At 71.5% G+C, this 42,415-nt stretch carries 45 protein-coding genes and 2 pseudogenes; 31 read left to right on the forward strand and 16 right to left on the reverse strand.

Going from position 1 to position 42,415, the window contains the following annotated elements; all coding sequences use genetic code 11:
* The first annotated feature begins 9 nt into the window (after positions 1-9).
* The 4 genes from IE257_RS10925 (at position 10) to IE257_RS10940 (ending at position 2,732) form a co-directional block, all read left to right on the forward strand.
* Positions 10-435, forward strand: coding sequence for a VOC family protein (locus IE257_RS10925; protein WP_189967197.1), 426 nt, complete (start codon positions 10-12; stop codon positions 433-435).
* A gap of 254 nt (positions 436-689) precedes the next feature.
* Positions 690-872, forward strand: coding sequence for a chloride channel protein (locus IE257_RS10930; protein WP_209468372.1), 183 nt, complete (start codon positions 690-692; stop codon positions 870-872).
* Between the two features lie 90 nt (positions 873-962).
* Positions 963-1,286: a divalent-cation tolerance protein CutA gene (cutA, locus tag IE257_RS10935; protein ID WP_189967201.1), complete on the forward strand. Its 324-nt coding sequence runs from the start codon at positions 963-965 to the stop codon at positions 1,284-1,286.
* Positions 1,287-1,559: 273 nt separating this feature from the next.
* On the forward strand, positions 1,560-2,732 hold the full coding sequence (locus tag IE257_RS10940; protein ID WP_189967203.1) for an alanine--tRNA ligase-related protein: 1,173 nt from the start codon (positions 1,560-1,562) through the stop codon (positions 2,730-2,732).
* Positions 2,733-3,158: 426 nt separating this feature from the next.
* Here IE257_RS10940 and IE257_RS10945 read toward each other — a convergent pair whose 3' ends face one another.
* A complete protein-coding gene (locus IE257_RS10945; RefSeq protein WP_189967205.1) occupies positions 3,159-5,630 on the reverse strand; it encodes a CehA/McbA family metallohydrolase in 2,472 nt (823 codons plus the stop codon).
* Between the two features lie 148 nt (positions 5,631-5,778).
* Positions 5,779-6,570: an SDR family NAD(P)-dependent oxidoreductase gene (locus IE257_RS10950; protein ID WP_189967207.1), complete on the reverse strand. Its 792-nt coding sequence runs from the start codon at positions 6,568-6,570 to the stop codon at positions 5,779-5,781.
* A gap of 140 nt (positions 6,571-6,710) precedes the next feature.
* Here IE257_RS10950 and IE257_RS10955 point away from each other — a divergent pair, with 140 nt between their 5' ends.
* A complete protein-coding gene (locus IE257_RS10955) occupies positions 6,711-7,283 on the forward strand; it encodes a TetR/AcrR family transcriptional regulator (protein ID WP_189967209.1) in 573 nt (190 codons plus the stop codon).
* A 95-nt stretch (positions 7,284-7,378) separates the two neighbouring features.
* On the opposite strand, the gene IE257_RS10960 is transcribed toward IE257_RS10955, so the two are convergent.
* Positions 7,379-7,915: an NUDIX hydrolase family protein gene (locus IE257_RS10960; protein WP_189967211.1), complete on the reverse strand. Its 537-nt coding sequence runs from the start codon at positions 7,913-7,915 to the stop codon at positions 7,379-7,381.
* A gap of 168 nt (positions 7,916-8,083) precedes the next feature.
* Between IE257_RS10960 and IE257_RS10965 the strand changes: the two genes are divergently transcribed.
* The 3 genes from IE257_RS10965 to IE257_RS10975 all read left to right on the forward strand — a co-directional run bounded on the left by IE257_RS10965 (position 8,084) and on the right by IE257_RS10975 (position 11,015).
* Positions 8,084-8,449, forward strand: coding sequence for a hypothetical protein (locus IE257_RS10965; protein ID WP_229920255.1), 366 nt, complete (start codon positions 8,084-8,086; stop codon positions 8,447-8,449).
* 206 nt (positions 8,450-8,655) lie between these two features.
* A complete protein-coding gene (locus tag IE257_RS10970) occupies positions 8,656-9,294 on the forward strand; it encodes a GNAT family N-acetyltransferase (RefSeq protein WP_189967213.1) in 639 nt (212 codons plus the stop codon).
* A 125-nt stretch (positions 9,295-9,419) separates the two neighbouring features.
* Positions 9,420-11,015, forward strand: a complete 1,596-nt coding sequence (locus IE257_RS10975; protein ID WP_189967215.1) for a hypothetical protein — start codon at positions 9,420-9,422, stop codon at positions 11,013-11,015.
* Positions 11,016-11,072: 57 nt separating this feature from the next.
* Here IE257_RS10975 and IE257_RS10980 read toward each other — a convergent pair whose 3' ends face one another.
* Entirely contained in the window at positions 11,073-11,624 is a 552-nt protein-coding gene (locus tag IE257_RS10980; protein ID WP_189967217.1) for a MarR family winged helix-turn-helix transcriptional regulator, read from the reverse strand.
* Between the two features lie 320 nt (positions 11,625-11,944).
* Between IE257_RS10980 and ectA the strand changes: the two genes are divergently transcribed.
* The 7 genes from ectA (at position 11,945) to IE257_RS11015 (ending at position 18,052) form a co-directional block, all read left to right on the forward strand.
* Positions 11,945-12,505: a diaminobutyrate acetyltransferase gene (gene ectA, locus IE257_RS10985; protein ID WP_189967219.1), complete on the forward strand. Its 561-nt coding sequence runs from the start codon at positions 11,945-11,947 to the stop codon at positions 12,503-12,505.
* A gap of 105 nt (positions 12,506-12,610) precedes the next feature.
* Positions 12,611-13,879: a diaminobutyrate--2-oxoglutarate transaminase gene (gene ectB, locus IE257_RS10990; RefSeq protein ID WP_189967223.1), complete on the forward strand. Its 1,269-nt coding sequence runs from the start codon at positions 12,611-12,613 to the stop codon at positions 13,877-13,879.
* Between the two features lie 74 nt (positions 13,880-13,953).
* Entirely contained in the window at positions 13,954-14,358 is a 405-nt protein-coding gene (locus IE257_RS10995) for an ectoine synthase (RefSeq protein ID WP_189967225.1), read from the forward strand.
* A gap of 49 nt (positions 14,359-14,407) precedes the next feature.
* Positions 14,408-15,310 carry an ectoine hydroxylase gene (thpD, locus tag IE257_RS11000; RefSeq protein ID WP_189967227.1) on the forward strand — a complete coding sequence of 301 codons (903 nt, stop codon included), beginning with the start codon at positions 14,408-14,410 and terminating at the stop codon, positions 15,308-15,310.
* 106 nt (positions 15,311-15,416) lie between these two features.
* Positions 15,417-16,904: an MFS transporter gene (locus IE257_RS11005; protein ID WP_229920256.1), complete on the forward strand. Its 1,488-nt coding sequence runs from the start codon at positions 15,417-15,419 to the stop codon at positions 16,902-16,904.
* Positions 16,905-16,949: 45 nt separating this feature from the next.
* Positions 16,950-17,399, forward strand: coding sequence for an SRPBCC family protein (locus tag IE257_RS11010; RefSeq protein ID WP_189967229.1), 450 nt, complete (start codon positions 16,950-16,952; stop codon positions 17,397-17,399).
* Between the two features lie 47 nt (positions 17,400-17,446).
* Positions 17,447-18,052 carry an ABC transporter permease gene (locus IE257_RS11015; protein WP_189967231.1) on the forward strand — a complete coding sequence of 202 codons (606 nt, stop codon included), beginning with the start codon at positions 17,447-17,449 and terminating at the stop codon, positions 18,050-18,052.
* A gap of 6 nt (positions 18,053-18,058) precedes the next feature.
* Here the strand turns inward: IE257_RS11015 and IE257_RS11020 are convergent, their stop codons facing one another.
* Together IE257_RS11020 and katG are read right to left on the reverse strand one after the other, a co-directional pair.
* The gene (locus IE257_RS11020) at positions 18,059-18,664 is read right to left on the reverse strand and encodes a hypothetical protein (protein ID WP_189967233.1); all 606 of its coding nucleotides are present in this window, start codon (positions 18,662-18,664) and stop codon (positions 18,059-18,061) included.
* 202 nt (positions 18,665-18,866) lie between these two features.
* Positions 18,867-21,056, reverse strand: coding sequence for a catalase/peroxidase HPI (gene katG / locus IE257_RS11025; RefSeq protein WP_189967235.1), 2,190 nt, complete (start codon positions 21,054-21,056; stop codon positions 18,867-18,869).
* A 180-nt stretch (positions 21,057-21,236) separates the two neighbouring features.
* On the opposite strand from katG, the gene IE257_RS11030 reads away from it, so the two are divergent.
* Positions 21,237-21,668 (forward strand): Fur family transcriptional regulator, encoded by a 432-nt coding sequence (locus IE257_RS11030; protein WP_189967237.1) that lies wholly within the window; start codon positions 21,237-21,239, stop codon positions 21,666-21,668.
* A 6-nt stretch (positions 21,669-21,674) separates the two neighbouring features.
* On the opposite strand, the gene IE257_RS11035 is transcribed toward IE257_RS11030, so the two are convergent.
* The gene (locus IE257_RS11035; RefSeq protein ID WP_189967239.1) at positions 21,675-22,676 is read right to left on the reverse strand and encodes an AraC family transcriptional regulator; all 1,002 of its coding nucleotides are present in this window, start codon (positions 22,674-22,676) and stop codon (positions 21,675-21,677) included.
* A gap of 193 nt (positions 22,677-22,869) precedes the next feature.
* On the opposite strand from IE257_RS11035, the gene IE257_RS11040 reads away from it, so the two are divergent.
* Positions 22,870-23,655 (forward strand): type 1 glutamine amidotransferase domain-containing protein, encoded by a 786-nt coding sequence (locus IE257_RS11040; protein ID WP_189967241.1) that lies wholly within the window; start codon positions 22,870-22,872, stop codon positions 23,653-23,655.
* Positions 23,656-23,695: 40 nt separating this feature from the next.
* Here IE257_RS11040 and IE257_RS11045 read toward each other — a convergent pair whose 3' ends face one another.
* Complete coding sequence (locus IE257_RS11045) at positions 23,696-24,979, reverse strand: AI-2E family transporter (protein WP_189967243.1); 1,284 nt, start codon at positions 24,977-24,979, stop codon at positions 23,696-23,698.
* Between the two features lie 231 nt (positions 24,980-25,210).
* On the opposite strand from IE257_RS11045, the gene IE257_RS11050 reads away from it, so the two are divergent.
* The 3 genes from IE257_RS11050 to IE257_RS11060 all read left to right on the forward strand — a co-directional run bounded on the left by IE257_RS11050 (position 25,211) and on the right by IE257_RS11060 (position 28,553).
* On the forward strand, positions 25,211-27,265 hold the full coding sequence (locus IE257_RS11050; RefSeq protein ID WP_189967245.1) for an MMPL family transporter: 2,055 nt from the start codon (positions 25,211-25,213) through the stop codon (positions 27,263-27,265).
* Positions 27,266-27,366: 101 nt separating this feature from the next.
* Positions 27,367-28,338 (forward strand): nucleoside hydrolase, encoded by a 972-nt coding sequence (locus IE257_RS11055; protein WP_189967247.1) that lies wholly within the window; start codon positions 27,367-27,369, stop codon positions 28,336-28,338.
* Positions 28,339-28,349: 11 nt separating this feature from the next.
* Complete coding sequence (locus tag IE257_RS11060) at positions 28,350-28,553, forward strand: DUF8839 family protein (RefSeq protein WP_189967249.1); 204 nt, start codon at positions 28,350-28,352, stop codon at positions 28,551-28,553.
* A 10-nt stretch (positions 28,554-28,563) separates the two neighbouring features.
* On the opposite strand, the gene IE257_RS11065 is transcribed toward IE257_RS11060, so the two are convergent.
* Entirely contained in the window at positions 28,564-29,187 is a 624-nt protein-coding gene (locus tag IE257_RS11065) for a TetR family transcriptional regulator (protein ID WP_189967251.1), read from the reverse strand.
* A 98-nt stretch (positions 29,188-29,285) separates the two neighbouring features.
* On the opposite strand from IE257_RS11065, the gene IE257_RS11070 reads away from it, so the two are divergent.
* From IE257_RS11070 to IE257_RS11080, 3 genes are all read left to right on the forward strand, one after another.
* Positions 29,286-29,477: a hypothetical protein gene (locus tag IE257_RS11070; protein ID WP_189967253.1), complete on the forward strand. Its 192-nt coding sequence runs from the start codon at positions 29,286-29,288 to the stop codon at positions 29,475-29,477.
* The gene (locus IE257_RS11075) at positions 29,474-29,758 is read left to right on the forward strand and encodes a DUF4190 domain-containing protein (protein WP_189967255.1); all 285 of its coding nucleotides are present in this window, start codon (positions 29,474-29,476) and stop codon (positions 29,756-29,758) included. Before IE257_RS11070 ends, IE257_RS11075 begins: the two co-directional genes overlap by 4 nt.
* A 106-nt stretch (positions 29,759-29,864) precedes the next feature.
* Positions 29,865-30,257, forward strand: coding sequence for a YciI family protein (locus tag IE257_RS11080; protein WP_189967257.1), 393 nt, complete (start codon positions 29,865-29,867; stop codon positions 30,255-30,257).
* A 23-nt stretch (positions 30,258-30,280) separates the two neighbouring features.
* Here IE257_RS11080 and IE257_RS11085 read toward each other — a convergent pair whose 3' ends face one another.
* Positions 30,281-31,228, reverse strand: a complete 948-nt coding sequence (locus IE257_RS11085; protein WP_189967259.1) for an NAD-dependent protein deacetylase — start codon at positions 31,226-31,228, stop codon at positions 30,281-30,283.
* A 181-nt stretch (positions 31,229-31,409) separates the two neighbouring features.
* Here IE257_RS11085 and IE257_RS38090 point away from each other — a divergent pair, with 181 nt between their 5' ends.
* Positions 31,410-31,934 (forward strand): hypothetical protein, encoded by a 525-nt coding sequence (locus IE257_RS38090; protein WP_229920257.1) that lies wholly within the window; start codon positions 31,410-31,412, stop codon positions 31,932-31,934.
* 190 nt (positions 31,935-32,124) lie between these two features.
* Positions 32,125-32,391 carry a hypothetical protein gene (locus IE257_RS11095; RefSeq protein ID WP_189967261.1) on the forward strand — a complete coding sequence of 89 codons (267 nt, stop codon included), beginning with the start codon at positions 32,125-32,127 and terminating at the stop codon, positions 32,389-32,391.
* A gap of 568 nt (positions 32,392-32,959) precedes the next feature.
* Here the strand turns inward: IE257_RS11095 and IE257_RS11100 are convergent.
* Complete coding sequence (locus IE257_RS11100; RefSeq protein ID WP_189967263.1) at positions 32,960-33,295, reverse strand: hypothetical protein; 336 nt, start codon at positions 33,293-33,295, stop codon at positions 32,960-32,962.
* A 478-nt stretch (positions 33,296-33,773) separates the two neighbouring features.
* Here IE257_RS11100 and IE257_RS11105 point away from each other — a divergent pair, with 478 nt between their 5' ends.
* Complete coding sequence (locus IE257_RS11105; RefSeq protein ID WP_189967265.1) at positions 33,774-34,199, forward strand: hypothetical protein; 426 nt, start codon at positions 33,774-33,776, stop codon at positions 34,197-34,199.
* Between the two features lie 55 nt (positions 34,200-34,254).
* Positions 34,255-34,383 carry a hypothetical protein gene (locus IE257_RS38885; protein ID WP_268251392.1) on the forward strand — a complete coding sequence of 43 codons (129 nt, stop codon included), beginning with the start codon at positions 34,255-34,257 and terminating at the stop codon, positions 34,381-34,383.
* Positions 34,384-34,434: 51 nt separating this feature from the next.
* Here IE257_RS38885 and IE257_RS11115 read toward each other — a convergent pair.
* Positions 34,435-34,687 (reverse strand): annotated as a pseudogene (locus IE257_RS11115) (transposase); the annotation flags it as partial.
* Positions 34,688-34,737: 50 nt separating this feature from the next.
* Between IE257_RS11115 and IE257_RS11120 the strand changes: the two are divergent.
* Positions 34,738-35,171, forward strand: a pseudogene (locus tag IE257_RS11120) (transposase).
* An 85-nt stretch (positions 35,172-35,256) separates the two neighbouring features.
* Here the strand turns inward: IE257_RS11120 and IE257_RS11125 are convergent.
* Positions 35,257-35,769, reverse strand: coding sequence for a DUF7919 family protein (locus IE257_RS11125; protein WP_229920258.1), 513 nt, complete (start codon positions 35,767-35,769; stop codon positions 35,257-35,259).
* A gap of 371 nt (positions 35,770-36,140) precedes the next feature.
* Here IE257_RS11125 and IE257_RS38890 point away from each other — a divergent pair, with 371 nt between their 5' ends.
* Positions 36,141-36,353 (forward strand): transposase family protein, encoded by a 213-nt coding sequence (locus IE257_RS38890; RefSeq protein WP_189967267.1) that lies wholly within the window; start codon positions 36,141-36,143, stop codon positions 36,351-36,353.
* Positions 36,354-36,459: 106 nt separating this feature from the next.
* Here the strand turns inward: IE257_RS38890 and IE257_RS11135 are convergent, their stop codons facing one another.
* Positions 36,460-37,533 (reverse strand): RICIN domain-containing protein, encoded by a 1,074-nt coding sequence (locus IE257_RS11135; protein WP_229920276.1) that lies wholly within the window; start codon positions 37,531-37,533, stop codon positions 36,460-36,462.
* Between the two features lie 99 nt (positions 37,534-37,632).
* Complete coding sequence (locus IE257_RS11140; RefSeq protein WP_443728823.1) at positions 37,633-38,814, reverse strand: ISAs1 family transposase; 1,182 nt, start codon at positions 38,812-38,814, stop codon at positions 37,633-37,635.
* A gap of 195 nt (positions 38,815-39,009) precedes the next feature.
* Between IE257_RS11140 and IE257_RS11145 the strand changes: the two genes are divergently transcribed.
* Positions 39,010-39,195 (forward strand): KOW domain-containing RNA-binding protein, encoded by a 186-nt coding sequence (locus IE257_RS11145; RefSeq protein WP_189967270.1) that lies wholly within the window; start codon positions 39,010-39,012, stop codon positions 39,193-39,195.
* Positions 39,196-39,204: 9 nt separating this feature from the next.
* On the opposite strand, the gene IE257_RS11150 is transcribed toward IE257_RS11145, so the two are convergent.
* A complete protein-coding gene (locus IE257_RS11150) occupies positions 39,205-40,656 on the reverse strand; it encodes an NF041680 family putative transposase (protein ID WP_189967272.1) in 1,452 nt (483 codons plus the stop codon).
* Between the two features lie 453 nt (positions 40,657-41,109).
* On the opposite strand from IE257_RS11150, the gene IE257_RS11155 reads away from it, so the two are divergent.
* Positions 41,110-42,415: serine/threonine-protein kinase (locus IE257_RS11155; RefSeq protein ID WP_189967274.1), on the forward strand; the 1,306-nt coding region annotated here is incomplete at its 3' end.

Below are 42,415 nucleotides of genomic sequence, written 5' to 3' on the forward strand. Positions count from 1 at the left end.
ACGGGGTGCATGACCGTAACCAAGACGACCGTCCTCGTCCTCGACAGCGCCGAGCCCGAGCTGCTGGCACGGTTCTACGCCGAGCTGCTCGGAGCCACGACCGGACCGGCCCCGGGCGACGGGGAGCTCCTCCTCGTCACCGGCCGCACCGGCGTGGTGGTCGGAATCCGCCGTGACCCGGGCCACGTCCCGCCGAGCTGGCCGCTCCCGGAGGGCTCCCAACAGGCCCACCTGTGCATCCTCGTGGAGGAGCGGTCCCTCGACGAGGCCGAGCGCGAGGCCGTGGCCCTCGGGGCCCGCCCGGTGGCCGCCGAGGACGACGGGAGTCTGTCGGGCAGCCGCACCGTCCTGCGCCGCTACGCCGATCCGGCCGGCCACGCGTTCGCGCTCGCCGCGGTACGCGCGGCCCCCGCCGCCGGCAGCTCCGCAGGCTGAGACCGCACCTACGCGTGGGGCCGTAGGCGGACGGACCGACCACCAGCTCCCCGCCGGCTGGAGCCCGAGGACGCCCGCATGCTGCACACCGCGCTCGGAGGCGCGGGCTTCCTGCTGCCGGGGGTGACGGCCGGGGCGCCGGGCGCCGCGTACAGCGCGCTGGTCGTACGAACCCTGGAGGTGTGCGATCGGCTCACCCGGGTGCCGCTCGTCGTGCGCGCGGCGGCCATCGGGGCCGGGGTGGGCGCGCTGGCGTGTTCACGGGCGTCGTACGGGCCCCGCTCACCGGCGTCGTCCTGGTCGTGGAGATGACGGGTGCCGGCGTGCTCCTGCTGCCGTTGCTGATCGCGTGCTTCGCCGCGACGGTGACCGCGAACCGTCTGGGGAGCGAACCCCTCTACGACACCCTGCGCCGCCGGATGCTCGAACGCACCTGACGATGCGAGCCGGCCCTCACCGGGCGACCGCCGCCCGGGCGGCGGGGACACCGGCCGTAGGGTGGCCGGAACCGATCGAGGAGGACCGACGTGGCGAGCATCGTGATCGTGCAGACGACCGTGGACGACGAGGACAAGGCGTACGAGATGGCACGGGCCGCGGTGGAGGCCCGGCTGGCGGCCGGTGTGCACGTCGACGCACGGATGACCTCCTTCTACTGGTGGAAGGACGCCGTGCAGCACGAGCGGGAGTACCGGCTCTCCTTCAAGACGACCGCCGAGAAGGTCGCCGAGCTGCAGACGTGGGTGCACGAGCGCCACCCGTACGAGGTGCCGCAGTGGATCGTGCTGCCGACCACCGCGGCCTCTGAGGAATACCTGGCGTGGGTGGTGAAGGAGACCAGGACCCGGTAGCCGGGCCGCCCCCGGGGCGCCGCCGGTAAAAGCCTGCGCCCCGGCGGCCGTCCCGCGTTATGGTGACCGGCATGAACGTCAACGGCCCCCGCAGCACCGCGACCGCGCGAGCGACCAGCTCGCCGGTTGCCGCCGCCTGACGTACCCCTTCCCTCTCCCCGGCGACCGGACAACGGTCCGTCGGCTGTGCCGTGGGCGCTGCTGCCCCGGTCGGAGACCGGACGGTCCCGTTCTCCGGTGCCTCTCCCGCTCCCCTGCGAAGGAGTCACCCCCATGCATACCGACCAGCTGGCCGACACGTTCGTCGAGTACTTCGAGGAACGCGGCCACCGCCGCATCGTCGGCTCGACGCTGCTGCCACCGCCCGGCGACCCCGTCCTCTTCACCACCTCCGGCATGCACCCGCTCACTCCGTACCTGGAGGGCCGGCCCCACCCGCTCGGCCGGCGGCTCGTCAACGTCCAGCGCTGTCTGCGCACCACGGACCTGGAGGAGGTCGGCGACCCCACCCACCTCACGGTCTTCGAGATGCTCGGCACCTGGTCACTGGGCGACTACGACGGCCCGGTCAGTCTCGACTGGGGGTACGGGCTCCTCACCGAGGGACTGGGCATCGATCCCGGCAGGCTGTACGCCACCGTCCACGCCGGCGACGAACGGACCGGGACCGGACCGGACACCGCTTCCCTGCGGCTGTGGCAGGACCGCGGCGTCCCCGTCGAGCTCACGGTGGAGGACAACTGGTGGTCCAACGGCCCCGTCGGACCGTGCGGCCCCGACTCGGAGATCTTCCTGTGGAGCGGTGACGGCCCGCCCCGGTCGACACCCACCGGCGACGACCGCTGGGTCGAGGTGTGGAACCACGTGACGATGAGTCACCGCCGGCTCGACGACGGTTCCCTCGTACCCCTTCCCCGGCGCAACGTGGACACCGGCCTCGGCCTGGAGCGGCTCGCCTCACTGCTCCAGGGCAATTCGTCCGTGTTCGAATGCGACGTCTTCGACCCCTGGCGCGGCCTCGTGCCGACCGTGTGGCCCCTGGACGAAACGTCGTTGCGCGTGGTCTGCGACCACCTGCGCTCGGCCGTCGTGGTCCTTGGGGACGGCGTGCGCCCGGCCAACACCGGCCGGGGCTACGTCCTGCGACGCCTGGTGCGACGGGTGCTCACCCTGTTGTGGCGGGACGACCCCTCGCGCGGCGTCGGAGACCTGCCGGACGAGCTGGTGCGGCACACCCTGGACCGCTTCCGGCAGGACATGCGGCCGGGTGACGTGGTCCGGATCCTGCTGGAGGAGGAGCACCGGTTCCGCCGGCTCCTGGAGCGCGGACGACAGGTGCTCGCCCGCCCCCGGTTCCGGGGACCGCTGACCCAGGAGGACCTCCACTACCTCCACGACACCCACGGGCTGCCGCGCGAGCTGGTCACGAACCTGCGGCAGGAGTGACGATGCGGCGGTCCGGGGTGCGGCGTGCGCTCGGCGGCGGGGGAGCGTACGCCGTGCCCCGGCTGGTTCGGGGGATGACGGCACCGGCCGGACCTTCGGCGACGGCGTGGTACGGGTGCTGCGCAGCCAGGGCCACTGCGCCGGGCACGTGATCGTCCACGCCCCGCTCCGCAACCCCGCGCCGGACGGCCAGGGCCAGGGCCAGGGCCGGTGACAGGGGACTGCTGACCGGAACGAGGGACCGGAGCCGGGGCGTCGGCCTGGGCCGGCTCTTCCGGATCTTGCCGGGCCCGCGGCGCCCGGCATCGCACCTCGCTGCGTTGTCGGGCCCGCCCCGGTACGTCCAGTACAAGACGACCCTCCGCCGTGCGATGCACGCCGCCGGACGCCGCGGGCTCGGCCGACAAGATCCGAAGGAGACGGCCTCTAGCCCGCGCTGACCGCCGTCACGTGAGCGGAGCCGTCCCGCAGGGCGGTGATGCGGACCTGCCCCGCCGGGAAGGCGTCCCTGCCGTTCGGGCCGGGTATCTGCGCGAACGGCGTCCAGGAGCCGTCCGGCCTCCTGACGTTGTGCCAGATCCGTCCGTCGAGCCCGACCGCCACCACCTGGGCGGAGCCGTCGGGCGTCCCCGCGATGCCGATGGCGCTCGCCCCCATCGTGGGCGTGGTGACGCCCCGCGGGGGCCGGAACCCGGTCCACGAGCCGTCCGCCCGCCGCAGCTGGTGGTACACGATCCCGTCGAGCCCGATCGCGAGGACCTGGGCGGACCCGTCGGGCATTCCGGTGATGGCCAGGGCCGGTCCGGCGAACGTCGGGGCCCCGTTGTAGCCGGCCGGCCGCCCCCAGGGGGTCCACGTACCGTCCCGCCCGCGCACGCAGTGGTACATGGCACCGTCCGTGCCGTAACTCAGCAGCTGGGCGGACCCGTCGGGCATGGCCGTGATCGACACCTTCGTCGCGCCCCAGCGGCTCTTCGCGGTGAGCCCGGGCAGGGGCCGGAACCCGGGCAACCCGCCGTCGGCGCGCCGGAGCTGGTGGTAGGTGGTGCCGTCCATGGCCGTCACCACGAGCTGGCAGGTCCCGTCGGGGAAGGCCGCGATATCGGCCTCGCGGACGGTGAACCCGGTCGAGCCGTCCGGCCCCGGGACGCGCTGCCAGGGCTGGAGCGTGGCCGAACCCCGTACGGTGGTCAGCCACAGACCGTTGTCGGGCGCGATGCCCAGCACCACGACCGAGCCGTCCGGCAGGCCGGCCGCGGCGCTCTGCACCCCCGCGAACGATCCGGCGCCCTCGGCACCCGGCAGCGGACGCATGCTGCTCCACGCGCCGTCGGGGCGCCGCGCGGTGTGGAAGAGCACCCGCTGTTCGACGTCGTACGGGGGCAGTTGCGCGGAATAGAACCACACCGGGTTGGTGATGGCCACCAGTTGGTCCAGCGTGGTGGACGCGGGCTTGGGCCGGCGCACCTCGGCGCGGACGAACATGGAGGCCTTGCCCCAGCCGCGCCAGCGCAGTTGCCCCCGGCCGCTGCCGTCGATCCAGGTGGCGGCCATGATGCCCCACTCGGTGTACAGCGTGGCGATGCTGTCCGGGGCGCCCGTCACATTCAGGGTCACGTCGACGGCGTCGAAGAACGACAGGGGAAGCTCCTCGCCGGGTCCCGCGACCGACCCGCCGGTCCGGGCGGTGAAGTCGAGGGTCACGGCCGCGGATTCGACGGCGTAGGACCGGCCCAGGCGCAGTGCGTCCAGCACGGCGGGCGTCGACAGACTGGCGGCGTGCACCACGTTGTGGGGGCGGCCGACGGCGTCCGCGGGGCTGTGCGCGTCGCTGTTGCCGACGGCGGCGACCCGCTTGCCGAGGCAGAGCATGACGTGCCAGGCGGCGATGTTGGCCGCGTCGTCCAGGGTCCAGGGCCCGTTCCACACCTCCAGCGCGTCCACCCGGTCGAGGCCGAACTCCCAGAAGGATCCCGCCGCGGGAGTGAGGGGATGGGCGGCAATGGTGAGTCCACCCAGGCTGTGCACGCGGCGGGCGTGGCTCTCGAACACCCCCGGGTTCGCGGGGCCGTAGCGCCAGTCCACCCATTCGCCCTGCGGCAGACCGACGGCCAGCCAGTGGCCGTGCCGGGTGGTGACCTCCTCGGCGTTGATGACCAGCAGGTCGGTCGGGACGTTGCCGCGCCAGGTCACGCCGGTGGAGCTGGTGTTGTGGTCGGACGTGGCGATGAAGTGCATCCCCTCCTGGCGGGCGGCCGCGACGATCTCGTCCACCGTGCGCTGCCCGTCGGAGTGCACGCTGTGCAGGTGCAGGTCGCCCCGGTACCAGCCGGGCCCCCGCCCGGCCACCGCCGTCGGCAGGATGTCGTACGGGGCCCGGGGCAGCGGGTCCCCGTGGTGCAGGGTGACGTCCACCTGCCAGGCCATACCGCCGGCGGCGCCGACCATGGGCCCCAGGACGACGGACCAGCCGCCGGGTTCGACGGGCCCCGGCGCGTACCCGGGGGTGGCGTCCGCCGCGGAGAGCGTGAAGCCGGACCGTGCGCCGCCCGACCAGCCGCGGAAGCCGGACGGGCCGAAGATGCCGAGGTCCAGGATCCCGGCGGCGGCGTCATGGGTGGTGGCGACGGAGATCCGCTGGACCCCGGCGGGGACGTCGAAGGCGACGTACGCCCACTGGTCGGTGCCTTGGGGGGAGTGGCCCCGGTAGCTGGTGGTCACCGTGTCGGTCCCCTGGCCGCGCGTCGTGGCGTGCGCGACCGGCGCGGGTAAGAGCGCGGCGGCTCCGCCCGCGGCCAGCAGGGCCCCCAATCGGAGCAGGGACCTGCGCTCGAACTGCGGGCCGGGATCGGGCGCATCACTCGGGAGGTGCTCACTCGGGAGGTGTTCACTCGGCACAGCCGTGCTCTCCGTTCGCGTGGGCTGGAAGGGAAGGCGTGCGGGACTCCGTTGCGGTGCGGTGCGGTGCGGTGCGGTGCGTTGCGGTGCAGTGCGGTGCGGTGCGTCGCCGGGCGTCGCGGGCCCGGCAGGATCCGGAAGAGCCGGCCTAGCGGCGTGCGCGCTGGGCATCGACGATCTGCCGCACCGTCCCGTCAGCGCCGGACCGGGCCTGGACGCGCTCGGCGAAGCCGGGGAACTGCCCGGCGATGGCGCTCAGCAGGCGCAGCTCCAGCGGCGCGACGTTGACCTCGCACAGGTCGCGGCGCACCGCTCGTACGACGCCGTCGGCCACCTGGCCGGGCGTGACGGTCCGGATGCCGTTCGGCGTGGTGGCACCGGTGGCCGCGAACATCCCGGCGTCGCGGACGAAGCCGGGCTGGACCAGGGACACCCCGACCCCCGTACCCCTGAGCTCCTGACGGAGCGCGAGGGCGAAGCCGCGCAGCCCGAACTTCGTCGCGTTGTACAGGGAGGTCGACTTGGTCGCCGCCTTGCCGGAAATGGAGCCGACCAGCACGATGTGCCCGCGGCCGCGGGCCACCATGGGCTCGGCGAGCAGCCGGGACAGCAGCAGGGGCGAGCGGAGATTGACGTCGAGGGCGCGGTCGAGCTCGTCCTCCGTGTAGTCCAGCAGGTCGCCGCTGGCGGGCAGGGCGGCGTTGGCGACGAGGATGTCCGCGTCGGCGCAGCTCTCGGCGAGCCGTATGACGTCGGACCGTACGGCCAGATCGGCGACCACGGTGCGGGCTCCGCATGCGTCGGCGGTGGCCTTGAGGGCTTCTTCCCGCCGCCCGGTGACGGTGAGCCGGGCGCCCTGCGCGGTCAGGCCTGCGGCCAGGGCCGCGCCGATGCCTCCGGTGGCACCGGTGAGCAGAACGTTCGATCCGGATATGTCCACGATCACTCCCGTGCGGCGTCCATCAGTTGTTCGTTCGAACGAACAGTAGGGACGGCGTGGTGCGTTGTCCACACCGCGGCCGGCATCGACTCCCCGGTCCTGCCAGGGCGGTTGGGTCGGGCGTGGGGCAGAATTACGCCATGCCCCATGCTTCCGACACCCGCCAGAGCATCATCGACGCCGTACTGCGGATCATCGGGCAGGACGGCATCGCCGCCGTCACCAACCGGCGGATCGCCAAGGAGGCCGGCGTCTCCCTCGGTTCCGTCACCTACCACTTCGCGACCCAGCACGAGCTGCTGCGCGAGAGCCTGCTGCACTTCGTGGCCGAGGAGACCCGGCACTTCACGACGCTCGCCGACGAGTGCTCCGACGAGCAGTTCGACATCGGGCAGGCGGCGGAGGTGGTGGCGCAGGTCGCGGGCGGCAACGCCTTCGACAGCCGCCACATCGCGCCGTTCGAGCTGTACGTCCAGGCCGGGCGCGACGAACGGCTGCGCGCCGCCGCGGCCGAGTGCTTCGCCGCCTACGACCTGCTGGCCACCCGGATCCTGACCCACCTCGGCGTGGCGGAACCCGAACGCCTGGCGGGCGTGGCCGTCGCCCTGGTCTTCGGGCAGCAGTTGCGCCGCCTGGCGACGGGCGCGCCCGCCGAGGACCTCGTCGACACCCTGCTGATCCTCACGAGGTTCACCCCCACCCAGACCCCGTAGAGCCCGCAGACGCGGTGGGTCCGATGGACGCGGAAGGCCCCGCGCCCGGCGCAGGTCTGCCGGGCGCGGGGCGCGTCACGCGACGCGGGGTTAGTTCAGTACGTCCGCCCGACGTGCGCGAGGGCCTGCTTCAGCAGCGCCGCGTGGCCGCCCGGCATCTCGCCCTGCACGGCGGCCGAGAGGGCTTCCTCCGGGCTGAACCAGACCAGGTCCAGGGCATCCTGCCGAGGACGGCAGTCACCGGTCACGGGCACGATGTAGGCGAGTGACACCGCGTGCTGGCGCGGGTCGTGGTAGGGAGTGATGCCCGCCGTGGGGAAGTACTCGGCGACGGTGAAGGGCTGGAGCGAAGCAGGAATGTGGGGCAGGGCCACCGGGCCCAGATCCTTCTCCAGGTGGCGGAGCAGCGCGTCACGGATCCGCTCGTGGTGCATGACACGGCCGGACACCAGCGCCCGGCTGATCGTCCCGTCCGTGCCGATCCGCAGCAGCAGTCCGATGGAGGTGACTTCGCCGGTCTCGTCCACGCGTACGGGGACGGCCTCGACGTACAGGATCGGCATCTGGGCCCGGGCCATGTCCAGCTCGTCCCTGGTAAGCCAGCCGGGCGTAGTTTCGGTCGTGTCAGACATTCCTCGATCTTACTGACCGGTGAGGGCCGCGGCGGCGCTAAACCGTCGCAGAGTTCTGCCCAGAAGGTGACTTTCCGGAGTCTTGTCCGGTCGGATAGCAATGGACACGGCGCCGCACGGCCCGCCGACGGTCGGCGGCGACACCGGCGCGCCCAGGAGGAACGCCCCGTGATCCGCACCCGATACGCCGCCGCTCTGGCCACCATGGCCGTCACCGCGCTCGCCATTTCCGCGAGCCCCGCATCGGCCGCACCCGGTGACACCCTCACCATGTGCTCCAGCACGCTCACCCCGGACGGCTGGGTGGACGCGCAGTGGTGGAACAGCGGCGGCTGCGGCTCCGGCTTCACGCCCAACACCAAGCAGATCAAGGACCTCAGAGGCTATCCGGTCGGCACCGAGGTCGCCGCCTGCGCGTCCACCTGGCCGCCCGCGGGCTGGACCATCACCAACACCTACTACTCCAGCGGCTGTCGCTACTCCGCCGTCCCCAGCTTCAACCCCAACACCTGGACCCTGAAGCGCACCTCCTGACCTCGCGCGGGGTGCCTCGGCCGACGGACCGCCGCCGACCACGGCGCCCCGCGCCGCCGGGCGCGCGGCGGCACGGGCGCATTCCGGACGCACGGATCCGTGTCATCGGCCGGCCCCCGCCGGGGCCCGGCGGTGAGCGGGTGGCCGTACGGCGTGTCCGTGCCGCAGGGTCCGGGCGGTGCCGCCCGGCTGCCTACCGTGGGCCCATGAGCACACGTCCAGCACCGCGGTTGGCCGGGTACGGGATCCGGTGCGCACGGCCCGCCGAGTCCGGGGCGGTCGCCGGGCTCCTGGCCCGCGCCTTCGCAGACGACCCCGTCCTGGCATGGATGGTCCCCGCCGCCGACCGGGAGCGCAGGATCGCCCGGTACTTCCGACTGGCCCAGCGCCGGCAGCGGCCGCGCGCCCGCGCGGTGCGGGTCGCCGCGACGGGCGAGGGACGGCTGCTGGCGGCCGCGCTGTGGTCGGGCCCCGGGCGCTGGAAGCCCTCCCCGCTCCAGGACCTGGCCTCGCTCCCGCGGTACGCGGGCGTCTTCGGCCTCCGGGGGATGACGCGGGCCGGGGAGGTCCAGAACGCCATGCACGAGGCCCATCCGCGGACGCCGCACTGGTACCTGCCCTCCGTGGGGACGGACCGGGAACTCCAGGGCATGGGAGTCGGTTCGGCGCTGTTGCGTCAGCAACTGGCCGACTGCGACCGGTTCGGGCAATCCGTCTACCTGGAGTCCAGCAAGGACACCAACGTCCCCTTCTACGAAGGGCTGGGCTTCCGCGTCACCGGCGAGATCCGGATTCCCGGGGGCGGACCGACCCTCTGGCCCATGTGGCGCGACCCCCGCCGTTGAGGGTTCCCGTCAACTGTCCTGCTCAGCAGGTTTGTTGACGAACCGATCGCCCTTGCGTTCCGCGCAACTGTTCTGGAAACCTCCGCTTGACTCACCTGTCGCACGAGCAACGGAGCAACCCCCGCATGCCCTCAAGTCGAATACGTCGTGCCTGGCTCTCGGCCGCCGCCGCGGCAGCGCTCGCGTTCACCGGTCTCGCAGGACCGGCGACGGCGAAGGACCTGCCGCCCGATGAGCCGGGCTCCTGGATCCAGGAGCCCCGCGCCACCGAGGGCGCCCTCCCGGCCTTCGGTACCCGCGCCGCTGCCGTGCCCGGTGGCGCCGCCTCGCCGGGCGACTTCACGCTGTCGCCCGGCGAGATGAACGCCGAGACGACCGAGCGGGTCTCCCGGCTGGCCTCGGTCCTGCCCGAGTCGGGCGTGCAGGACCTGCTGGCCGCGGCGAACCGCCCCATCGAGCCGGGGTGTTCCCGCGACCCGTTCGCCGCCGCCCCGGACCCCGCCGTCAAGTACTGCCTGAAGGACGACGACTCCGTCTCGCGGGAGTGGGTCCCGCAGGGCTTCACCGGCGTCTCCGACGCCAAGGCCAACGAGTTCTGGGGCGCAGCCGGGAAGATCCAGCTGTTCGCCTCCTACGACGGCTGGGACCCGGGCCGGGAGAGCGACCCGAACCCGGCGGCCGGCGACTGCACCGCGGCCGAGCTGGAGGACAACGACGCCTGCAACCAGAAGGGCGTCCGGATCACCTTCGTGCAGAGCCGGACCAACCCGGCCACCGGTAGTCCCGAGATCAAGTACCGGCACGTCCTGCTGGGCTGGACCTACGTGAACTCCGCCGACCACGTCTCGTTCGACGGCCTGCACGCCGGCGAGTACCCGATCCAGAAGGGCGTCCACGCCGGCGGGATCGTCTGGTACGGCAACTACCTCTACGTCGCCGACACGCGGGGCGGCCTGCGCGTCTTCGACATGCGCCTCATCATGGACCTGGACCCGGACAACGACCCCAGTACGCACGACCCGATGGGCACCGACTCCGACGGAGTGAAGACCACCGCCGACGTCGAGGACAAGACGAAGGTCGGCCGGCACGACAACGTCTGGTACAGCTTCGGCTACCGCTACGTCATGCCGCAGGTGGCGGCGTGGAAGTTCAAGGCGGCGCAGAGCAACCCCAAGGGTTCCTACGCCTGTGTCTCCACCGGCGCCCCGAAGGCGTCCTACATCTCCCTGGACCGCAGTACGGTCCCGGACCGCCTCGTCATGGGCGAGTACTGCCGTCCGGAGAGCGGCTACCCCTCCACGGGCCGTATCGCCTCGTACCCGGTAGCGGCCCTGGAGGGGCGCTCCTCGGATGTGACCGCCCAGGGCTGGGCCAACTACCTGCCCCTGGCCAACGGCGGCGCCCAGGGCGCGGCGGCGTACAAGGGAACGCTGTACGTGAACGAGTCCAAGGGCACGGACGAGCCGGGCAACCTCTGGCGCTATCAATGGAGTGACGGCCGGCTCGTCCAGAACGGCCAGGCCGTCAAGACCGCCCGGGGCGCCGAGGACCTGTACGTCGAGCGCGGCACGGGACGCCTGTGGTCCCTCTCCGAACACCGTCCGGGCTCGGCGGACGACTGCCGGGCGAATCCGGGCCCCGGAGATCCGGCCGGCGCGGACTTCTGCCAGCGGGTGCTCTACGCCCATGACCTGAGCCGGCTCGACAGCCGGCCGTAGCCCCGGTCGCAGCCGTAGGCGCAACGGAGGCGGGCCGCGGCCGAGGGGCGGCCCGCCTCAGCCCAGGACGTACGGCCCCGCGCACCCGAGGAGGTCCGGGAAGGCGTGGGGTCCGCCCTCGGCGGGCTGCGCACCCGCGGCGGTGAACGCGCCGAGGGCGCCGACCAGTACGGCGCGTTCGGCGGGCCCGAGCCGCGCGAGGGCGGCGGCCGTCTCCGCCCTGCGCCGGGCCGTCACCGCGGCCACCAGCCGCAGGCCGGAGTCCGTGGCGGTGAGCGACGTCTCCCGCCGGTTCTCCCGGTTGGGCCTGCGGTCCGCCAGGCCCGCGGCGATCAACCGGTCGACCATGCGCATCGCGGTCGACGGGTTGACCGCCATCGCCCCCGCGAGGGCGACCAGTTTCACGTGCCCGTGGGCCACCAGGACCTCGAGCATGCGGAACTGCGCGGGCGTGACCCCGTGGCCGTCGCGGCCCCCGTACCCGGCGGCCGCCAGGGCCCGGGACCCGATGGACGCGAGCAGTTGGGAAGCGGCCAGGACCGCGTGCGTCACCTCGTCGACCTCGTCCGCGGCGGGTGACGGATCCGCGGGTCGCCGTTGCTCGCTCATACCCCTTTGTACCGTCCGACCGTGCGGGACACCCGACGGGCCGAAAGGGCGACTCGCCTTTCCCGTTCTTCCGATCCGAAACGGGGGAACAGGGGAATGTCGTGGCTTTCACACCGTAAATATGGCACAGGACAAAGACGTTATAGTTCCGTTATCTTTCCAAAATTTGGGATGGCTTGTCCTGATAAATGCAGGTTTTCTCCGTGGGGGAGGGTGGGCCCGACTCGCCTCGGCGCCGCTGCCGGATAACACGAACGCACGGCAGGCGGAACCCCGTTCGCGCATGTCTTTTCAGCCGATGATCGGTAGCTTCGGCCCGCATGACCGGTGCTCATGCAGACCTGGCCACCCGCCCCCGAACCGCCGCCCCCACGACGAACCCACCCGGAATCCGGGCCGACCGCCCCGACCTGTGCGACGGCCCCGACCTCTGGCGCATCGCCCGCGATGCGAAGACGCTGGACGTCAACTCGCCCTACAGCTACCTGCTCTGGTGCCGCGACTTCGCCGCGACCTCCGCCGTCGCCCGCGACGGCGACGGTCGGCCCGTCGGCTTCGTCACCGGGTACCTGCGGCCCGACACCCCGGCCACCCTGCTGATCTGGCAGGTCGCCGTCGACGCCGACGCCCGCGGGCAGGGGATCGCCGGGTACCTCCTGGACCACCTCACCGCACGCGTCGCCGCCGAGCACGTGCTCGACGCGCTGGAGACCACCATCAGCCCGGGGAACACCGCCTCGGAGCGGCTCTTCGCGTCCTACGCCGAACGCCACGGCGCCCACCTCGCCCGGGAAGTCCTCTTCGCCGAGGAGCACTTCCCCGGCGGCGCCGGACACCACGACGCCGAGGTGCTCCACCGCATCGCGCCCCTGGCCCGCTGACCACCGCGAGCTCCGCCGAACGCCGAACGCCGAACGCCGAACGCCGAACGCCGAACACCACGTCCACCACCGTCCGTCTCCGGACACCGAGGAGAGGCAGCCCCCTTGACCACGACAGCACCCGTGCCGACCGTCTTCGACACCGTCGAGTCGGAGGTGCGCAGCTACTGCCGCGCCTGGCCCGTCGTCTTCGACCGCGCGGAAGGAAGCCGCCTCTACGACGAGAACGGCCGCTCCTACCTGGACTTCTTCGCAGGCGCCGGCTCCCTCAACTACGGGCACAACAACCCCGTGCTCAAACAGGCGCTGCTCGACTACATCGCGCGCGACGGCATCACGCACGCCCTGGACATGTCGACGACCGCCAAGCGGGCCTTCCTGGAGACCTTCCACTCCACCGTCCTCGCCCCGCGCGCACTGCCGTACAAGGTGATGTTCCCGGGCCCCACCGGCACCAACGCTGTCGAGGCGGCGCTGAAGCTGGCGCGCAAGGCCAAGGGACGCGAGGCGGTCGTCTCCTTCACCAACGCCTTCCACGGGATGTCCCTGGGCTCGCTCGCCGTCACCGGCAACGCCTTCAAGCGCGCGGGCGCCGGCATACCGCTGGTCCACAGCACGCCCATGCCCTTCGACAACTACCTCGGTGGCCGGATCCCGGACTTCCTCTGGTTCGAGCGGCTCCTGGAGGACAGCGGGTCCGGCCTGAACGACCCGGCCGCCGTGATCGTCGAGACCGTACAGGGCGAGGGCGGGGTCAACGTGGCGCGCGCGGAGTGGCTGCGTGCCCTCGCCGATCTGTGCCGCCGCCGCGACATGCTGCTGATCGTCGACGACGTCCAGATGGGCTGCGGCCGCACGGGTGACTTCTTCTCCTTCGAGGAGGCGGGCATCACACCCGACATCGTCACCGTCTCGAAGTCCATCAGCGGCTACGGACTGCCCATGTCGCTCTGCCTGTTCAAGCCGGAGCTCGACATCTGGGAGCCGGGCGAGCACAACGGCACGTTCCGAGGCAACAACCCCGCCTTCGTCACGGCGACCGCCGCACTCCAGACGTACTGGCGCGACGGTGTCCTGCGCGAACGCACCCGTGTCCAGGGCAACCGCATCGAGCGGGCGCTCGTCGACCTGTGCGCCGACCACGAGCGGGACGGCGCCTCGTACCGCGGCCGCGGCATGGTGTGGGGCATCGAGTTCACCCGCAAGGAGCGCGCCGCCGAGGTGTGCCACCGGGCCTTCGAGCACGGCCTGCTCGTCGAGACCTCCGGGCCCGAGAGCGAGGTGGTCAAGCTGCTGCCGCCGCTCACCGTGTCGGCGGACGAGCTCGACGAGGGCCTCGACATCCTCGCGCGCTCCGTCCGCGAGACGGGCTGACCCGCCGCCCCCACCCCACCCGCCACCACCGGGCCCCGACAGGAACGCCCCGCACCACGAAAGGCAGCACCACCGTGATCGTCCGATCCTTCCAGGACATCGAGGGCACCGACCGCCACGTCAGGGCGGCGTCGGGCACCTGGGAGAGCAAGCGCGTCATCCTGGCGAAGGAACGCGTCGGCTTCTCCCTCCACGAGACCGTCCTGTACGCCGGCACCGAGACGTCCATGTGGTACGCGAACCACGTCGAGGCGGTCGTGTGCGTCGAGGGCGAGGCCGAACTCACCGACGAGGAGACCGGCGAGAGGCACACCATCACGCCCGGCACCGTCTACCTGCTCGACGGCCACGAGCGCCACACCCTGCGCGTCGTCCGCGAGTTCCGCTGCCTGTGCGTCTTCAACCCGCCGGTCACCGGCCGCGAGGACCACGACGAGAACGGCGTGTACCCGCTGCTCACCGAACCGGACCCGGTCTGACCGACTCCGCAGCAACCCACCGACACCGAGAGGAGAGGCAAGCACCACCATGACCACTGTCTCCGAACGCACCCTCGCCGACCTTTACCCCACCCGGGGCTCCGAAGAAGTCCTCATCGGCCGCAAGGACCCCGTCGTGTGGTCCGAACCCGGCACCCCCGGACCGTTCTGGGCGCGCGAGCTCGAGGACTTCGAACGCGACGGTTTCCTCACCGCCGAGCAGCTGATCGGCCCGGAGGAGGTCGAGGAGTACCGGGCCGAGATGGACCGGCTGGTGAGCGACCCCGCCGTCCGGGCCGACGAACGGGCCATCGTGGAACCAGGATCGGGCGAGGTCCGCTCGGTCTTCGAGGTCCACCGCATCAGCGAGGTCTTCGCACGGCTCGCCGCCGACCCGCGGCTCGCCGACCGGGCCCGGCAGATCCTCGGTTCCGACGTGTACGTCCACCAGTCCCGCATCAACGCCAAGCCCGGCTTCGGCGCGAGCGGCTTCTACTGGCACTCCGACTTCGAGACCTGGCACGCCGAGGACGGCCTGCCCCGCATGAGGACCGTCTCGGTGTCCATCGCCCTCACGCCGAACCACACGACCAACGGCAGCCTGATGATCATGCCGGGTTCGCACCGGACGTTCCTCGGTTGTGCGGGCGCGACGCCGAAGGACAACTACAAGAAGTCGCTGCAGATGCAGGACGCCGGAACGCCCACCCCCGAGGCCCTGACCCGGTTCGCCTCCGCCTGCGGCATCCGGCAGTTCACCGGAGCCGCCGGATCGGCCACCTGGTTCGACTGCAACGCGATGCACGGTTCCGGGGACAACATCACGCCCTACCCCCGCAGCAACGTCTTCCTGGTGTTCAACAGCGTGGAGAACCTGCCCGCGGAGCCCTTCGCGGCCCCGGTCCGGCGCCCGTCCTTCATCGCCTCGCGGGAGTTCACCCCGATGCGCTGACGGACGCGCGCGGCATGGCCGAGTGGACAGGGGCGGACACGACTGGACAGTGACCGCCCCTGTCGGGCATGGAATGTGGACGCCGTCCGACCCGAGGCTGTGCGCCATGAACCTCGGACGCACGAAGAACGAACCCGGAACCCCACCCCGCCAGGGAGCCGCGCTCGCGGCGCTGGCCGCAGCGCAGTTCACCGTCATGCTCGCCACCTCGATCGTGAACGTGGCCCTGCCGCAGATCCGTTCAGGGGTGGGCCTGTCGGACGGCGGCACCACCTGGGTGGTCAACGCCTACGGCCTGGCGTTCGGGGCGCTGCTCCTGGCCGGCGGCCGGGCAGGCGATCTGCTCGGCCGCCGCCGTGTGCTCATCGCCAGCCTCGCGGTGTTCGCGGGAGCCTCGCTGGCGGCCGGCCTGGCCGGCTCGCCGGGCCTGCTGATCGCCGCCCGGGCCGTGCAGGGCATCGGCGCCGCCGCCATCGCACCCGCCGCACTCGCCCTGGCGATGGACCTGTTCCCGCCCGGCCCCGGACGGGGCCGGGTTCTCGGGGTGTGGGGCGCCGTCTCCGGCGCGGGCGGAGCGGGGGGCGTCCTGCTGGGCGGGGTACTCACCCAGGCATGGGGCTGGCCCTGGCTCTTCCACGCCGTCGCGCTCGGTACGACGCTGGTCCTCATCGCCGTGGCGGCGCTCGTGCCCCGGGCCGGCACCCGCGGGTCCGGGCGGTTCGACCTGCTGGGTACCGCGACCGTCACCCTCGCCCTGACCTGCCTGGTGTGGGCACTGACCGGCGCCCGCGCCCAGGGCTGGACCGACGCCGGGGTGCTGGCCGCCCTCCTGGGCGCCGCCGTGCTGCTCATGGTCTTCGTCCTCGTCGAACGCCGCCGACCGGACGCCCTGGTCCCGGCCAGGCTGTTCACGGCCGGCCGCGTCGCCGCGGGCAATCTGCTGATGGCGCTGCTGGGGTCCGTATGGATCGCGCTGTTCTTCTTCCTCCCGCTCTACCAGCAACAGGTCCTCGGCATGAGCCCGCTGGCCACCGGCGCCGGCCAACTCCCGCTGGCCGTGGCCAACATGCTCGGCGCGATCCTCGCGCCCCGAATCGCCGCCCGCATCGGCACCACGGCGACCCTGACCACGGGCCTGCTCGCCGAGGCCGCCGGGCTGCTGTGGCTGTCACGGATGAGAGCGGACGGGAGCTATCTCGTCGACGCCCTCGGCCCGAGCGTCCTGGTCGGCCTGGGCCTGAGCCTCGCCTTCGTCCAGCTCACCGCGCTCGCGGTGGACGGCGTCCCGCGGCAGGACACGGGCCTGGCTGGCGGACTGGTGAACACCACCCGCCAGGTCGGGGGCGCGATCGGTCTCGCAGCCCTCGCCACCCTGGCCGGCTCCGTCACCGCCCGCGCCGCCACGCACCAGCCCCACCTGGAAGCCCTCACCGCGGGCTACCGGGCCGCCTTCGCGGTCTCCGCCGCGGTCCTGGCCGCCACCGCACTCCTCGCGGTGCCGCTCACCCGCCCGCTGCGCTGCTCCCGCCGCGTCGCCGCGCCTGCCACCCCCTCCCCACAGGACCGGCCGGCCGAACACGCCTCCGCCACCTGATCCCGTACCCGATCCGACAACCCGACGACCGACAAGGACACATCCATGCACACCACCATCGACACCACGGCCCCCGTCGTCGTCCGCCTCTCGACGGCGATCGACGCCCCTCCCGCCACCGTCTGGGAGCTGCACACCGACATCGACAACTGGGCGGCCTGGAACGACGGCGTCGACCGGGCCCGGCTGGACGGCCCGCTGGAGGTCGGCAGCCGCTTCACCTGGCTCACCCACGGACTGAGAATCACCTCCACGCTCCTCGAACTGGTCCCCGGACAGCGGATCGTCTGGGGCGGGACGGTCGACGGCATCCTCGGCATCCACGTGTGGACCTTCGAAGCGTCCGGCGCCGGTGCAGGTGTCACCGTCCACACCGAGGAGTCGTGGAGCGGAGACCCCGTCGACGCCGCGGTCGACGAACTCACCATCGCCCTGCGGAGCTCCCTGCAGAGCTGGCTCGACAGCCTCAAGGCACGCGCCGAACAGACCGCCTGACCGTCAGCCCCGCCCCCACCACGCCGCCCCCGATGGAGGTTTCCCCCGTGTCCAGCCACACCACCCTCTCGCCGCCCGTCGTCCAGGACCACCCCACCCGCCGCCCGCGCGAGGTCGACAACCGCGCGGCCTACGTCAGCTTCGGGCTCGCCTACGTACTCGGCCACGGCGCGGCCGCGGCCTCCCACGGCGCCGCACCCCTGCTCGACCTGCCCGGCTGGCTGCCGACGGCCCTCCTCGGCCTCGGGCTCGTGACCGGCATCGCCCTGGCCACCGCCGCCGCCCTGCGGGCCCAGCACGGGGCCACCGCACCGGAGGTCCTCTCCGGCAAGCTGCTGGGTGCCGCCTGGATCACCGCCTTCACCGCGCTGTTCCTCGCCATCACCGGCCTGACCTCCGTGCTCGACCATCCGGAACTCCAGTCCGTCCTGTGGCCCGCCGGCTCCGGACTCGTCGTCGGCCTGCTCTACCTCGCGGAAGGCGCCGTACGCCGCAACGTGCTGCACTACAGCCTCGGCGTCTGGCTCGCCATCACCTCCACCGCGGCCCTCGCGCTCGCCGCCCCCGCGTTCTACTGGGTCCTCGCCGTCGGCGGTGGCGGCGCCTACGTCCTCGCCGCGGCCCTCGAACACCGCCGCCTCCACGCCCTCTGACGGCCGTCAGGGCCGCAGGCCGGCCCGCCGGAGGGCGACCTCGGACAGCTCGCCGATGACGCGCTCGTCCCCGCGCCGCCAGGCGTCGGCGAGACCGCCCGCAGGGGTGGGGAGCGCGGCGAGGTCGCCCAGCGGTCCGGTCAGGGCACGCAGGGCGAGCAGGTCGGCGCCGCCCGGCGCGTCGAACAGGCGCCGCAGGGTGATGCTGCGCCGGATCCAGCGCAGGCGCGCGGGGAGCCACAGCAGCAGGACGACGGCCACCGGGAGGACGATCAGGGCGAGCGCGGTCAGCGTGGCCAGCTGGCCGACGGCATCCTGCATCGACTGTCCGGCATCGGCGATGCCGGTACTGGCGTCGGCCGCCGACCGGAGCGGCTTCTTCAGGAGGTCGCCGACGAACGGCACGTTCGAGGCGGCGTCGCCGGCGTCGGAGAGTCCGGAGGCGAGGCTGTCGCCCGAGCTCTCGACCCTCCGCCCCGGCTCGGCCAGCATCATGATCGCGTCGTGGACGGTCAGGGCGAACCACACCGCGGCGGCCATGAGGCCCACGGCGATCAGGTCCGCGAGTACCTGGCGGTTCCGACGTGCGGGGGTCTGTGCGTAGAGGCGCATCGGCGGGCTCCCGTTCGAGTCAGGACGTCGAGGAGGTACGGGCCCCTCGGGCGGGCCCGGCCGGTCGGCAGACCGTACGCCGGGTCTCTACCCTTCCACCGGCCCCTGTGGACGAAGCGCGCACTGCCGGAACCGGGCGGGCGGGCCGGCCGACGGCCCGCCCGCCCGCCCGTCGGGCCCGGCAAGATCCGGAAGAGACGGCCTAGGCGAGGTCGAACCGGTCGAGGTTCATCACCTTGTCCCAGGCGGAGACGAAGTCACGGACGAACTTCTCTCCCGCGTCCTTCGACGCGTAGACCTCGGAGAGCGCCCGGAGCTGGGCGTGCGAACCGAAGACGAGGTCCACCGCGGTCGCCGTCCACCTGACCTCGCCCGTGGCGCGGTCCCGGCCCTCGAACACGTTCTCCGCCGACTCGGACGCCTTCCACTGTGTACCCATGTCGAGCAGGTTGACGAAGAAGTCGTTCGTCAACGACTCCGGGCGGTCCGTGAACACGCCGTGCGGGGACTGCCGGAAGCCGGTGTTCATGGCCCGCATGCCGCCGACGAGCACCGTCATCTCGGGGGCGGTCAGGTTCAGCATGCCGGCGCGGTCCAGCAGAAGCGTTTCCGGTGACAGCTTCTCGCCCGCCCGCAGGTAGTTCCGGAACCCGTCCGCCTCGGGTTCGAGGACGGCGAAGGAGTCCACGTCGGTCTGCTCCTGCGAGGCGTCCGTGCGCCCCGGTGCGAACGGCACCCCGATGTCGTACCCGGCGTTCTTCGCGGCCTGTTCGACGGCCGCGCAGCCGCCCAGCACGATCAGGTCGGCCAGCGAGACCTTCTTCCCGCCGGACTGCGCCTGGTTGAAGTCCCGCTGGATCCCTTCCAGGGCCCGCACCACCTCGGCCACCTCGGGCAGGGCGTTGACCTCCCAGTCCTTCTGCGGCGCGAGTCGGATCCGGGCCCCGTTGGCCCCGCCCCGCATGTCGGTGCCGCGGAAGCTCGACGCCGCCGCCCAGGCGGCGGTGACCAGCTTGGGGACGGACAGGCCCGCGGCGAGGATCGTGCGCTTGAGGGCGACGACGTCCGCGTCCGCGACCAGCTCGTGATCGACCGCGGGGACGGGGTCCTGCCACAGCTGGGGTTCGGGGACCCACGGGCCGAGGTAGCGCGAGACCGGACCCATGTCGCGGTGCAGCAGCTTGTACCAGGCCTTGGCGAACGCCTCGGCGAGCCGGTCCGGATTCTCGTGGAAGCCCTTCGCGATCGGCGCGTAGACCGGATCCATCCGCAGCGCGAGGTCCGTCGTCAGCATCATCGGTGCGTGCCGCTTCGACGGATCATGGGCGTCCGGCACCGTGTCCCGGGCCGCGGGATCCTTGGGGGTCCACTGCTGCGCACCGGCCGGGCTCGTGGTCAGCTCCCACTCGTACCGGAACAGGTTGTCCAGGTACCCGTTGTCCCACTTCGTCGGCTCGGAGGTCCACGCGCCCTCCAGCCCGCTGGTGACCGCGTCGACGCCGCTGCCGCTGCCGTAGGTGTTCCTCCAGCCGAGGGCCTGCTGCTCGATCGGACAGGCCTCGGGCTCGGGCCCGATGTAGTCGGCACCGACCGCACCGTGGCACTTGCCGAACGTGTGGCCGCCGACGATGAGCGCGACCGTCTCCTCGTCGTTCATGGCCATGCGCGCGAACGTCTCGCGAATGTCCCGGGCGGCGGCGACCGGGTTGGGGTCGCCGTTGGGCCCTTCCGGATTGACGTAGATCAATCCCATCTGCACGGCACCGAAGGGGCCGGAGAGTTCCCGGTCTCCGCTGTAGCGCTCATCTCCGAGCCACGTGTCCTCGGGTCCCCAGAAAATCTCCTCGGGTTCCCAGATGTCCTCCCGGCCGAAGGCGAAACCGAAGGTCTTGAAACCCATCGATTCCATGGCGCAGTTGCCGGCGAACACCAAAAGGTCGGCCCATGAGACCTTCCGGCCGTATTTCTGCTTGACCGGCCAGAGCAGACGGCGCGCCTTGTCCAGGCTCGCATTGTCGGGCCAGCTGTTGAGCGGGGCGAACCGCTGGGCGCCCGCTCCGCCGCCACCCCGTCCGTCGGCGATGCGGTACGTTCCCGCGGCATGCCAACTCATTCGGATGAAGAGCGGCCCGTAGTGGCCGTAGTCCGCGGGCCACCAGTCCTGCGACGCCGTCATCACCTCGAAGACGTCCCGTTTCAGGGCGTCGAGGTCCAGGGTCGCGAACTCCTTCGCATAGTCGAAACCGTCGCCCATCGGATCGGCCAAGGGCGAATTCTGGTGCAGAACCTGAAGGTCCAGCTGGTTCGGCCACCAGTCCCGATTCGACCTGGGGCGAGTCGGCGCGGGGGTCGGGGCATCGATTACTGGGTTCTCGCTGTCGCTGCCGGACACGTCCGTCCTTCTTCCTGTGTCGATGTTTCCATCTGCTGGCTGCTTGCGTCGGCGCGTCCGTATGGTCGCGCACCAAAGGGCCCGCCGCCGTGAGAACACGCAGAGCGTGCGCGCGTAGAAAACACTCGGAATTCGCCGCTGACGTTCTGTTGTCCCGCCGAGCCGAAAAGGTGAGCCGATATGAGTGACCTGCTGGAGCGACTTCGGGGGCGCGGCTGGCGGTTGACGTCCCAGCGGCGTGTCGTCGTGGAGGTCCTCGACGGCGATCATGTGCACCTCACGGCAGACGAGGTGCACGCCCGCGCGGCGCATCGGCTGCCCGAGATCGCCCGGGCGACCGTCTACAACACCCTGGGCGAGCTGGTCTCGACCGGTGAGGTGGCGGAGGTCTCGGTACAGGGCCGGGTGAAGCGCTTCGACCCCAACGCGCACCACCCGCACCAGCACTTGGTGTGCACGGAGCGCGGCACCGTCCGCGACGTCCGTGCGACCGGCAGGCCGGCCGATCTGCCGCCGCAGGAGCGGTTCGGCTTCGTCGTGTCCGCGGTCGAGGTCACCTACCGCGGGTTGTGCCCCGCCTGCGCCGCCGGGACGGGACGAGCGCAGCCGTGACCGTGTTCACCCGGAGCCTGCGCCCCGGGCCCGGTACGCGCCGGGCGTGATGCCCTCCCACCGGGTGAAGGCGCGGACCAGTGTCGTGGCTCCGCTCAGCCCGACGAGCGGGGCGACCCGGTCGAGCGGCAGGTCCGTGGTCTCCAGCAGCCGACGGGCCCGGCGGTGCCTGGCGGCGTCGAGGAGGGCCCGCCAGGAGGTGCCCTCCTCCTGGAGGGACCGGCGCAGGGTACGGGGGCTGAGGTGGACGCCCCGGCCCGCGTCGGCGAGGCCGGTGCCGTCGAGCGGGGCGTGGTCCAGCCACTGCCGGACCCGCTCCGCGAGGGTCACGGAGGCCGACAGTTCCCGCAGCAGCCGGTCGGCGTAGGCGCGGTGCAGGGCGCCGAGTTCGGGGTCGTGCGGGGCGCGGGGCCGGTCGAGGTCGCGGTTGGCGACGGTGATCGCGTTCTCGGCGGCGCCGAAGGCGACGGGGCAGCCGAGGACCCGGGCATACGGTGCGGCGGAGCCGGTACGGGCGTGGGTGAAGGACACCGACCGCGGCGCCCAGTCGTCCCCGGCGATCCAGCGGGCGGCCCGCACGATGCCGGTGACGACCGCCTCCACCTGCTGGGGGTGCATGGTGGCCGGGTCGACGGTCGGCCGGTAACGGACACGGGTGGCCTCGCCGCCGCGTTCCAGGGAGACCGTGCCGGCCTGGCTGACCAGGGGGTGGTAGCGGACCGCCGCTTCGGCGGCTTCCGCGAGGCTCGCGCAGGTGAGCACCACATGACCGAGGACGTGCAGGCTGCCCGGCTTGATCCCGTCCCCGACGCGGAGACCGGCGTACGGGTCGCCACCGCGGGTGCCGATCACCGTGTCCCAGAGGGCGCGCACCTCGGTGAAGGGGAGCCGGTCCGCGGGCGATGCCCAGGCACCGGGCCCGGCCGTGCCGCCGGCGCCGTCCGCCGTGGCGCTCAGGACGGCGCGCGCGTAGGACGCGGCGACGGTGGACGGCTCGATGGTGGGCACGGCGGCCAGTCAATGCCGGGGCGCGGCCGCCGTCAACCGGCCGCGGGGGCCGGGAAGTCAACGAGGTGGCCGCCGGGGTCAATGACCGGGCCCGGCGGGGCTCGTAGGGTCGGGCTGCCCGGACCGGCAGGCCGGCCCGCAGACACGCCGGTCCGCAGCCGGTTCGCCGCATGCGCACCCGAAGGAGCACCTTGTGATCGTCTTTCTGCTGCCCTCGTCCGGCTACGACCCGACCGAGGCGGCCGTGCCCTGGGCCGCGTTGCGCGACGCCGGGTACGACGTACGGTTCGCGACGCCCGACGGGCGGGTCGCCCTGGCCGACCAACGGCTGACGGACACCGGCTTCTCCTGGCTCTCCCCGTGGCTGATGACCCGGCGCGCCGAGCTGGCGGCCTACCGGCGGCTGACCGAGGACCCCTGGTTCCGTGCCCCGCTGTCCTACGCCGAGGTCGATCCGGTCGTCCTGGCGGGGCTGTTCGTGCCCGGCGGGCACGCTCAGGGGATGCGTACGCTGCTGGAGGACACGGTTGCGCAGCGGTTGTTCGCGCGGGTCTTCCTGCTGGGGCTGCCGGTGGGTGCGGTGTGCCACGGCGTGCTGCTGGCCGCGCGGGCGAAGGACCCCACGACCGGGCGGTCGGTGCTCCACGGGCGGCGGACCACGGCCCTGACCTCGCTGCTGGAACTGACCGCCTGGAACCTGACCCGGGTGTGGCTGGGCCGCTACTACCGGACCTACCCGGCGACCGTCCAGGCGGAGGTCACCGCGGCCCTCGCCGATCCGGGCCACTTCCTGGCCGGCCCGCCGCTGCCGGTCCGGGACACCGCGGCGCACCCCGGCCGCGGATTCACCGTGCGGGACGGCAACTACGTCTCCGCCCGCTGGCCGGGAGACTGCCACCGCCTGGCGGCGGACTACCTCGCCCTGGTCCGCTCGCACCGGCAGGCTCCCGCTCCGTCCACCACGGAGAGCGGGAACTGACAGGGCCCTTCGCGGCCGGCGGGCCACCGGGCAGCAGATGTCACGCGGGATCCCGGTCCGGCGCCGCCGGCGGATCCACCCGCTCCTCCCCGACCGCCACGGGGGACGGCTCCGCCGAACCGTCGTCCCCGGCGTGGGCGCGCAGGTGGCCGATCACCGTGTTGGCCACGGCTACCAGCGGGACGGCGACGACCGCTCCGCCGATGCCGGCGACCACCCCACCGGTGGCGACGGCCAGGACCACGGCCAGCGGGTGGACCCGTACGGCCCTCCCGAGGATGAACGGCTGCAGCACGTGGCCCTCGATCTGCTGGACGACGAGCACGATCAGCAGGGTCATCAGCGCGGTGAACACCCCCTGGGTGACCAGCGCGACGACCACCGCGAGGGCCCCGGACGCGACGGCGCCCACGAGGGGCACGAACGAGGCCAGGAAGATCACCACGGCGATGGGGACGGCGAGCGGCACGCCCAGGAAGTAGATGCCGAGGCCGATGAAGAGGGCGTCGATGAAGGCGACGATCAAGGTTCCGCGGACGTAGGCGGTCAGGGTGCCCCAGGCGGCCGGGCCCGCGTCTGCCACGTCCGGCCGGGCGGCGGCGGGGACCAGTTTGAGCGTCCACTGCCAGATGCGCCTGCCGTCATACAGCAGGAAGAGCGTTGAGAACATCGCCAGCAGCATGCCGGTGATGATCTCCACCAGGACGGTCACGCCCCGGAGCCCGGTCGAGGTGATCTCGCTGGTGCTGGTGCCGATGGCGTCGCTCAGGCTGCCGGCGACGTCGTTGATCTGCTGCTCGGTCACGTGGAAGGGGCTGTCGAGGAGCCATCGTTTCAGCTCCTCGATGCCTTCCTGGAGCCGCCCTGACAGGTTGTCGAGGTTGTCGAGCACCTGCCAGACGACGAACCAGCCGATCAGCCCCAGGACGACGAATCCGAAGACCGCGGTGAGGGCGGTCGACAGCCCCCGGGACAGCCTCGCCCGGTGCAGCCGGGCGACCGTCGGTTCCAGCAGGGCCGTGATCAGCAGCGCGGCCGCGAAGGCCAGGACGACGAGCCGGACCGAACCGATCACCCGCATGACGACCCACAGCGCGGCCGCGAGCACCAGGAACCGCCAGCCGGCCTCGGCCGCGACCCGTACACCCCAGGGCACCGCCCGGGCTGGGTCCGGGTCGCGCGGACGGGCCCGGCGGGCTTCCGCCACGCGCTGCCGCTCGGCCAGCAGCTCGGCCTCGTGCCGCGCCTGCACCTGCGTACGACGCTCACCGAGCGCCGCGGCGCCGTCCTTCACCCGACCGAGCCAACCATGGATCCCAGGCATCCGGAACCTCCCTCACCCCGCCGTCTGCCCCGGATCCGGGGGATCAGGCCGGTGCGGCCCGACGCGTTCGAAGCGGCGTGTCGGGCCGGGAAGTGATGCAGAAACGCTGCATGTTGCCCCTGGGGCGCCCGCACCCGGAAGGTGGCCCCCCGTACCGGGGGAGTGTCCGACTGCCCCCGGTCCCCTTCCAGGGACCCTTCCCGGTCCACCCGCACCCGTTCCAGGAGCATCATGCGCACCTCGCCCCGAGCGGCCCGGTGGCTGCTGCCCGTCCTCCTCCTCGTGGTCTGGCTTGGCGTGGGAGGGAGCCTCGGCCCCTACGCGGGAAAGCTCGGCGAGGTCTCCACCAACGACCAGGCGGCCTTCCTCCCCCGCAGCGCCGAATCCACCCGGGTCGCCCGGGCCCAGGACGCCTTCCGACAGGAGGAGTCCCTGCCGGCCGTGGTGGTCTGGACGGCGGACGGCGCCGCGGGAGTGACACCGGCCGCGACCGCCTCCGGGCGGGCCGCACTGGCCGCGCTGGAGGGCCGCCCCTGGATCGCGGGTCCGCCGTCCCCGGTCGTCGTGTCGCGCGACGGCCGGGCGATGCAGGCGGTGGTGCCCCTGGACCCCGCACTGGGCGACGAACTGCCCGCGGCGATCGCCGAGATCCGCACGGCCGGATCCCTGGTCGCGGCCACCACCTTCCACGTGACGGGACCGGCGGCCACCCGGGCCGACCTGTCGGAGGCCTTCGCCGGAATCGACGGGTTGCTGCTGGGCGTGGCACTGGCCGCCGTCCTCGTGATCCTGCTGCTCGTCTACCGCAGCGTCCTCCTGCCGCTGCTGATCATCATCGCGGCGGTGTTCGCCCTCTCCCTGGCCTGCGCGATCGTCTACGCCCTGGCGAGCGCGGGTCTGGTGCGGGTGGACGGGCAGGTCCAGGGGATCCTCTCGATCCTCGTCATCGGCGCGGCCACCGACTACGCCCTCCTGCTGACCGCTCGGTTCCGCGAGGAGCTGGGGCACACCGAGGACCGGTACGCGGCCATGCGCGCGGCCCTTCGGCAGTCCTGGGGCCCGGTCGTGGCGAGCGCCGGCACCGTGGCCCTGGGCCTGCTCGCCCTGTTCCTCAGCGACCTGACCAACAACCGGGCTCTGGGGCCCGTCGGGGCGATCGGGATCGTCTGCGCGGTGGCGAGCGCCCTCACCTTCCTGCCGGCGGCGCTGGTGCTGCTGGGACGCAAGGCCTACTGGCCGGCGCACGTGACCGCCGGGAGCGGCGCGGCCGGTATCTGGAGCCGGATCGCCGCCCTGGTGAGCGGTGCGCCCCGGCGGGTATGGGCCGTGGCCCTGGCGGGCCTGCTCGCGTGCGCCGCCTTCGCGCCCGCCCTGCACTCGGGCGGTGTTCCGCTGGACGAGATCTTCGTCAACGAGGCCCCTTCGGTGACGGGGCAGAAGGAACTCGGCCGGCATTTCCCGGGAGGGGCGGGCAATCCGGCCGTGGTGATCGCCGCCGCCGACCGGCAGACGCAGGTACGCGAGCGCGCCGCAGGCACGCAGGGCGTGGATTCGGCCGCGGTGCGGGGCGAGAAGGACGGCCTGGTACGGATCGACGTGGTCCTGAAGGACCCGGCGGACAGCGCGGCGGCGAAGGAGACGGTGGTCAGGCTCCGTGAGGCGGTGCATCCCGTACCGGGCGCGCACGCCCTCGTCGGCGGGTACACCGCCCAGGCCCACGACACGCAGAAGACGGCCGAGCGGGACCGCGAGGTCATCGTCCCGGTGGTGCTGGCCATCATCCTCGTCATCCTGGTGGTCCTGCTGCGCTCGCTGGTGATGCCGCTGCTGCTGGTGGCGACGGTGGCCCTCAACTTCTTTGCCACGCTGGGCGTCTCCGCCCTGGTGTTCCGCCATGTGTTCGGATTCAGCGGCACCGATGCGTCCGTCCCCCTGTACGGCTTCGTCTTCCTCGTCGCGCTGGGCGTGGACTACAACATCTTCCTCATGTCGCGGGTGCGCGAGGAGTCACTGCGCCGCGGCGTCCACGAGGGGGTGATCCGGGGTCTCACGGCCACCGGCGGGGTGATCACCTCGGCGGGGGTGGTCCTGGCCGCCACGTTCGCCGCGCTGGGTGTCATCCCGCTGGCGTTCCTCGTGCAGATCGCCTTCATCGTGGCCTTCGGCGTCCTCATGGACACGCTGGTCGTGCGCTCGCTGCTGGTCCCCGCCCTGGTCCTGGACATCGGCCCCGCGGCCTGGTGGCCGGGCCGGCTGAGCCGCCGTCCGAGCCGCCGTCCGAGCTGAGCCTGCGTCCGGCCCGCCCGGACAACACACCCGGGCGTTCTGGTCCGTGCACCGTCGTGGCGGCACACTGGAGCTCCACGCCCCGCAGCGTCAGGAGCGACGTGCCCGTCCCGATCATCATCGACTGCGACCCCGGCCACGACGACGCCCTCGCGATCATGCTGGCCGCCGGGGACCCGGCGGTGGACCTGCTGGCCATCACCACGGTCGCGGGCAATCAGACCCTCGACAAGACCACGCTCAACGCCCGCCGGGTCTGCACCGTCGCCGGGATCACGGACGTCCCCGTCGCGGCCGGTTGCGACCGGCCGCTCGTCCAGCCGCTCGACGTGGCGGCCGACGTGCACGGGGTGAGCGGACTGGACGGGCCGATGTTCCCGGCTCCCACGGTGGACGTGGTCCCGGAGCACGCCGTGGACCTCATCCACCGGCTGCTCGCCGAGCACCCCGAGCCGGTCACCCTCGTCCCGACCGCCCCGCTGACCAACATCGCCCTGCTGCTGACCCGGTACCCGCAGGACGCCGCCCGCATCCGGGAGATCGTCCTGATGGGCGGCTCGACGGAGCGGGGCAACCGGACCCCGGCCGCCGAGTTCAACGTCCTCACCGATCCGGAGGCCGCCGACATCGTCTTCCGCTCGGGGGCGCCGGTCACCATGTGCGGGCTCAACGTCACGCACCAGGCACTGGCCACACCCGAGGTGGTGGCCCGCTTCGTGGCCCTGGGCACGCCACTGGGGCAGACCTGCGCGGACCTGTTGACCTTCTTCGGGTCCACGTACCGCGCGTTGTGGGGGTTCCCCAGCCCGCCGCTGCACGACCCCGTCGCGGTGGCCCGGGTCATCGATCCCGGCCTGGTGCACTGCGTGGAGGCCCATGTCGCCGTGGAACTGCACGGCCGGTACACGCGTGGCGCCACCGTGGTGGACCTGCACCGCTCCACCGGCCGCCCGGTCAACGCGCGCGTGGCGACGGTCCTGGAGACCGGCCCGTTCTGGGACCGGATGATCGCCGCCGTCGCCGCGCTCGGCGCCGGGGGGCATGGGACCCGGGACCCGGGGCACACGGCGTAGGGAGGCAGTTCGTGGCTCAGGAGGTGGTGGCGGTGCGCGGTACGAAGGTGCTGGACTCCTTTCCCGCCGGTGATCCGTACGGGAGTTGGCCCGCCGAGGAGTACGCGGCCCGGTGCCGGGAGCGGGGCCAGCGGGCGACCGTCGTGATGGACCTGGACGGGGACGCCTTCCTCGTCGTGGCCCCCGACGCGGACGCGACGCGAAACGCCGCGTAGCCGCCCGCGGTCAACTCGCCCAGTGCACGCGCCCGAGATGGATCAGGCGCAGCTGGGCGAGGGCCGTGCCGGTGGCGGCCGACCAGTCCTCCTCCCGCAGTGATGCGGTCAGGAACGCCGAGGCGGTCATGAACATGTGATCCACCAGCAGTCGGGACAGCATCGTCACATCGTCCCTGTCCCAGCCCGCGCTCACCGGATCGGACCCGAGCGCGGCGCCTGTCTCGTCGGCGAGGACGTCGAGTTGCGCGGCGATGGCCTCGCGCACCGCCGGCACCCCGCCGTGCCGCTCACGGACCAGGAAGCGGACGTGCGCGGGCCGGCTGCGCACCAGTTCGGCGATGAGCCGCACCGCGGCCTCGCCCCGGCGCTCGGCGTCGCCGGTCGCGGCGAGGATCTCCCGCACCGTCCCGTGCAGGCTGGCCAGTGCCTCCTCGACCAGCACGGTCCCCAGCTCGTCCATGCCCCGGAAGTGCCGGTAGAAGGCGGTGGGGGCGACTCCGGCGGCCCGGGTGACCTCCCGGAGGCCGAGGCTGCCGAGGCTGCGCTCCGCCAACTCCGACAGGGCCGCGTCGAGGAGGGCTCGTCGGGTGCGGCGGCGCTGGGTCTCACGAAGGCCGGTCTCTGCGCTCATGACACGAAGTCAACCGCGTCACACTTGCCCGTCGCCAGCATGAGACGAACTGAACTGGGTAGTCAGTGAACAACTGTTACCTGAACGGAGGACGTCTCATGCTCTTCCTCGTAGGCGCGTTGCTGGTGCTCGGCGTCGTCCTCGGCGTCGTGGCCCATGTCCCCGCGCACGTCAGCGTGGTCGGCGGTCTCGCCATCGCTCTCTGGCTGGCCCTCTTCGTCGCACGCGAGCGCCTCTTCGGCCACCGCCGGGCCGGACGGCTCGACCGTGAAGGCGGAGGTGTCCGATGAGCCCGCGCACGGATTCCCGTACCGAAGCCGCGAGCCCGGCGGCCCGAACCCGTGACGCCGACGCGATGGCCGTCACCGGCTTCGTCCTCGGCCTGGTGGGGCTCCTCGTGATGAACGTGATCCTCGGCCCGACTGCCGTCGTCCTCGGCGCCCTCGCGCTGCTGCGGCACACGACCAGGCCCGGCCGGGCCCGCCTGGCCATCGGCCTGGGCCTGGCCGACGTGGTGCTCCTCGTCTGCCTCGTCACCGCCGACGGGACCTGGTCGTGGAGCCTGACCTGAGATTCCCGGACGGGATCGGCCGCCACCGATGAGTTTTGCCGCGGCCGCCGGTCTACCCCTTCGACAGCACGCAGAGCGGAGCAGCCGCCCCGGAAGGGTGAGGAACATGAAGTACATGATCCAGATGAACGTACCGGCAGCCGAGTGGGACGCCATCATGTCGTCGTACTCCGAGGACGACATGCAGGCCATGTTCGCCCACATGAACGCCCTCAACGACGAACTCACCTCTGCCGGGGAGTGGGTGGACGGGCAGGGCCTCGGCGGCCCCGCGCTGGTCAAGACGGTGCGGGCCGGGAGCGACGGACGACCCGAGGTGACCGACGGGCCGGTCCGGGCGGGAGACATCCTGGCCGGGTACTGGGTCGTCGACGTCAAGAGCGAGGACCGGGCCCTGGAGATCGCCGCACGGGCGTCCGCCTGCCCGGGACCGGGCGGGAAGCCCGGCAGTGACCCGGTCGAAGTGCACCCGATTCCCGGTGACCCGACGGCGGCCTGAGCCGCCGGGCCCGTTCGGCCCGGTCAGCGCCCCGGCGGCCCGTCGACCGGGCTGTGGACCGCGATGTCGACCCGGCTGTCGACCGGGATGTCGACCGGGATGTCGAGGCGGCCGGCCACGTCGGTGAGGGTCGGCCCCAGGGGGAGTGCGACCCGGGTGAGGGCGTGCTGGTCGCCACGGGTCGGATCGTCGTTGACGATCAGTACGGGTTTTCCCGCCCGGGCCGCCTGCCGGACGAACCGAAGCCCCGACATCACCGTCAGCGACGATCCCAGGACCAGGAGCGAGGCCGCCCCGTCGACCAGGGCGCGGCAGTGCTCGACCCGCCGCGGCGGAACGGATTCGCCGAAGAACACCACGTCCGGTTTGAGGACGCCGCCGCACCGCGCGCAGGCCACCACACGGAAGTCCCCGACCTGCCCGTCGGTGAGGTCGGCATCACCGTCCGGGTTCAGCCGGGCGGCGACCGGCTCGAATCCGGCGTTGGCCTCCTCCAGCCGCCGGGCGAGTTCCCGGCGCGAGCCGACGGCGCCGCAGGAGAGGCAGACGACCCGGTCCAGGCTCCCGTGGAGTTCCACCACCCCCTCGCTCCCGGCGGCCTGGTGCAGGCCGTCGACGTTCTGGGTGATGACGCCCGCGAGCAGCCCGTGCCGCCCGAACGCGGCCACGGCCCGGTGCCCGGCGTTGGGCCGCGCCCGGCCGAACGTACGCCAGCCGAGGTGACTGCGCGCCCAGTACCGGCGCCGGGCCCCGTCACCGGCGGTGAATTCCTGGTAGGTCATCGGAGTGTGCCGGCTCAGGCTTCCGCCCTTGCCCCGGTAGTCGGGGATGCCCGACTCCGTGGACAGGCCCGCCCCGCTGAGCACCAGCACACCGCCACCTCGCAGCGCGTCGGCGACCGGCTCCGGATCGTCGGTGCCCGGCCGGAGGTCCCCGGGAGGCGTCCAGCTCAGGGTCGGGCGCATGCGCATGCCGCCAGCGTACGCAACCGGCGCGCACGGGGTCGGCGGCGGAACACGTGAGACCGGTGCGGGGAGCGGAGCCGCCGCAACTGTTCGAGCGTGCGCCTCGGGGTGGCGGCTCGTTCGCAAGTTGAGGGCGTGCGGCCGACACGGGCGGGCCGGCGCCCGGGCACGGAGGGGCGTGGTGTGCGTGGACGCGGTGCGGGAGTCGGCCGCAACGGGGCGAGTGGTGCTGTGGGAGGAATCGGCCCGCGACGACGCGCAGGCGAAGACGCTGATGCCGCCCGGATTCCGGGTGGAGCTCGCGCGCGCCACGGGCCGGATCTTCGGCCCGGACGGCCCCCGGCACGTGGTGTTCGCCGCAGGCTTCCCCGCGGTGTGCGGGGAGGAGTTCGAAGCCGTACGCCGGGTCGCGAGGGAGGCCGAAGGCGCGGTGGGCGTCGCCGCGGTGTGCCGCGGGGCGCGGCGGGACGTGGAGCAGGCGGTGGCGTCCGCGCTGGCCATGTTTCCCGGCACCGTTCCCGTCCTGCAACCGCCCCACCGCGCCGACGGTCCGGTGGGCGGACCGGTGCGGGGGGCGACGACCACCGTGACCGTGCACCCCGACGGCCGTCTGACGCTGCACCGCCACGGGGCCCAGGACCGGTCCTACCCGCACCCGGACGACTACCTCGACCACCTGCGGGCGCGGTACGGCTCCCGGCGGTCCTTGTGACGGTCCCCGCTGCTGATCTTCGGTCGGGCGAGGCTTCGCACGCGTGGGCGCACCTCCGACGCAACCGTCGGGGCCGGTGAGGTGAACCTGTACGTCGGACGGCGGCGGGGCCGGCGGCAGCAGTGGCAGGCCGCCGGGGCGCACCCGAGGCTCGGTGCGGGGGCCGAGCGCGAGGAAGGGGCAGCAGACCATGCCGCAGGCCAAGGAGGAGGGCGTCGCCGCGCGCCCGATCGGAACGGTGGACCGGCGTCGGAGTCGAGCCGGACACCTGAGGACCGTACTCAGGCGGACGAATCTGCTGCCGGCGTTCTTGGTGCTCACGGGGATGACGGTGGCCCTGTGGCTGATGGGTATGCCGTTCCTCCAGGCTCTGACGATCTCCACCGGAGTGAAGATCGCGGTGGCCCTGCTCGAACTCCGACGACTCCCCGACCCGGCCGACGAGCCGCCGGCCTGAGTTCTTGCCGCGCCGCTCCTTTCCCCGCGGTGACAGGAAGCCCCGGACGGGGATCGGCCACGGGCGAGCGAGGCGGGGGGCGGGGGACATGTGGGAGGCACTGGACGCGGTGGACCGGCCCGCGCAGTCGACGGCCGCCACGGACGCCGAGGTACGGGCGGCGCTGGACGTGCGGTAGAAGGCCGCGCATCCGCTGGCGGTGCTCGGTCAACGCGTCGCGCCCTAACGGGACATGAAGGGCCGCGCGCCTATGCCCTGGGCGACTCTCGGCAGCCGGACGCCGCCGACGTCCTGCGGCCCCTGCGCGCACACGCCGCAGCACTGGTGCCCGCGCGGTACGAGAAGCCCTTCGGGACGAGGCCTCCCGGGCGGGGTGGCTGGTCGGGGACCTTCGAGAGGCGCTCCACATGTGGGGCGAGAACCCGCTCCTGTCCGGTGAGGCACGGCGCGGCTACCGGGCGTTCCTCCGGGACGAGGAGACCCGCGCACGGATCGACGGGGCGCTCGCGCTTCCCCAGGGGGCCTGTCGGGCGGGCCGGCCGATGGCGCACCGGCCCGGAGCCGGTTCCTAGGACGACCTGCGGCGCAGAGCGCGGCGGACCCCGTACAGGACGACGAGCAGCACGATGACGACGACCAGGACGATCAGGAGCTTCGTGAACAGGCCGCCCTTCTTCTTGCTCTTCTTCTTGCCCTTCTTGTTCCCGGTGGTGGCCCGGACCTGCGACGACATCGGTGCCTGGACACCGCTTGCCACGCCGGCGCCGGCGAGGAGACCGCCCTGCGGGAGCGCCGCTGCGGCAGGAGCCTGCCGGACGGCCGGGACGGCCGCCGAGGCGCTTGCCGCAGGCCCCAGTAGCAGCCCGGCGAGCACGAAGAGCGGGATGATTGCCGCTGCGACCATCGGGCGCTTCTTCGGATTGCTGTTCGTTGTCACTGTCTCCCCTGTTCTCCCCTGCCCCGGCCGGGCCCGGTGGGATCCGGAAGGCCGAGGCTTGAAAGCATCGTCGACGAGTTCGACCGCCCCGGCAAGGACATGGACCGCGCAACTGGTCGAGTCCGGGGGGCGGGTTCAGAGGAAGCTCCCTGACCAGCGCGGGGTCGTACTGGTGCCAGAAACTGAAACTGCCCAGGCCGGGACCGGTTGCCGGGTCGGTTCCCACCAGGCTCAGCCCGTCGTGGGCTTCACCTGTGGAATGGCAGCGAGCCCGGGACCGAGTCGTGGCCGCCCGAGCACGAGCAACCGCTCCTTCTCGCGGTGCGCTTTGGTGAGGGAGCGTTCCGCCGATCCCTCACCTTCACCCCGGAGGGCCGGCGGAGGAAACCCACAGGCGCCGGGGCGGAAGTTCGGTCCGGTCGTCGAATGCGCCTAGCCTCTGGCCATGATCGAGACGAGGCATGACGAGTTGCGTGGCTTTCAGGTGGGACGAGTGCGCGCGGACCTTCGCGAGCTGACGGTGAGTGACGACCGTGAAAGCATGCTCGAGGGGACGCCCCACCTCCACCGTCGCTTTCGTCTGATGAGCATCGAGAAGGCGATGGCAGCGACGCCGCACCTGTATGTGCACGAACTCGACAGGATCCGAGCCGATGCGGCGGGGCGGGTCGAGGAGTGGCTGCCGCGAGAGGCGGTTCACGCTCGACTGACGTCATGGTGGAAGCCGGAGGACAGGCCAGAGCCCGGGCATACGGAGCTCTCGGTGATGTGGTTCCAAACGGCCGTACAGGATCCCTTCGCGCACCTGGCCGCGATCGTGCGCCCCCTGGACTGGACTTCACTGGCCAGGTTCGTCCCTTTTGAGGACTAGAGCCCGTCTCTTCGAAGTGCTCTGCGCATGGTGCTGCATGCCGGATCGAAATCCTGTGGCAGCGCTCGCCCCGCAGCGGCTGATCGAGCGGGGCGTGGGCCTCCACGAGGCGGCAGTGCTGCTGCCCGGCTTCGACCGGGCCTCCCCAGTCGGGACGACGATGATCGCTCCGCTCCACGGCTGAGAGGGCGTTTCATCCCGCTGTTTCATCCCGGTTTGCCGCGTTCGATGCGGTTCACGCTCCGCGCCATGTGGGGGTGGATTCGGAGGTGAGTCTGCGGGTCATGAGGTTGATCATCGCGAGGTGGATCATGGCTTCGGAGCGGTGTGGGTGGGCTTCGTAGTCGCGGGCCAGGCGGCGGTGGTTCATCAGCCATCCCAGCGTGCGTTCGACGGTCCAGCGTCGTGGCAGGACGGTGAATCCCCTGGTGGTGGGGTCGCGGCGGACGATGTGCATGTCGATGCCGGGTGGCGGCGTGCTCGACGAGGTGCTGGCGGCTACGACGCGGCGAAGAAGATCAATGGCCGCAAACGCCACCTGGTCGTGGACACGAAAGGCCTGCCGCTGTTCGTCATGGTCACCCCGGCCGACATGACCGACCGCGACGCGGCGAAGGAAGTCCTGTTCAGGCTGAGGCTCATGCACCCCGAGATCACCATCGTCTGGCCGACTCCGCCTACGCCGGTCAGCTCGTTGACTGGGCGAAGAAGTACCTGAACCTGACGTTGAAGACCGTCGGCCGGCCGAAGAACGCGGTCGGGTTCGTCGTCCTGCCCCGCCGCTGGGTGGTCGAGAGGTCACTGGCCTGGGTCATGCACGCCCGCAGACATGCCCGCGAATACGAACGCCTCATCCAACATTCGGAGTCGCTGATCACCTGGGCGGCGATCACCCTCATGACCAGGCGAATCACCCGTCGGCAGTCCCGCCGGGCCAGCCAGCCGGCCTCCCGCGAACACACACGGGACTAGACGAGCAAGTCCGAAGTCTTCGGTCGCATGAAGGTCACCATCGCCTCGATCCGGCTCTGGCTGCACACGTGAGCCTCGCTCGCCTCTACTCCAGCATGCGTTCCGCGTCATCCGGAACCCAGGGAAACGGGACGTCGGGCCACCGTGTGGCGGCCCACATGTCAAGGTCGACAGCGAGAACGGCATCCATGAAGGCCTGCGGCGGTTGGTAGCCGTGGGCGGTGATGTAGTGCGTGATCAGGAACGGAGCGGCGTAAGCAATGCCGGGCCCACCCGGAATCCGCACCTCCCCGTTCCCTTCCGGAGCCTCACCCTCGGGACACAGGTCGCACTCGTGCAGCCCGAGGTAGACGTTCACCCACTGGACCTCCTGAACAGCCCTCAGCTTCTCCACGAACACCGCAGGGACCGTCCCTGTCGGGTACGGCCTGCCAGCTTCCAGCCAGCCGATGTTCAGACGGGTGTACGCCGGGCGGTACGAGAGCGCGTAGAAGCCCGACTCCCTGTCCGTGAACTCATCCTGGTCCTGGTAGTCGTACTCGCTGAGATCTTCGTAGTACACCCGCACATCATCGCCGCCTGCTTCGTTGACGCCCATGCGATTCCACGACCCATCGGACACGCGCCCCGGTCAGCTTTGTCATGCGCGGCTCAGGAACAGGTGCTCACCTTGTGCTTTAACCAACGGCCACGTCCCAGCCTGGCCTGAGCCGTTCGGTGTCGGTGTGCCGAAGTAGGTTGACCTGCTGTCAGCTAGAGCTGATCAAAGAGCGGTGCGAAGGGGGCTCAGGGGCATTGCATGTTCGAGATCGGTCCGGTTCGCCGGTCTTGTGATGTGATGTGATGTCATGTCTCGTTCTGGGGATGATTGTTCCCCGGAACGCAGTTCAGGCACGGTGCCGGTGATCATGTGGTTGTCGAGACCCATGAGAACCGAGCGAGACCGTGCCTGCCCGAACATCATCGCCCATGCCCGCCGGGCTGGGACACCTGACCCTCCAGAATCGCGCTGTCACCCGACAGGATGCCGCTGACCTGCGGCGCTTCCTGATCTGGGTGCCCGACCCACGCAGTCGGCGGGGGCGGCGGTATCCGATGCTCCCCCTGTTGTGCGCGGCAGCTTCGGCCGTGCTGGCCGGTGCCCGTTCCCTCATCGCGATCGGGGAGTGGATATCGGAATAGACTCCAGTGGAGTCCGGTCCGCTCCTGCAGAAGAGTCCATAGGGCCCCTCCTACGGAGTCTTCTCCACTCCGCAGAGGACTCCATAGGAGGGGTCAACCGATCCCGCTACACGCACTTGCGGATGGTCACCCGGCCGCCGTTCTTGGTCATCTCATTGGAGTGCGGCGCGAGACAGAGCCCCGTCCACTGGTTGGCGAAGGTGTAGGTACCGCTGATCTTGGTCGGGTTGACCGACCAGAGCTGGTTGCCCGAGTCCCAGCGGGTCTCGCAGCCCCACCACATGAGCTGGGTGTTCTGGCCGGGCGGGGTGCCGTTGTTGTAGGGGACTGTGAGGCAGTAGCCGTTGTTGTTGCGGATGGTGAAATAGCCGTTGCTCGCCTTGACGGCGTTCCACTTCTGCGCGGCCTTGCCGTCGCAGGTGCGCTGCACCACGAGCCCGCCGTTGGGGACGGTGGGGCCGATGGCCAGGCACTTGCCGCTCAGCAGGTTCTTGTAGGGAGCCTTGCCGCCGGCCGACCACATGTCGTAGGTCTTGGTGGTCGGCGGGTCCTGCCCGCAGATGTCCCTCAGCTCCGTGTCGGTCATCTTGCGGCTCTGATACAACCAGGCGAAGGACCGGCTGGTGTCCGGCACCCGGACGACCGCGTTCTTGACGAGCTCGTTCTTGTTGCCGTCGTAGCGGGCATCGATGTCGACGACCGCCTCGATCAGCGGCTCCTTGACCTCGATCCAGCCGACGCTGCCCAGGGGGACCGCGGCGGTGTGCGTGTGGGTGTCGCTGGTGCTCCAGGTCCAGCTCCAACCGAGCTTGGGCCCGACGGAGGCCTCCCAGTCACCGAACTTCTTCTTCCCGCCGATGTCGAGGCCGAAGGAGAAGCTGGTGGAGGAGCTCTTGGTTCCGGCGACGCTCACGCTGCCGCTACTGGTGCAGCCGTAGGCGATGGGGCTCTTCCCACTGCCGAGCTTGTCGGGCATGGTGGCCTCGCCCCATACTTGCTTGCTGCTTTTGAAGGTGAGGTAGCACTCGGGGTCCCAGTAGATGATGTCCCCGGCCTGCGTGGGCCTCGGGTCGGCGCAGTCCTCGGCTACCTGCGCGGGCGACTTGGCCGCCGCGAACGCCGTCGGGGTCAGCGGGAAGTAGCTCATTATCAAGGCGAGCAACACGATCGTTTTCTTCATGTTCTTCACGAGGCGTGAGCTTAGGGATCATGAATGGCCGCTGAGGGAACGCCGTATGTATCTCAGGGGCATTGCATGGTTGCGGTCTGTCCGGATTGATCACGTGAGGCCGAGGATTCGCAGGGGTCGGGTGTGGTCGCGGCCGGTGTGGCGGAGGGCAGCGGCGATGTTGGTGTGGCCGTTCTGGCGGAAGATGCCGATGGCGAGGTTGCGCAGGCCGGCCATGGTGCGGGGCAGGTGGCCGGTGCGGACTTTGGAGTCGTCCTCGCGGAAGGCCCGGTCTCGGACGTGGTGGAGGAGGTTCTCGATGCCCCAGTGGCCCCTGATCCAGGTGGCGAGCTGGACGGCGGTGGCGTCGTAGGTGTCCAGGCTAGTGATCAGGTAGACCCGTTCGATGGTGAGCTTCCCGGTCGAGCGGTCACGGCGCCATCGGACGATCTGGATCGCCTGGTGGGTGCCGGGATAGTCGAGGTGGTGGAAGGCGGCGGTCTTGAGTCGGCGGATCTCGTCGCGGTGGTGGGCCCGGTCGCGGGTGCGGTGGTCCAGCGGGATGTCCGCCCAGGGCAGCGTTTTGACCTGGGCATACAGCCCGGGGTGGTTCTTTTTCACAATGGCCAGGTAGTGGGCGCCGCGCTCGCGGAGGTACGTGCCGTGGGCGTGCGGGGTGTGCAGGGCATCGCCGGTGATCACGGTGTCGCTCAGGTCGATGCTGTCCAGCAGCGGGGCGAAGGCGAGGATCTCGTTGCTTCTGGAGGCGACCTGCCGCTGGGCCAGGACCACGCCGTGGTGGTCCATTGCGGCCAGCAACTGGATCGCGGTGCTCGTGACGGTGCGCGAGCCGCGGACCGTCTTGCCGTCGACCGCGATCGCCCGCGGCACCGGCTTCGCCGATCGCTCGGACTCGCTCGGGTGTACTCCTCTGGCCTGTAGGAATGCTCCGATGGCAGCGTCCAGAGCGTCGCCGTCCAGCCGCTGGAGCAGGCGCCGGACGGTCGCCGGGTGAGGGACGGGATGGACACCGGTGAGCGGCTCGGCCGGGAAGTCGAGGACCTCCAGGGCCGACTGCGGGGCGCCCGTTATCCACTCCCCGATCGCGATGAGGGAACGGGCACCGGCCAGCACGGCCGAAGCTGCCGCGCACAACAGGGGGAGCATCGGATACCGCCGCCCCCGCCGACTGCGTGGGTCGGGCACCCAGATCAGGAAGCGCCGCAGGTCAGCGGCATCCTGTCGGGTGACAGCGCGATTCTGGAGGGTCAGGTGTCCCAGCCCGGCGGGCATGGGCGATGATGTTCGGGCAGGCACGGTCTCGCTCGGTTCTCATGGGTCTCGACAACCACATGATCACCGGCACCGTGCCTGCACTGCGTTCCGGGGAACAATCATCCCCAGAACGAGACATGACATCACATCACATCACAAGACCGGCGAACCGGACCGATCTCGAACATGCAATGCCCCTGGAAGGGGGCTGGTGTGACGGACCAGATGGACATCCAGGTCGGGACCGACGTGCGGATTACCGGGGGACCGTTCACGGACTTCACGAGCCCTGTCGTAGCTGTTGACCATATCCGGGGCCGTGTCGAGTTGACGGTGGACATCTTCGGCGACGCGACCAGGATCGACGTCTCCTTGTCGGATGTCGTGAGGGTGGTCTGATCTTGTCCCTCACGGTCTGATCCGGTCGCGTTCGCCGATGCTTTCGGGTCGTCGGACAGTCTTGCCGACGTCGTAGCGGGTGGCCGGTCGCTGGTTCTTCGACCCGAGCGGTCTGCCGGGGCCCGGCCGCGACGGTTTCGGCGCACGGGCCGGGCAGGGCAAGGCCGGGCGGAGGTTCCTGAACCCCCGGCGGACCCGGGCCGGGGTGAGTCTGTTCGGTTCGACCGGTCGTTCCCAGGGTCGGCGGAGGTCCTCGGTGAGCGGCCGGGCGAGACGGAGCTGGGTGTGCGCGACGATGATCAGCCACGTCCAGCGGTCCGCCGCTTTCGGTGTGCGGAGCTTCGGGCGGGTCCAGCCGAGCGTCTGCTTGATCATCCGGAACGTGTGCTCCAGGTCGAAGCGCCGCAGGAACGCCTGCCAGCGCAGATCGACGCCGGCACCGGTCAGTCCGGTGGCGGAGGACCACAACCACAGCGGCAGCGGGTCACCGCCGCCGGGAAGACGGTCCACCTCAAGACGAATCAACGTCCCCTCGATGATGGGGAGTTCACCGTCGTGGTCGATCCAGGCGGATCGGGTGGTGAGCCTCGGGTGGAGGCGGTCCCACGACGTCGCCTTCGCGGTGCCGTAGCGGTCGGTGACCTGGACGGTCGCCATGTGCGGCTCGCCCCAGGTCTCGGGCTTCGCGAAGCGGAACTCCTTGCCGTGCTTGGGAGGCCGCCCGCCCTGAGGGTAGGCCCGGGAGTACTCCAACTGCGTGGGCGTCGGCCGGCGCATGACGCGGTCCGAACGCATCCGCCCCAAGACCTCGACCGGCAGCCCGTCGAGCAGATAGGCCATGCGCGGGGCGTCGTAGCCGGCGTCGAAGACCACCAGGATGTCCGGATCGCCGGTCCGCCAGCTTCCGCCGGCGACCAGGTCCTCGACCACACGGCGCACCTGGACCGCGGTGACCTCGGCGACGTCGTCCTCGGGACCGAACCGCACTGCGTCCAGCAGCTGGCACCAGGACGTGCGACCCGATTCGAGAGCGGCGACGAATGAGTACGGCCAGCCCGGGATCATCAGATGCTGGTCCCTGCCCCGGCCGAAGGTGTGGCAGAACAGCCGGTCCGCGCTGCACTCCGCGTCCGGACGCAACCAGTTGCTCACGTCCACCGCCAGGACCAGCCGGTCATCGGCAGCCTTCGGCTGGGACAGCGCGGCCAGCGCCCGCCGCAGCCGCACCACGTCGAGACGGCCACGGTTGAGCGCGTCGTACAGCGCGCCGTGCCCGCGTCGGTGCTCGGCCACCAGCGTCAGGTCCACCGGCGACGTCACCGGCCCGTCCGCGCACAACAACGCGTCGGCCAGTTCGAACAACACGTCGCGGCGACCGGTCAGACATGCGTAGAAGTCACCCCGGAAGCGTGACGCCTCCGCGAACGCCTCCCTGCGGACAGCATCAGACAGCAGACTCACCCTCACGGCCTTCGTCGAGATCACGTGCACCTTGGTCGGAGCACAGGATCGGACGGAGGCCGCCCTCACGTCCGGCGAATCCCCATCCGGGTGATCATGTTCGAGGCGACGTTCGAGCGTGATGGTTAAAGCACAAGCTCACCCGCGAGACGGCGTGAGGGTACAGACACCGCCGGGGTGAGCTGGGAGACCGGATGCTTCGCACGGTCCCGGCCTCGCCCGTAGCCCGCTCAGAGCCCGTTCCAACCGGCACACCGGGAACCGCCGTATCCCCGTCGGGGTCCGCCGTCCGCGCCCGCGGCAGACCCCCGTCATCCCGGCTACGAGGCCGGGATGAACTCCACGTCGGTGCCGCCGCAGCCGGCCGCGATGTCCAGCAGCGCCGATCCCGCTCCACATCACAGGCTGCTGGTGAATTGTCCCATCGCGGGCGGGTCGCATACGGTGACCTGCATGTACAGGGGGATGGAGTTGGCGGGCCGCTACCGCCTCGACAGCCGGTTGGGGCACGGCGGTATGGGCGAGGTGTGGGCGGCGTCCGATCTGAGGCTGCGCCGCACCGTCGCGATCAAGATGGTGCTCGCCTCACATCTGCGTGACGACCGCCTGGCCGCCCAGGTCCTGGCCCGCTTCCGCCGTGAAGGCGAGGCGGCCGCCCGGCTGAACCACCGCAACATCGCCATCGTCCACGACCTGGGCGAACACCAGGAGACGGGCGCCGACGGGCAGGTGGAAGTCTCCCCGTTCCTCGTCATGGAGTTCCTGGAAGGGCGTGATCTCGCGACGGTCCTGCACGAGGACCACCCCGGCGGGCTTCCCCCGGAGAAGGTGCTGGAGTACGGCGCCCAGGTGTGCGACGGGCTGGCCGCCGCCCACGCGCGGAACATCGTGCACCGCGACATCAAGCCGGCCAACCTCATGCTCCTCGACGACGGCACCATCAAGATCTGCGACTTCGGAATCGTCCAGATCCAGGACGGCACGCTCGGCCTGACCACGGCCGGAGCGCTGCTCGGCAGCCCTCTCTACATGGCTCCCGAGCAGCTCAGAGGCCAGACACCGACGCACTCGGCCGACCTGTACGCCCTGGGTGCCAGCCTGTACGAGCTCCTCACCGGGCGCCCCCCGTTCACCGCGGACTCCGCGTACGCCGTCATCGCCATGCACCTGTCCACCACTCCCGAACCGCCCAGCACCCACCAGCCCGCCATCCCGCCCGGCATCGACACCCTCATCACCTCCCTCCTTGCCAAAGACCCCGCCGACCGTCCCCTCACCGCCAAGGAGGTCGGCGCACGCCTGCGCTCGGCACACCTCGCACCCGGGCCAACCAACGGCCCTGCTGCGGAAGCTCCGGAAACCGACGAGGAGCGCCACCAACGGGCCGCCGAAGCCGGAGACTCCGACGCCATGTTCAGCCTCGCGCTGTTGCTGACAGAGGCTGACCGCATCGACGAAGCGGAAACCTGGTATCGGAAAGCCGCCGACGCCGGAAACACCGACGCCATGCACGGCCTCGGATTCCTGCTGGAGGACACCGGCCGCACCCACGAGGCGGAAACCTGGTACCGGAAGGTCGCCGACGCCGGAGACAGCGTCGCAATGAACAACCTCGGACTCCTGCTGGCCAACACCGGCCGCCCCAACGAGGCAGAAACCTGGTACCAGAAAGCCGCCGACGCCGGAAACAGCGGCTCAATGCACGGCCTCGGATTCCTGCTGGAGGACACCGGCCGCCCCAACGAGGCAGAAACCTGGT

This window comes from Streptomyces avidinii (assembly GCF_014650695.1).
GTDB classification, from domain to species: domain Bacteria; phylum Actinomycetota; class Actinomycetes; order Streptomycetales; family Streptomycetaceae; genus Streptomyces; species Streptomyces avidinii.

Coding starts and splice junctions, on each gene's coding strand:
- IE257_RS11050 (WP_189967245.1), top strand. CDS start 25,211: ATGCGCACCTCGCCCCGAGCGGCCCGGTGGCTGCTGCCCGTCCTCCTC.
- IE257_RS11075 (WP_189967255.1), top strand. CDS start 29,474: ATGAGCCCGCGCACGGATTCCCGTACCGAAGCCGCGAGCCCGGCGGCC.
- IE257_RS10970 (WP_189967213.1), top strand. CDS start 8,656: ATGAGCACACGTCCAGCACCGCGGTTGGCCGGGTACGGGATCCGGTGC.
- IE257_RS11125 (WP_229920258.1), bottom strand. CDS start 35,769: ATGGGCGTCAACGAAGCAGGCGGCGATGATGTGCGGGTGTACTACGAA.
- IE257_RS11005 (WP_229920256.1), top strand. CDS start 15,417: ATGAACCTCGGACGCACGAAGAACGAACCCGGAACCCCACCCCGCCAG.
- IE257_RS11045 (WP_189967243.1), bottom strand. CDS start 24,979: ATGCCTGGGATCCATGGTTGGCTCGGTCGGGTGAAGGACGGCGCCGCG.
- IE257_RS11020 (WP_189967233.1), bottom strand. CDS start 18,664: ATGCGCCTCTACGCACAGACCCCCGCACGTCGGAACCGCCAGGTACTC.
- IE257_RS11080 (WP_189967257.1), top strand. CDS start 29,865: ATGAAGTACATGATCCAGATGAACGTACCGGCAGCCGAGTGGGACGCC.
- IE257_RS10975 (WP_189967215.1), top strand. CDS start 9,420: ATGCCCTCAAGTCGAATACGTCGTGCCTGGCTCTCGGCCGCCGCCGCG.
- IE257_RS11135 (WP_229920276.1), bottom strand. CDS start 37,533: ATGAAGAAAACGATCGTGTTGCTCGCCTTGATAATGAGCTACTTCCCG.
- IE257_RS11105 (WP_189967265.1), top strand. CDS start 33,774: ATGATCGAGACGAGGCATGACGAGTTGCGTGGCTTTCAGGTGGGACGA.
- IE257_RS38890 (WP_189967267.1), top strand. CDS start 36,141: ATGCCCGCCGGGCTGGGACACCTGACCCTCCAGAATCGCGCTGTCACC.
- IE257_RS11030 (WP_189967237.1), top strand. CDS start 21,237: ATGAGTGACCTGCTGGAGCGACTTCGGGGGCGCGGCTGGCGGTTGACG.
- thpD (WP_189967227.1), top strand. CDS start 14,408: ATGACCACTGTCTCCGAACGCACCCTCGCCGACCTTTACCCCACCCGG.
- IE257_RS10925 (WP_189967197.1), top strand. CDS start 10: ATGACCGTAACCAAGACGACCGTCCTCGTCCTCGACAGCGCCGAGCCC.
- IE257_RS11070 (WP_189967253.1), top strand. CDS start 29,286: ATGCTCTTCCTCGTAGGCGCGTTGCTGGTGCTCGGCGTCGTCCTCGGC.
- IE257_RS10940 (WP_189967203.1), top strand. CDS start 1,560: ATGCATACCGACCAGCTGGCCGACACGTTCGTCGAGTACTTCGAGGAA.
- IE257_RS11065 (WP_189967251.1), bottom strand. CDS start 29,187: ATGAGCGCAGAGACCGGCCTTCGTGAGACCCAGCGCCGCCGCACCCGA.
- IE257_RS10955 (WP_189967209.1), top strand. CDS start 6,711: ATGCCCCATGCTTCCGACACCCGCCAGAGCATCATCGACGCCGTACTG.
- ectA (WP_189967219.1), top strand. CDS start 11,945: ATGACCGGTGCTCATGCAGACCTGGCCACCCGCCCCCGAACCGCCGCC.
- IE257_RS11100 (WP_189967263.1), bottom strand. CDS start 33,295: ATGGTCGCAGCGGCAATCATCCCGCTCTTCGTGCTCGCCGGGCTGCTA.
- IE257_RS11140 (WP_443728823.1), bottom strand. CDS start 38,814: ATGCCCGCCGGGCTGGGACACCTGACCCTCCAGAATCGCGCTGTCACC.
- IE257_RS10980 (WP_189967217.1), bottom strand. CDS start 11,624: ATGAGCGAGCAACGGCGACCCGCGGATCCGTCACCCGCCGCGGACGAG.
- IE257_RS10960 (WP_189967211.1), bottom strand. CDS start 7,915: ATGTCTGACACGACCGAAACTACGCCCGGCTGGCTTACCAGGGACGAG.
- IE257_RS11085 (WP_189967259.1), bottom strand. CDS start 31,228: ATGCGCATGCGCCCGACCCTGAGCTGGACGCCTCCCGGGGACCTCCGG.
- IE257_RS11095 (WP_189967261.1), top strand. CDS start 32,125: ATGCCGCAGGCCAAGGAGGAGGGCGTCGCCGCGCGCCCGATCGGAACG.
- IE257_RS11010 (WP_189967229.1), top strand. CDS start 16,950: ATGCACACCACCATCGACACCACGGCCCCCGTCGTCGTCCGCCTCTCG.